The sequence below is a fragment of the Bacillus safensis genome, assembly GCF_039619585.1.
Lineage (GTDB): Bacteria > Bacillota > Bacilli > Bacillales > Bacillaceae > Bacillus > Bacillus safensis.
Map to the genome: position 1 here is coordinate 804,148 of NZ_CP154909.1, position 56,131 is coordinate 860,278.

The window sequence follows — 56,131 nt, forward strand, 5'->3', positions numbered from 1 at the left end:
AGATTTCCATCGATTTAATGCGTCATATGCATGATGCACCGAACGGGATGATGGATGCGCTGTTTATCCACCTGTTTCAATGGGCGAAAGAAAGAGGCTACAAATCGTTTAACATGGGAATGGCACCTTTATCGAATGTGGGGACGTTCCATCAGTCCTTTCTTACGGAGCGTTTGGCGAGTGTTATTTTCAACAATGTCAGATACATGTACAGCTTCAGCGGTTTACGGTCATTTAAACAGAAATATAAGCCTGAATGGCGCGGGAAATATTTAGCGTATAAAAAGAATACGTCACTGCCTGTCACAATGGTACTTGTCACCAAGCTGATCGGGATGGACCCAAATCGAAAGCAGCGTCCATAAACCAAAAGACCTTTACCTTTCACTAGGTGAAGGTTTTTTTAGACAAAAGAATAGCAAAAGTGGTAAAGTTGAAGGGTAAGGGGGATGTTCATATGACATTAAATGAATGGTTTACAAAGGGATTAGCTGAACGTACATATGTACACAACATGGAGAAAAACCGGGAAAATCTGCTCACGGTGTACAACCAGTATGCAATTCATCAAAAAGAAAAAGAGCTGCTTCAAAAGCTGCAAAAGAAAAAGCTCAGAGCACTTGTCATCACAGCGGATTGGTGCGGAGATGCGATGGTCAATGTTCCAATTTTCATGCGTATTGCAAATGAAGCACTCATTGATGCGCGCTATTTCATTCGGGATGAGCATCTAGACCTGATGGATCAGTATTTAACGAACGGGACCGCAAGATCGATTCCGATTATCGTCATCATTGATCAGGACGGGAATGAAGTGGGCAAATGGGGACCTCGCTCAGCAGAGGCGCAGCGCTTTGTCGACGAGAAAAAACCGGACAAAGATGCACCTGATTATGAAGAAGCTTTTCAAGTATTTGCGAAAGAAGCCGCACATCACTATACGACAGACCGCTACTTATGGAAAGATATTGAGAAAGAAATAGTAGAAGTTTTGGCAAAAATATAAACCAAAAGACTACTTCGCCGCAATGGGAAGTAGTCTTTTTTTATCTTGTTTTTGCGTTTTACCTACAAAACCACCGCATAAAGATGTAGAAAACCGCAGAATTCTATCAAATACCGCAGAAAACCGCAAAGCACCACGATTTTCCCAACCACTTTTAGTTGAAAAACCTCATATATGCTATGAAATCAATGATTTTGCCCTTATCCAAAGGCTCATATAACGCACAACGGTTGGCTTTTTCCCAATACAAGAGGCCCAGCAACTATAGTAATCTAGTTGTAATCTCCTTTGAACGAACTAAAAAAATGATGGAAAAGGACAGGCGATCAATTTATGAAAAAAATCATTTATCTCGATCAAGAAAAAAAGAAGCTCGCTGAATCGAAAAAAAGAGAACAGCGTTCCATTAAATCACTGAGGCTGCTTGTGTTTTATGACGGACAAAGCCCTGCATGTGCAAAAACGATTGATGTGTTAAGATCACTCGATTGGAAAAATCGGATTCACTTTGAATCCTTTAGACACTCGCAGCTGCTCAGGCTGAATAAAATCAGTGAAGAGAAGGCGGAAAAACGAATTGTGTCTATTTCCCTAGCCAAAAATCAAAAGAATTCAGGGATTTATACTTGGCTGCGTATGGCCTGCCATATCCCTGCTTTATGGGGAACGGTCCCATTCATCGTGCTCAGTATTTGGCTTGGATTTGGACAGCATGCGTACGATTTCTTTGCAAAAAGACGGTATATTCATTCTGTCAAACGGGTGAACCATCATGATACAGATCAACAAGAGACCATTTAATAAATAGAAAAAGCATGACCTTCGAACGGCAGAAGGTCATGCTTTTTTGTAATAGGGAAGATATACTGTTAAATGATCGAGCAATTTCTTTGTATAGGACTTATAGGCCTGCTCATCAAGCTCAGCACCTGCATAGGTAAGTAAGGTCCTAAGAGCAAACAAATATTCACTGTGCAGCTCATTGTGTTCAAAGTAAGGAAGGGCTGCTTCGACCAAATAGGTTTTCAAATCAAGTGGGTTTTCCTCAATCATCAATTTATAGATTTTGATCATATATAAACAGTTTGGCTGAATACGAGGCTGTTTTAACAGCTCGTGTATGTAGGGAAGTGCTTTTTTGCGGTCATATTCAGCGTATAGTGTCGCAATTTCATATAGCGTTTCACAGTAACGGTCTTCTATCTGTTCTTGATTAAAGTAATTGAGTGAATCTAGTAAATAAGGCACAGCTGAAGAGAAATCACCTTCACGTTTTAAGAGCACCCCGTAATAAAAATAAGCGGACATTTTAATATAGGCATCAGGATGAAGGGACGTGTGCAAAATCACTTCCTTTATATATTTCTTCGCAGTTTGATAGGCTTTTAGTTCAAGTGAGATCACGCCGTGAATGAGTGTACAGTGAATAATCCGCTTGAAATTGTTCTTTTGTCTATATAAATCCATTGCTTGATGTGTCGCTTCAAGCGCATCACCCAGCTGTCCCATGTTTCCAAGTGCTTTTGCATAGTGATAATACAAATCACTTTGTTCGACTGAAGCGTAGGAAAAGCAGCTTTCAAGCTTTTTGAGCCCATCTTCAAGCTGACCAATTTTAATTTGATGAATGCCGTCAAGATATTCAAAAATTTCTTTTTCCGTTTCAATAAAGGTTTTTTCGAATTTTTTGAGCACGCGGTGTGTTTTTAAGGCAAGCGGCTGTTTATCCGTTAGTAAATAAAATTGAAATAAGGACAAATGATACTGAATGCCTAAATCGAGCGAAAAGAACTGCTCCTCGTGCTGAATGATCATTTCTGCATTTTGTTCAGCCTGATCGAGAGCATAGAAATACATATTCATTTGAAACTCATCCAAAAGTGACAGCAGATGACGCGCCTTTTGTGACAGCTTTTCTTGGCTGATGCCAAGCCGTTCAAGCAGCAAATTGATCGTATCTTGATTGGCCTCCTTTGAGCCATTTTCAATTTTACTTAAATGAGAGACAGAACAAATTCCTTCTGCCAATTCAGATTGGGTCATATTTTGTTTATAACGGTAGAGTTTAATGATTTGTCCAATATTGATTTTCATTCCATCCAGAAGCCTCCCTTCCAATCATGGTTGAAAGCCTTTTGACAAAAAAACCAGATCAGACAAAATGGGAATACTTGAAAATCATTTCATCATCTTGGCTTTTTTCTCAAAATTTGTTTAAAACGTAATATGATTGTAACATTACTTGAAAAAGTCAAACAACTATTTAGACGGGGAGGAGGGATACTTGATTTGCAACTGCACGAGATGACGTTTATAATGTGAATGAGAATCAATTTCAATTAAGTTGATTGAAAGGATGACATATATGCCAGAAACGAAACAACAAACAGAAGCGTTAACAGTTCGAGACGCTGTCAGATATAGACGATCGATTCGAAAATTCAAAGACATACCGGTGACGATTGAGCAGCTTCAGCCGCTATTAGAGGATGCAGTCTATGCACCGAACCATAAAATCACGGAGCCGTGGCGCTTTTTATATGCGGTGACGGATGAAGCGAAAGCGACTTTTGTAGAGCGCTTCATTGCTTTCTTTCAGCGCAACAACCCAGATGCAAAAGAAGAAAAAATCAATCAATACAGAGATTACTTTTCTAAGGTTCCGGCGCTTTTACTTGTCGTGCTAAAAGAAGACGAGAACCCTGTTGTGAGAAATGATGATTTTGCCGCTGTCAGCGCGCTCATTCAAAATCTTCAGCTGCTTGCGTGGGATCAAGGGATCGGTATGGTATGGAAGAGCGGACGTATTTTATACGACAAAGGCTTTCAACAAGACATGGGATTAAAGGAAAACGAACGGTTTGCTGCGATCCTTCATATAGGTTATCCAGAAGAGGTGCCTGAGGAAAAATCACGCCAGAAAGCATCAAGTCTTCTTACTGAAATCAAATAAAAGAAAAGCAGACCGCTGAATAAGGTCTGCTTTTTTACTTATTGTTTTTTGGCGCGCTGATCGGCTGCTTTCATACGTGCCATTGCTTTTACGTCATTCGGATCTGCAAGTTCTTTGGAAAATTCAACATATTCGCCATCCGTCTCTTGTGCCGCGAGCTCGTGGTTGGATTTTTTGTGTTGTTCTTTTTTCAAAGCCTTTCCCTCCTTTACAAGATCACTTTAGTTATGTGCTTGTTGGAGGGGAATATCCGCCTTATTTGTTTCTTTTTTCTGCTGCTCTTTCCGCTTTTTTGAATTCCTGCTGATACAGGACTTCCTGGGTTTTCTTCAGCTTCGAAGTTGGCTGGTGTTCTTTTTTCTTCATCAAAATCGCCCCCTCATCTCATTTCTAATAGGATGGGTGTTTTTGACAACATTTATTCCCCAGAATGCAAAATCGCTTCTTTTAGTTCAGGGTGCAAAAAGTCATAAGAAGAGAGCAGCGCTTTTTTTGGCAGAGCACGCTGGCCTTCTAAAACAAGTAATGACATTTCACCAAGTGCCGTTTTGATCACAAAAGATGGCACCTTCAGCCAATGGGGGCGGCGAAGGGCAGTAGCAATGGTTTGTCCAAGCTGTTTCATTTGAACAGGATTCGGTGATGTCGCATTGAGCGGACCTGACAGGTCTTCATTATGAATCGCATAAGCAATGAGATGTGCCACATCCTCAACATGAACCCATGAAACCCATTGCGTACCAGAGCCAATTGTCCCGCCGGCAAACAGCTTGTAAGGAAGTGTCATCAGCGGCAGTGTGCCTTTTTCTCCTAACACGACACCAAAGCGGGTGTAGACCGTACGAATGCCGAGGGCTTCAATCTTTTGCCCCTCAGCCTCCCAAAGCCTTGATGTATGACTTAAGAAATCAGAATCCGCAGGAGGTGATTCCTCCGTAAAATCTCCTGTTTGAGATGTGCCATAAATTCCGACAGCACTTGCCTGAATCAGCACAGAAGGTTTCGATTCCTGCGCTTCTATAATGCGTCTTACCTCTTGTGTTGATTTGAGACGGCTGGAGAGGATGCCTTCTTTTGCCTTGTCTGTCCAACGTGTAAAAATGGATTTTCCAGCAAGGTTAATCCAAACATCGATGGCAGGCAATTCATGCTCAGGCGCAGCACCTTCGGTCAGCCACTGCACATAATGTAAATGATTTTGTTCGGATTCCTTTGGATTTCTTGTTAAAATATATAGATGATGTCCCTCAGCAGCGAGCACTTTTGTGACATGCTGGCCGATAAAACCGGTTCCTCCGGTAATGGCGATATTCAATTGACATCTCTCCTCTCATATACATACCATATCTTTCACGATTTTGAATCAGAAGAAACATCCTGACTGTTTTGGAAAAGGAGTGATCACAGGATGCCCTATATTACAAAAATTTCTGCTCAGAAAAACAATACAGAGCGGGTAAACATCTTTCTTGATGAAAAGTACGCCTTTAGCGTTGATTTAGATGTGCTCGTCCAGCACGATTTGAAAAAAGGAAAAGAGCTGGACGAAGCAGATATCATTGAGATTCAATTCGGTGATTCGGTGAAAAAAGGATTTCAGCAGGCCGTTGATTATTTATCCTACCGAATGAGATCAGTAAAAGAAGTCACCGATTATTTAACGAAAAAAGAAATCCCTGCACCTGCTATTAGTGAAATTATACACAAATTAAAGCATTATAAGTATGTAAATGATCTTGAATTTGCAGAAGCCTATGTCAGCACCCACCGGAAAACGAACAGCAAAGGACCGTCCGTCCTAAAAAAAGAATTGAAGCTCAAGGGGATAGACGATGACACGATTGAACAGGCGCTGTCGCAATACCCTGATGACTTACAGCTGGAGGAAGCCGTAAAGCAGGTTCTCAAGCTTGTCAAAAAAGAAAAAAATCGTTCTGCAAAAGAGATAGAGCAGCGCATCAAGCTGCAGCTGCAGCGAAAGGGATTTTCGTTTGAGATCATTGATAAAGCCCTTCAAGAAGCCTATGATGGACAAGAAGAGGAAAAGGAAGAAGAAGCCCTCCTTTATATGCTGGAGAAGGCAAAACGCAAGGTAGGATATGACGGATCATTTGAAAAGAAGATGAAAGTGAAGCAATTTTTATTCAGAAAAGGCTTTGATCTCGATACAATTGATCACGTTTTAGACAAAGGGGAATGACAGATGGAAAAACGCTATAGTGAGATGACAGAATACGAATTGAAGCAGGAGATTGCCGCCCTTTCTGAAAAAGCTCGAAAGGCTGAGCAGCTTGGCATTGTGAATGAATATGCAGTTTTAGAACGGAAAATCGATATGGCGAAAGCCTATTTATTAGATCCAGCCTCGATTCAAACGAAAACAACTTATCAAATCAAAGACACAGACGAAGAGTTTTATGTAGAATATCTAAATGGCGTTTTTGCGTGGGGATACAGAGTATCGGCTCCAAATAAAGAAGATGCTCTGCCGATTTCAATGCTGACGAAAAAGGACTGAAATGAGTCTCGAGCGTTGGATAACCTTGCAAGAAGAAAAAAGCTATCATTTTAAAAAGGACTGATCCTAAGTGATCAGTCCTTTTCTTTACTTCGAACGCTGTTTACGGACGTTGTTCTGAAGTACGATGTCGTGCTGCGTTTGCTGCGTTTCTCCGTTGACCTGAGAGGCAGAATGCTTTGCATTTGCCCATGGTTGAGGGTAAGCGGTTGTCCTTAATTGAACAAAGTCTGCCATATACGATTTCCCATTTGAACTCATATCTCAAGCACTCCCTTTGGAAAAATTAGCGTTTCCCTGATGCCCTCATACGTTCCTGTGGACGTGTATTTGTTTCACCATTCGGCCGTTTAGACGCATAAGCATCTGTAGCGCCTGGTTCGCCTTCAAACTTGTGATTTACCTGATTTGGAAAGCCTTTTGCTTTATTACGCATATCGATTCCCTCCAAACAATACAAATCATTTGCGTCTTTTGAAGACGTAAGGGTAGTATATGAAAAAAGAAGTTTTTTTAAAAAGGCACTTTCTGCTAGATGAAGGAGGAACAGGCATGGAACAATACTTTGAGCGACTAACAGAACAACTTATGGAAAAAAACAATATGCTGACATATGACGAAGCACGTACATGGGTAGAGCTGCTTTGGAGTGATTTTGAAACGACCTATGCAAAGGCTGGCCGTAAGTATAAAGGACAGGAAACAACAGAACGAATTGTCCAAGAGTGGATCGAGAGCTACGGAGCGCAGCTGCATTTATTTCAAAATAAACAATCAAAGGCAAACGAGCATCTGCAACAAAACAATCGAGGGCTGCTTCACTAAAAAGGCTGCCCTTTCACTTCCATTCATCTTTTTCAATAAATAGGTAAATATATAAATGAACAAACAATTTTATGAAACAATACCCAGTCTGTGATCAAAATTACAGGCTTTTTACAATGATTAAACTTAAAATTACATTAAATTCATCCTGCTGAAAATCAATGGAAATAAAACTCTGATATAATGAAACGATTAAAGAGACATGTAATTTATGGATAATAAAAAAGGGTTTCGTTTTCTGACAAAAAAGGAATAATGAACATATCAGACTATGTGAAAAAAGTGAAGAGAAGGTGCGATATGGAACGGGAACTGCTCTCTGTTATAATTCCTTCTTACAATGAAGGTGAAAACATCAGACGAATCTTTGAGGCACTCGAGGAAGAGTTTCGCGATTTTCATTATGACTTTGAAATCATCTTTGTGAATGATGGAAGCAAAGACAACACGCTTCAATACATGAGAGAGCTCTCTCGAAAAAGTGCAAAAGTTAAATATATTTCCTTTTCGCGTAACTTTGGAAAGGAAGCCGCTATTTTGGCAGGTCTTGAACATGCAAAAGGAGCAGCTGCGATTATTATGGACGCCGATCTGCAGCACCCGACGTATTTAATTCAGGACTTTGTCAGGGGATATGAAGAAGGCTATCATCAAGTCATTGCCAAACGAAATCGTAAAGGTGACAGCAAGCTGCGCTCTTACCTGTCATCCATGTACTATAAGGTGATGAACAAGGTAGTAGAAGTGGACTTGCGTGATGGCGTCGGGGATTTCCGTTTAATTTCACGCCAAGCCATCGATGCATTGCTTCAGCTGAAAGAGGGGAATCGTTTTTCAAAAGGGCTTTTTTGCTGGATTGGGTTTGAAGAAAAGGTTATCTATTATGAAAATGTAGAAAGACAGCATGGTGATACAAAATGGTCACTGAAGAAATTATTTAACTATGGCATAGATGGCGTCATTTCCTTTAACAACCGCCCGCTGCGAATTTGTTTTTATACTGGCATACTGATCTTATTTCTCTCATTGATTTACATCGTGGCCACCTTTATTCAAATCGTCAGAACGGGCATTATGGTGCCGGGTTATTTTACTTTAATATCGGCTGTGCTGTTCCTCGGAGGTGTCCAGCTTTTGAGTCTAGGTGTGATTGGAGAATATATTGGCCGTATCTATTATGAAACGAAAAAGAGGCCGCATTATTTAATTCAGGAATCAAATGTGATGGAACAAGAGACAAGCTCAAAGGAACAAGACCGAGTGTTAACACAGTTATTTAAATAACGTGGAGTCAAATAACCGGCAAGCACGAATCGCTTGCTGGGTTGTTTTGTTTCAAAGAAAAGTGGATCTTTTGTGGAAAGGATTTAGATGATGAAACGTAGATGGATAATGATAGGAATGTGCCTCATTCTCGCTTTATTAGGACACTCCTTTTTCTTATATGAATATACGCAAGGCCGGTATATGACAGGAGATGGAGACGGAATCTCACAAATGCTCCCATTTAAAAAGCTGCTTTACGATGAATACGTCAAAGGGAACTTCTTTTATTCCTATCAATTCGGTCTAGGCGGCGGTACATATACGCAATTAGGTTATTATTTCACAACGTCGACTGTCTTTATGGTCACAGTCGCTGTCGTCTGGCTGATGAATGCGCTTCATTTCATCCAGTCAACGGACATTCATTTCTGGGCAAATGCCGTCATTTGGCTGAGTGTGATCAAGCTGACGCTTATTCTTTTCATCGCTTACCGTGTGCTTCTTTCAATGGTTCAGCATAGGCTGAGCGCATTAACAGGAGCCGCAATTTACGGATTGTCTATTGTGTATTTTCGGCATCAAACATTTTGGGAGTTTTTCACCGACAGTATGATGTGGCTCCCGCTGCTTGTACTTGGGGTTGAACGGATTTTCAAAACAGGTAAGCCGGCTTGGTTTATTGCGGCGTGCAGCCTGATGCTTATCAACAATTTTTACTTTGCTTATATTCATTTTATCTTTTTAGCGATCTATCTTGTCTTCAGATATATCATCAAGCTTCGAAGTGAGGAGAACGGGTGGAAGGTGTTCTGGACGCTGGCGGTCTCTACGCTGTTATCCTTTGGAATCAGTGCCGCCTTTTTTGTCCCGTCTGTCTATGGCTTTCTGAATAATATAAGGCCGCCATATGATCAATCCATACCTTGGTTTGATCTGCATGATCATCTGCTGTTTACAAGCAGGGTGTATTTATTACCTGTGATCTTTCTCATTTGTATGTTCCTCGTTCCGCTTTACCGGAACAGGTGGTTTTTTATGTTTACATCGATCAGCGTTCTGCTCATTATTTTTCACTACAGTCCAAAGATGGCGAGCGTGTTTAATGGTTTTTCAGCACCGCAATACAGATTTGAGTACATTCTTGCCTTCACAGTTGGAGCGGTCGCAGCCATCACCATCAAGCATTTCTCGCAAATCGAGTGGAAGTGGAAAAAGCGTGCGGTCTTAGGCGCTTGGATCGTGTTTCTTCTCGCAGTCATCTTGTCAGAACGAGCAAAGGGAAATATGGATGTTGTTGTATTTACAGGCATAGGACTGCTTGTGATCAGCTTGTTTTTCCTTGTGATTCATACGGAAAAACGCCAGCACCTTCGTCTCTTTTCAGCTGTGCTCATCGTTGTCAGCTTACTGACAGCAGGCGTGTATCAGCAGGGCTACTTATCTGAAAGAAGCAATATTAAGAGCGTATCAGATACGTATCTGAATAGTGAGGCTTATGCTGGACATGAGCAAATGAAGCTCATTCAGCAGATTCAAAGCCGCTCTTCAAAAGATCCGCTTGCCCGGATTGATTGGATGAACGGCGTGCGCAACAACACCCCGTTATTTGAAGGCTTTCAAGGCATGAGTGCGTATTCAAGTATATTGAATCAGCATTTACTCAATTTCTACTGGAATGACCTGCAAATCGATATGGGACGGGAAAGTGTCAGCCGTTATGCAACAATGGGGGACAGAGCGAATTTATACAGCCTGACCTATGGAAAGTATTATATGAGAACGAGCGCGATGCCTTACTCACCGCCAGCTTATTTTAAGCCAATATTGGAAAGCGAACATTATAAAGTGTATGAAAATACACGGCCGCTGCCATTTGCAAGAACAACAAGCACCGTTTATTCAGAAGAATCCTTAAAAGATGCCTCAGCACTTGATAGGGAGCATGCGATGCTGCAAGGTGTGGTTTTAGACAAAAAAGGAAACGCTGAAATTGAGCACGCGCCAGATCGAGTCAAGGATACAAATATTCATACGATACAAGCCATATACGAACATGGCGTGCTTGATGTATACGGAGAAACAGGCGGCCTGAATATCATGCTGCCAGATGATATGGCCCGCGCTGGGGATGTGTATGTGAGCTTTTATGTGAAGCGGACAGACCGTAACGAAGGATTTCAGTTATCTGTTGATCACTACGTCACCTCACGAAAAAGCAATACATCCATCTACAAAACAGGCGTCAATGAAGTGACGATTCGAGTCCCTGCGGAAAAAATCCTTTCCATTCGAGTACCAAAAGGGACGTATGAGCTGAGTCAATTAAAGCTATATCAAGAGCCTTACCGCGTCCTAGAGAAGGCATATGAAAAAGAAAAACAGGATCATGGCAGCCAGCAAGTACAGCTCGAAAACAACCGCTTTACGATTTCATATGATAACAAGCGCGGCGATGATTATATGATTCTGCCTGTTCCATATGAAAAAGGTTGGGAGCTCACGGTAAACGGACAGCAGACCGATATTGAACAAGCCAATTACGCCTTTATCGGTTTTCCAATAGAAAAAGGCAAAAACGAGATTGTGCTAACCTACTATCCGCCTTATATCAGAATTCTCGCGTTGATTTCACTCGTCAGTTTGATCGGTGCGATCCTATATGCACGAAGAAAACACAAAAAACACCACTTTTCATCATAAGTGGTGTTTTTTCTCATCATTGATACAATCTACTTAAAAGCATGTGAATGGGGGAAACCATTTGACGTTAAACAAAGAGTCCACTATTGCTCATTTTGAACACTCCATTGAATGGGTACAGTCACTAACGGAATTAACAGACAAAGAATGGCGCAGAGCGATCGCTGATGGAAAATGGAGTACGGCTGAAATTATCGCCCATTTCGTTCCATGGGATGAATTTATTTTAAAGGCTCGACTAAAGGAATTTTGGAACGATCAGCCGTTACCTCAAGCTCCTGATGTGCGCAAAATGAATCAGCAGTCAGCTGAAAGAGCGAGAAAGGAAAAGAAAAGCGAGACGATCGTTCGATTTATTGCTGTCAGAACAGAATTACTTCAAGAAATGAAGAAAATCGAACCATCTCGCTGGAATGAACTCTTTTTTATTGGTCAAACCAAGCTGACGTTATTAAGATACTTCCAAGGGCTGATCGAGCATGATATCCATCATATGAAGCAAGTCACTAAGCTTCTTTCTCAAACGAAAACGTCGCATAATCAAACAAAAAATGAAACAACCAAAGACTGAGGGCAAAGAGGATTTCCTCAGAAGTAGATAGTAAAATGCCGCCAACCAATTCATCTGATAAATAGACAGCACCCCAAATAAACAAAAGATGAATTGAAATGGCATAGAAAACGATAGAGCATTTTTTGGAACGGCACTTTCTAACAACTCTCATGAGCACATGCTCCACATGCTCAAAGGATATCCCAAGTATCACATAGATGCCCATAAATAAAAGCATTGATAAAATCGATTGATAAAAAGCACCCGTTAAATGAAAGAACAGCACACAAAACAACAAAAATATGTAACAGACAGCCGACGCCGCCATGAGCCATTTCAGCCCTTGCCATAAAGCGTGAACAGATTGCTGCATAGGTGAACAAACACTCCTTTACATGAAGATACCTGCAAAAAGGACAGCCTTTTTGCAGGAAGTTATATGTTAATCCTCTTTTTTTGGTGCAGCGATCACAGGATGTTTTTCAGTATCAAGCAGTTTTAAGAAATCTTCACCTTGATCTAAATGATCAAGAACAAGCTGTTTCGGTGTAACCGCAAGCCACTGATTGAGTGAGATATCCGCATAATGATCGCTCTTAAAGATTTCTAAGAAATAAAGCGGTTCGTCGCCTGTATTTTCTACATAATGCCCCATCGCAAATGGCACATAGCCAACGTCTCCCGCCTGATAGTTGAAGGTTCTCGCATGTCCATCAGAAGCAAATACCGTCATTCGTGCTTTTCCAGAAATAAAATATTGCCATTCATCCGTATTTGGATGCCAGTGCAGCTCTCGGATAGCACCTGGATCAACTTTCACAAGAGCGGATGCAATCGTTTTAGACGCTTTGAAATTGGTAGAGTCCGCAATCCACACTTGTCCGCCGCTTGACGTAATCGGCTCCTGTTTTAACAGCTCATATTTAAAGGAATTTGGGACTTCCCCTTGCTCTGTTTTCACCTTGTCACATTCAAGGGAACCAGGAATGCCTTTTTGGAAAATATACTTTTCTTTCTCTGGCAGCTTGTCAAACTGCTCCTTTGTCATACCGAAGTTCTTAAGCACGACTTCCTCTGGCGTGTGGGCAAGCCAATCGGTTACTTGGAACGTACTATTTTCTGAGAATGACCCATCATCAAAAACAAGTAAGAATTCAGCTCCCGGTTCAAGTGCTTGGATAGAGTGCGGCAGGCCAGAAGGGAAGTACCACAAATCACCCTCTGTCACATCCTCTGTAAAATTGCGCCCCTCTGCATCAACCGATGTAATCCGGGCTTCCCCATAAATCATGTACGCCCATTCCGCTTCCTTATGCCAGTGAAGCTCACGAATCGCACCAGGCTTTAGCCGCATATTGACAGATGCAAGACTTTTAGAGATCGGCAGTTCGCGGACTGTTACCTCACGGGCGTAGCCGCCTTTTTCTAAACGATTGTGTGTATCAGAAAAAGAATATTTCAGGTTGGAGACCGTTCCATGATCGGTTTCTGGCGGCGTGAGCATATCTGGATTTTGTCTGTCCCGCTCGAGATTACGTGGAATTTTGACCGTTGCTCCTTTTTCTCCTCGAATCGGCTGTGGTATTCCATTTGGCTTTTCACTCATGATAAAATCCCCTTTCAACATCGTATTGTGTGAGGTGACTAAAAGGCCTTTCATTTCGCCCTCGTTTTCATAAGGTGAAACGAATCAAGCAGATGTCAATCTGATTCATCATTTTTTTGAGCAGCGACTAATCGTTGGATGAGCTTGCTTAATTCATCAAACTTTCGTTCAAAGCGTGTCAGCAAGTAAACCGTCAAAATGGCAGGGAAGCCAGCCTGACCGAGCTGCTTCAGCCATTCCTCCGAAAAAAAGGTCTCCATTTGTCTCACCTCCCAGTGGATGCTCGTCTTCTATATAAGTGGTATGAAAGAAGAAAAAGGAAAGCAGAGGGGGATAAAATGAACCATTAGACCCGTTTCACGAAGTTTACTTTTTTTAACTTTTGTCCACTTAATGCTAGTAGAGGGAACAAAGGGGAGGATGCACATGGATTATCGGCTGTTATTGAAAGCAAAATGGAAGGAAATCATTGATCACCCGCTCATTCAGCAGTTTTTAAGCAACCCGAAAAACGAGCAGCTGCTCCGGCAAGTCATGGAAGAGCCAAACGAGGAAAATGCCAAAAAACTAGATTCCGAGTTCAAACAGTTCTATCAGAAAATCCGCATCATCAAGTATATCTCCACAATGATACGCATCTTTTCAGTCGACTTTGATAAACGAGTGAAAAAGAAGCAGCAGCGTTTTCCGCTCATACTCGATCATCCTGATACACAAGAAGTGAAAGACCCTGTTCAAACAGATACGTATGAAGCCGTGCTCTTCAACCAGCAAGACCTAGGGGAGCATCTGCAAGACCAAACATTGTACAAGGCCTACCAGCAGCTCACAGACAAACAAAAAATGGTCTTAACACAAATTTATGTCGAAGGACAAACAATGAAGGAAATAGCCGATCAGTTAGGCGAAACAAGACAAAACATCTCAAACATTCACAAAAAAGCGCTCAACAAACTAAAAGAAGAAACAGGGGGAGATGTCCGTGCACGAAGACAAAATGACCAATGGAGAAATGGAAGAACTCATTGAAACCTTCACACCCATGATCAAAAAGAAACTACAAAACACGGCATATCAAGAAAGAGAAGACCTCGAACAAGAACTCTATATCAAACTCATCGAAAAAGTAGACTGGCTAATTTACCAAGAGGGACCTGGCTTTTGGGAGTTTATTGTGGAATATATGACGAAGTTGTAAGAGTGAAGCACAAAAAAAGACTCGCTCACACAGAGCCGAGTCTTAATTTTTTTTGTAGTTTTTCTTCACTGAAAATCCAGCCGGTATAGGAATTTTTGATTTGGTGGTCCATGTCGATATGGCAGATCGCGACAAAAGGATAATGACCTTTGCTGCGGTAGCGCAAATCAATGAACCGCACCTCGTAATGATCCTTGTATTTATCCACTTCCCACCGGTAGACAGGGGAGAAGGAGAGAAAGGCTGAAATGTTTTCATCTTGTTTGGCAATTTTCATAATTTCAGTATCAGGGACCGGCACCCGGTTAAAGGTGTCTAAAATGACAACCTCTCCATTCATACTGCGCCCAACATGGAAAGAGGATTTACATTTCACGGCAATGCGCCATTGTCTGAACTTCATTGTAGGCGAAATAATAATCTCTTCAATTTCATCAAATCGTGCACGCAGCTGACGTTTAATCTGAAGCTGCATGATGACCCTGACGATATAGTAACAGAAAATCACGGCATACAGCGTAATAAACGTATAGCCGGGATGTCCGCCAATCGCCCAAACGACAATGGCGACAAGGTGTGTAAAAAAGATAAACGGATCAAACGTATTAATGATCCCTAGCGCTACCCATTTCTTCGAAAATGGACGAATGGCCTGCGTGCCGTATGCATTGAAAATATCGACAAACACATGAAGGACAACGGCTAATAGTGTCCATAACCAAAGGTGAAGTAAATTCGCCCCGGGCACAAATGGGAAAATCACAGCCGGAATCAGCAATGACCAAAACAGTACAGCCGGAATAGAATGTGTAAATCCTCGGTGATTTCTTATATAAACCGCATTATTTTTTAGTTTTAGCACAGTATCAATGTCTGGTGCTTGGGAGCCGGCGATGGTCGCGATCATCACGGCGTGTGCCATGTGTGGATCTGCGCTGACGGCTGGATCTAAAAGTGCAAGTCCCCCAAGAGAAATGCCCATTACTACATGAGTACCAGTGTCCAATTGATTACCTCCTAGTTGTCATGCTTAGGAACAATCATACAAAGTATACGTCTCCAATCAAGACTATGTGCAAAATCACTTTTGCTTTATCCCGATTTAATGTAACATGTTAACGTATCTACAAACAGTATACAACAAATAAGGTTCTATTCAGAACGTTAGCCCTCGGTCCAATGAGAAGGAGTATAGATATGAAAGACATTCAAGAAAAGCTGGACCGCAAAGATATTGCGGGATTTCAGCATGATTTAATTGATTGGTATGAAAAAGAACAACGAACACTTCCGTGGCGTGAAAATCAAGATCCATACCGCGTCTGGGTATCAGAAGTGATGCTTCAGCAAACGAGAGTAGATACGGTCATTCCGTACTTCAACCGGTTTATGGAGCAATTCCCGACGGTGAAGGATCTCGCTTTAGCTGATGAAGAAAAGGTCATGAAAGCATGGGAAGGTCTTGGCTACTACTCAAGAGTGCGTAATTTACAGGCAGCTGTGAAAGAAGTATATGAATCCTACGGCGGTGTTGTCCCTAATACGAAAGAGCAATTTTCAAAGCTCAAAGGTGTAGGCCCGTATACGAGCGGCGCAGTGCTGAGTATCGCCTATAACAAGCCGTATCCTGCGGTAGACGGCAACGTGATGAGGGTCATTTCTCGTATTTTGTCCATATGGGATGATATTGCAAAACCAAAAACGAGAAATGTTTTCGAATTTGCGGTCGATCAGCTCATTTCCCGGGAAAAGCCGTCAGAATTTAATCAAGGGCTGATGGAGCTTGGTGCGCTCATTTGCACTCCAACATCCCCTGCATGTCTCATTTGCCCTGTGAACATGCATTGTTCGGCACTCGAGGAAGGCGTTCAGCATGAGCTCCCAGTGAAAAGCAAAAAGAAAAAGCCGACTGCAAAATCAATGGCAGCAGCGGTGTTATTTGATGACGCAGGCAACCTATATATTCATAAGCGGCCAAGTACAGGCCTCCTTGCGAATTTATGGGAATTCCCTAACATGGAAACCATGAAGGGAAGAAAAACGGAAAAAGAGCAGCTCATTGATTTCTTAAAAGAGGAGGCGGGTGTACAAGCGGAGCTTGGTGATTTAGAAGGCACCATTCAGCATGTATTTACCCACCTCATCTGGAATATTTCTGTTTTCTTTGGACGAGTTACCTCTGTATCTGATGACACGAAGCTGAAAAAAGTCACAACAGAAGAATTTGAGGCATATGCTTTGCCAGTCTCACACCAAAAAATTTGGAAGCTGGCACTTGAGCAGCCTAGTCATATTTAACCGTTGTACCGTGGGTATAATCAGCTTCATTTCGGTGCAGACCCCCGCGGTCTTCGATTTCAGAAATGATTTCTCGATACTTAGATTGCCCTTCTTCATTCAAATAAGGTAAAATTTGTTGGAAAGCATGATGAAAGTAAGCAAGCTCAGTATCTTTCCATTGATCCTTGGACATCATGCCAAGCTGGCTTAAATCGCGTCCGACATACATGAATGTAACCTCCTAATAGAAACTTTCCTATTAGTGTGAAGCGAATGAACGAAAACTATTCAAATCAGGAGATGAACCATAATGAGTCAACGTAAATGTGCATTAATTACAGGAAGCAGCAGAGGGGTAGGGAAAGAAGTTGCCCTTCGCCTCGCTGAAAAAGGATATGACATTGTCATTAACTATGCGAGAAGCAAAAAAGCCGCACTTGAAACAGCGGAAGAAATTGAAGCGATGGGCGTTAAAACATTGGTTGTCAAAGCCAATGTAGGCCAGCCTGAGAAAATCAAAGACATGTTTCAGCAAATTGATGAAACTTTTGGCCGTTTAGATGTATTTGTAAACAATGCGGCATCAGGTGTTCAGCGTCCAATTATGGACCTTGAAGAAAATCATTGGGACTGGACGATGAATATCAATGCGAAAGCCTTGTTATTCTGCGGACAAGAAGCGGCGAAACTAATGGAGAAAAACGGTGGCGGACATATCGTCAGCATTAGCTCTCTTGGCTCTATTCGCTACCTTGAAAATTACACAGTAGTCGGCGTATCAAAAGCAGCACTAGAAGCTTTGACACGTTACCTTTCTGTTGAGCTGTCACAAAAAAATATCGTCGTCAACGCTGTATCAGGCGGCGCGATCGATACTGATGCACTTAAGCACTTCCCGAACCGTGAAGAGCTTTTAGAAGATGCGAAGAAAAACACACCTGCCGGCCGAATGGTGGAAATTAAAGACATGGTCGACAGCGTGGAATTCCTTGTATCAGGAAAAGCAGACATGATTAGAGGCCAGACGATTATTGTGGATGGCGGACGTTCTTTGCTTGTTTAAAAAAATCATGAATAGGATGTACACCTTCTGCACAAATTAATGTGCGTGGAGGTGATAATGATGGATCAACAACAAAACAAAACAAACGCGCAACAAGTGAAGAAACAAAACCAAGCTTCTGCACAAGGCGGTCAATTTGGTACTGAATTTGCTAGTGAGACTGACGCACAGCAAGTAAAAAAATACAACCAAAAAGCTGAGCAAAACAAACAACAAAACAGCTAATCACTGAAACAAAGGAAAGCACTTCATATACGAATGAAGTGCTTTTCTTTTTGCCTCTCACCACCATCCGACAAAACCTGTAAAACCTCTACATAAACAGTCAAAGGATTTCTTCCTTCTTTCAAGAAATGGTTTACAGACAAAAAGTGGATTCGATGAAAAGGGAGGAGTTAGATGTCTGATTTCGATCAGCTTGTAAAAGAACAAATGCAGCTCATGGATCAGCTGCTCGATGTGCAGGGAGAACTCGATCTATGCTTAGAAACAGAAAAACAATTGCTGCAGGATGAAAAAAAAGAAGAGTGGCATAAGCTTTGTGATCAGATCAAACAGAAACGTGAGGAACTGCAAAAAGTGCAAACCTTGTTTACAAAACAGACAGAAGAGGTCATCAGCTCATATAAACAGATGGAAAAGAGTTCTAGCGTGATGTAAGTCAGTGTGCCGTTCAATTGGGTTGAATGGCTTTTTCATTTCATTTTTTAATGATGTAACGGTATAATATAATAGAGACATGTTTAGTTGGGAAATTAGGTCTTTGGACTGTTAGGTTTGTTTGTTATAGAAAGTAGGGGAGAAAATATGGGCTATCCCAAGGAAGGAGAAACCATCCAAATTCAAAGCTATAAACATAATGGCTTGATCCACAGGATTTGGAATGAAACCACCATTCTGAAAGCAACGGAATTGTGTATCATTGGTGCAAACGACCGTACAATGGTGACTGAATCCGACGGCCGTACTTGGATGACGAGAGAACCGGCTATTTGCTATTTCCATGCAAAACAATGGTTTAATGTAATTGGGATGCTTAGAGATGATGGGGTATATTATTACTGCAACATCAGCTCTCCTTTTGCGACAGATGATGAGGCAATTAAGTATATTGATTACGATTTAGACGTCAAAGTCTTTCCAGACATGACGTACAATATTTTGGATGAGGACGAATATGCAGATCATAAGAGGCAGATGAATTATCCAAAAGAAATCGATAGTATCTTAAGAGAGCATCTGAATACATTACTGCATTGGATTCACCAGCGAAAAGGTCCGTTTGCTCCTGAATTTGTGGATATGTGGTATGAACGTTTTTTACATTATACAAAATAAGCAAGAGCATCGAAAAACCTGTTTGGCTTTTTAGGCTAACAGGTTTTTGACTGCGTACGGATAAGAGGCACTGATAGATTGGGAAGGAGATTTACATGGGGGTCATTAAACGCTACATGGCTTTTGTAACACCGTATAAAAAACAGATTGCATTGACAATGGTCATCGGAATGATTAAGTTCTCGATTCCCTTAACATTGCCTCTGCTTTTAAAGTATGTCATTGATGATGTCATTCAAGGCTCGGGGTCAGCTGAAGAAAAGACATCAACTCTACTGATCATAATGGGAATCATGCTCGTATTATTTTTAGTGTTGAGGCCGCCTGTTGAATACTATAGACAATACTACGCACAGTGGACAGGCAGTAAGGTATTGTTTGATATTCGGGAGAAGCTGTTCTCGCATATTCAAAAGCTAAGTCTTCGTTATTATGCCAACACGAGAACAGGAGAAATTATTTCAAGAGTGATCAACGATGTGGAGCAGACAAAGGAATTTGTCATCACAGGGCTCATGAACATTTGGCTGGATATGATGACTGTACTGATCGTGATCGCTATTATGTGTACACTGGATCTGAAGCTCACCATCGTGTCTGTCATTATTTTTCCGCTATACGCGTTTGCAGTAAAGTATTTTTACGGACGGCTTCGTAAGCTGACAAAAGAGCGGTCACAGGCGCTGGCTGAAGTGCAAGGGCATTTGCACGAGCGTGTTCAAGGAATGCCGGTCATTCGCAGCTTTGCGATTGAAGAATATGAACAAGAGAATTTTCATGATGAAAACAAAAATTTCTTAAACAAAGCAATCAATCATACGAATTGGAATGCCAAAACATTTGCTGTCGTCAATACCATCACTGACATTGCGCCGCTGTTAATCATTGCATTTGCGGGTTATACAGTAATTAACGGATCGCTGTCGATCGGAACCATGATCGCCTTTGTCGGCTATATTGACCGGATGTACAATCCGATTCGCCGTCTCATTAACTCATCCACGACGTTAACCCAGTCCGTTGCATCAATGGATCGGATCTTTGAGTTTATTGATGAGCCATATGAGGTCACAGACCGGCCGAATGCAAAAGAAGCCAATCATTTAAAAGGAGAGGTAGAGTTTAAAAATGTGTCGTTTCGGTATGAACACACGCAGGAAGAGATTCTGCACAATATCTCCTTGAAAGTAGAAAAAGGACAAACGGTTGCCCTTGTAGGAATGAGCGGTGGAGGAAAGTCGACACTCGTCAGCTTAATTCCAAGGTTTTATGATGTCACAAACGGGTCACTTGAAATTGACGGCATTGATATAAAAGAGTACAAAGCAAGAAGTCTTCGAAATCAAGTCGGAATGGTGCTGCAGGATACATTCCTATTCAGTGACACGATTAAAGAAAATATTGCGGTTGGTGACCCTGAAGCATCTTTTGAAAAAATCGTGTCGGCTGCAAAAGCGGCAAACGCCCATGATTTTATTATGTCTCTTCCTGAAGGATATGACACGAAAGTAGGAGAACGGGGCGTGAAGCTGTCAGGCGGACAAAAACAGCGGATTTCCATTGCAAGGGTATTTCTAAAAAATCCACCGCTTTTGATTTTAGACGAAGCGACGTCCGCACTTGATTTAGAAAGTGAGCATTACATTCAAGAAGCGATGCAAAAGCTGGCGAAGGATCGCACAACTTTTATTGTCGCACACCGATTATCAACCATTACACATGCTGACCAAATTGTGGTCATGGAACAAGGCGAAATAGTGGAAAAGGGAACACACGAAGAATTAATGAATCAAGACAGCCACTATCGTCATTTATTTACCATTCAAACATTAAATTAGTAGAAGCCTATCCGATTCTAGCGGATAGGCTTTTTTATGCTTGTCAAAAACATGACATATTTCCCAGCTTGTCTCAATACAATTTTAAAAAGTATGACGGGGTGGTGAATATGTGAAAGAACAAGACGTGCTGCTAGATGTCAAACAGCTGTCCATTGCGTTTCAGCAGAAAAAGCAAAAAGTGCCCATCGTCCATCACATATCGTTCTCGATTCAAAAAGGGGAAACGTTAGGAATTGTGGGCGAATCTGGCTGCGGGAAAAGTATTACAAGCATGTCATTAATGGGATTGAATCAGCAAACCGAAACAACGGGTGAGGTTCATTTCGAAGGGCAAAATCTGCTGTCACTTTCAGAGAAAGAGTGGCGAGAGATAAGAGGAAATGACATTTCGATGATTTTCCAAGAGCCTATGACCTCTCTGAACCCATTAATGACCATCGGCAAACAAATGACGGAAGCCCTTTTCACACATCAATCAATCGGTCAAAAAGAAGCAAGAGCGAAGGCGATTGATCTTCTTCAAACAGTTGGGTTGAAGCAAGCGGAATCGTTACTTAAAAAATATCCACACGAATTATCAGGCGGCATGCGCCAGCGAGTCATGATTGCAATGGCAATGCTTTGTCACCCAAAGCTTATGATCGCTGATGAACCGACAACTGCACTTGATGTGACCATTCAAGCGCAAATCCTTCGTCTGCTCAAAAAGCTGAACGAAGAGATGGACACTGCTATTTTATTTATTACCCATGATCTAGGCGTCGTGCGGCAAATATGCCAGCGAGTCATGATTATGTATGCTGGTCGAATTGTAGAAGAAGGAACCGTTGACCGTATTTTTCAAAAACCTCTGCATCCCTACACGAAAGGTCTTTTCGCCTCAGTCCCGTCGTTTAAAGAGAAAAAAGAAAAACTCATCTCTATTGCAGGTCATGTGCCTAAGCCAGGGGCCATCCGGTCCGGCTGTCAATTTGCACCACGCTGCCCATACCAAATGCCGCAATGTCTTGAAAAAGATCCAGCCTTACAATCCATTGAACAGAATCACCGCGTGGCATGTTTTCTAATGGAAGGAGGAGAAGACACTGACTCACCCACTCTTGCAAGTGAATCAGCTGACAAAACGGTATGACACAGCCGCTTTTTTTTCTAAACATAAACAATCGACTTTGGCTTTAAATCAAGTGTCCTTTCACGTGAAGGAAGGAGAAACGCTTGGCATTGTTGGTGAATCAGGCTGCGGGAAATCAACACTTGGCAAAAGCCTAATGAGATTGACTGAACCGACGTCAGGCTCTATTCAATTAAAAGGGCAGGAGATCACCCTTCTAAAAGAACGAGACATGCGTTCCTTAAGAAAAGACATTCAAATGATCTTTCAAGATCCATATGCTTCTTTAAATCCAAGAATGAAAATCAAAGATATTTTAGAGGAACCGCTGATTGTCCATCAGCATGGGACGAAAGCAGAAAGACGGAAACGGGTAAAAGAGATGCTGCACATTGTTGGATTTGATCCTTCCTACGGAGAACGTTATGCGCATCAATTCAGCGGCGGGCAAAGGCAGCGTATCGGTATTGCTAGAGCACTTATTACGCACCCAAGTCTTGTCATTGCCGATGAACCAGTTTCGGCTTTGGATGTATCCGTTCAAGCGCAAATTTTGAATTTGATGCTTGAATTGCAAAAGACGTTTTCTCTGACGTATCTGTTTATTTCTCACGACCTTGGGGTTGTCAGATATATGAGCGACCGGATCGCCGTCATGTATGCTGGGCGCATTGTCGAGATGGGGCCTGCCGAAGATGTGTTTCACAGCCCGCTTCATCCTTATACGTCGCTGCTTCTGAAATCCATTCCACATATGGATCACGTACTAGAGGCGCAAGATGTGGCAGCAGAAGAGACCCCAATGACGGAACGCGGCAGCTGTCCTTTCTACAAAAGGTGTCCAAAAAGATGGGAGAAATGCCTGAAAGCAGTTCCTGCTTTGTATGAGGAGGCACCGGGGCACGCAGCCGCGTGTTATTTATATCAAAAGGAGGAACACAATGAAGAAGACATGGTTATTCAGTAGTTTCATTTTTGTGCTGGCACTGGCGCTCTTTTTAGGGGGATGCTCATCTTCACCGACATCAGAAGAAAAGGCAACAAAAGATACCCTCGTATTTGGCAGAGGAGGAGATTCCACTTCACTAGATCCAATCACCACAACAGAAGGCGAAACCTTCAAGGTCACAGAGAATATATTTGAAAAGCTCTTGAATTACGGTGAGAAAGACACGACCATCCATCCTGGCCTCGCAACAGAATGGGATGTTGCAAAGGACGGAAAGTCATACACGTTCTACTTAAGAAAAGGTGTGAAATTCCACGATGGCACAGACTTTAACGCAGAAGCAGTGAAATTCAATTTTGAGCGCTGGATGAATGGAGACGCAGAAAAGTTTCCTTACTATGGTATGTTTGGCGGCTATAAAAAAGATAAAGGGCATGTCATTAAAGACATCATCGTCAAAGGCGAGCATGAAATTGAATTTCAGCTAAAGCGCCCGCAGGCGACATTCCTCAAAAACATTGCTATGTCACCATTTGGCATCGCAAGTCCAGCGGCTGTTGAAAAAAGCGGCGATTCATTTAGAGAAAATCCAGTGGGGACAGGACCATTCAAGTTTAAAGAGTGGAAGCAAAACGACCGTATCGTGTTAGAAAAAAACGAGGATTATTGGCAGAAGGATAAGCCAAAGCTGAATCAAATCATCTTCCGCTCCATTCCAGAAAACTCTGCTCGTTTAAATGCCCTTAAAACAGGCGAGATCGACTTAATGGATGGCGTGAATCCGTCAGATTTAGATGGCATTAAAACCGACAAAGCACTCCAGCTCATTGAAAGACCATCGATGAACGTAGGCTATATCGGACTGACTGTCACAAGAAAGCCGCTTGATAACAAGCTCGTTCGTCAGGCACTCAATTATGCGGTCGATAAAGAATCGATTATTGAGTCATTTTATGGCGGACTTGCTGAGCCAGCAAAAAATCCATTGCCGCCAGCTTTAGAAGGCTACAATGACGACATTGAGCCATATCCGTATGATCCAGAAAAAGCGAAAGAACTATTAAAACAAGCGGGCTTCCCTGACGGCTTTCGCATCAAGCTTTGGGCAATGCCTGTACCGCGTCCATACATGCCAGATGGAATGAAGGTAGCAGAAGTCATTCAGTCAAATTTTGAAAAGGTCGGCGTCAAAGCAGAAATTGTGACATATGACTGGGCAACCTACTTAGATAAAGCAAGTAAAGGGGAAGCAGATGTGTTCTTATTAGGCTGGACAGGGGACAATGGCGATCCTGATAATTTCATCTACACTCTGCTGGACAAAGACAGCATTGGCGGTAACAACTATACATTCTTCGAAAATGATAAAATGCATGACATTTTAATTGAAGCGCAAACAGACACAGATCAAAAGAAACGAAATGAGCTGTATAAAAAAGCGCAGGAAATCATTCATGACGAAGCGCCTTGGATTCCATTGGTGCATTCGATTCCAATGCTTGCCGCTTCTAATGATTTAAAAGGCTATCAGCCGCATCCAACTGGTTCAGAAGCTTTAACTGACGTGTATTTCGAATAAGCAAATCAGGGAGATCTTGTATCTCCCTGATTCAAACAAAGAAAAAGGCGGTGAAAGCTGTTTGTTTGCTTATTGTATGAAGCGGGCAGGAATGCTCATCCCAGTACTCATCGGAATGACATTGGTCGTGTTTTCAATTATTCGTTTTATACCTGGAAATCCAGCGCAGGTCATCTTAGGACAGCGGGCAACGAAAGAGGCAGTAGAACAATTAACGATCCAGCTCGGTTTAGATCAGCCATGGTACGTTCAATACGGTCATTATATGCTTGGCCTTTTAAAAGGGGATTTAGGAACTTCCATTCGAACAGGAGCGGCTATTGCCCAGGAAATGAAGCCTTACTTATTTGCGACGTTAGAATTGACCTTTTTTGCCATGGTGCTGGCGATTGTGGTGGGAGTGAATGCCGGAATCATTAGTGCTTGGTTTAAGCATTCTTTCTTTGATTATGCCGCGATGTTTATTGCACTCATCGGAGTGTCCATGCCGATTTTCTGGTTAGGTTTAATGGGGCAGTGGCTGTTCTCGATCGAATTAGGTATTTTGCCGACAACAGGCCGAGAAAATGTAAGGAATCCAGTCGAGTCGATCACGTATATTCATACACTGGACACGCTTTTGCAAGGCCGGTTTGATCAATTCGCTGACAGCATCAAGCATTTGATCTTACCAAGTACAGCACTCGCCACAATCCCTGCTGCGATTATTGCGAGAATTACAAGGGCAAGTATGCTGGAAGTGCTTCATTCCGACTTTATTCGAACAGCAAAAGCAAAAGGAGTACGTTCATTTTTTATCATTTATCAGCATGGCCTGAAAAATGCGCTCATTCCGGTCTTGACGATTATTGGTCTTCAGACGGGCCTCTTGCTTGGTGGAGCGATTTTAACAGAAACCATTTTTGCTTGGCCGGGAATCGGACGGTATATATATGACGCCATCAGTTATCGCGATTACCCAGTCATTCAAACAGGTATTCTTGTCGTTGCGCTTATATTTGTCCTGATCAATTTCGTTGTGGACATCTTGTATGCGGTCATTGATCCAAGGATTAAATATTAGGGAGGGAGAGTGACAATATGGAAGCACAAAAAGAGCTTGAACCACCTCAGCCAAAAGATGAACGCTCTCAATCATTGATTCTTGAATCAATGAAGCAGTTCTTTCAGCATAAGCTGGCGGTCATTGGCAGTGTGATTGTCTTTTTATTTCTGATCCTAGCAATCTTTGCACCGCTCATTGCTCCTTATGGAATCAATGAACAATCACTCGGTGAGCGATTTAGTGCCCCTTCAGCTGCACACTGGTTTGGTACGGATGATTTCGGCAGAGATATATTTTCAAGAGTTGTGCATGGAGCACGGATTTCCTTATGGGTCGGCTTCTTCTCGGTCCTCGGGTCTGTCATTTTAGGCACACTGCTTGGATTGATAGCAGGCTATGGCGGAAGAGTGCTAGATGCTGTGATCTCTAGACTGTTTGATATTTTACTTGCTTTTCCTAGCATTCTATTAGCGATTGCTATTGTCTCCATTCTAGGCCCCTCCTTACAAAATGCCCTTATTGCCATTGCGATTATTAATGTCCCAACCTTTGGACGGCTCGTTCGTTCAAAAGTGCTGAGTATTAAACAAGAAGAATACGTTCTGGCAGCAAAGGCGGTTGGGATGTCACACCGCCGCATCGTACTGCGTCACATTCTGCCAAATAGTATGGTGCCAGTCATCGTCCAGGCGACGCTAGCGATCGGAACGGCAATTATTGAGGCAGCGGCTTTAGGCTTTTTAGGATTGGGTGCACAGGCGCCAAGTCCAGAATGGGGGAAAATGCTCGCCGATGCGAGACCTTATCTCGTTCAAGCCCCCTGGACATTATTCTTCCCAGGAATAGCGATCATGCTGACGGTTCTAGGCTTTAATCTGATGGGGGATGGATTAAGAGACACGCTGGATCCGAAAATGAAGAAAATAAAATAAGACCGATTCTCAGAATCGGTCTCAGCGCGCAGGCAAACCCTCGCATTCGGTGTCAGTCCTGCGTGCCGGTGCTCACGAATAATCAATTCGCTCCGCTCCGGTACTCGTTCTTCCTAGACTGCCAAGGTTTTCAGGTTACGCTGAAAAGAAGACAAAGAGCTAAAATCAAGATCATTTTAGCTCTTTGTCAACAATTTAAGACCGATTCTAGGAATCGGTCTTTTCTATTTATGCTTCTTTTTCTTCTGTCTCAATTTCACTATCTTTTGGGTGATACGTCTGGAAGCTTGTAATCAATGTATCTAAATGCTCTAATTCATCACGGTATTCGATGATGCTGGACATGACATTCAGCATGTTGTAATCGAGCAAGTCGTTTTCTTGGTTTTGCTGATGCTGAATAAATGATTTCGTTAACGTCTCAAGGCGAAGAGAGCATTCATTTTGAAATTCATCGTCCTGCGGCTTCATTTTACCGACGAATTTCATCAAGGTGCGCTCATGCCAATACAGTAAATAATCAATTTCATCCGTTAAGCTTTCCCTGAAATGCTCTGGCATTAAATGAATTTCATTTTCTAATTTATGAAGCTTTTTCAGCAAATACAGAGCGCGATTCGATGTCATAATGGCCTGCCTGAACAAAACAAGCTTTCTTGATTTGACATACGTGGTTTTCTTTAAATAGCTTCGTTCTTCTTTGTATAGCAAGTAAATATGATCTAATTTGATCATGCGTTCTTTTATTTGATCGATGTCATCCTTTAATGTGGAATGATCAGTAGACTGTCTGGAGCTCAGACGGATCCATTTTAAAATCTCCTCCGTATTTTCCATAATGTGATGAACAAGCTTTGTTTCATATTTTGGCGGCAGGAAGATTAAATTCACTAAAAATGAAGAAAGAACTCCTAACACCACAGTAGCTGTTCGGATTAGGGCAAAGGAAAGGAAATGATCCCCTGCACTTTCTAAAATCGCGATGACGGTTACAAGTGCAATCGGAATCGTGTGTTCAATCTTCAGCTTTAAATTAATGGCGATGACCATGACGGCGGTTAAACCGATAATGACTGGTCCTGTGCCAAAAAGCAGACCGAACGTAATGGCAAGCGCTGCTCCAATAATATTGGCTTGCACTTGATCAACAATGGTTAAAAAAGATCGATAAATAGATGGCTGGATAGCAAATACAGCTGCAATTCCCGCGAAGACGGGCGTTGGCAACCCAAGCCATGTTGCCAGGTAAAGCGCGAGTACAATGGCAATACCAGTTTTTAAAATACGGGCTCCAAGTTTCATTGGTTTTGTCCCTGCATTCCTTTCTTTTCGATAATAGATGATCACTCGTCATTTATCATTCATATTTTGATGAAACAACTAAGTAATATACAGCGGTCTTCCGAAATATTCAAGTGATTTTTGAAAGTTCATGAAAACATCAAAAGAAGGTATTGAGAAGAAATGTAACAGATTCGCACGCTTTTGACAAACAAGAGCTGGTAAATAAAAAAACAGGCGCATGTTTTTACGCCTGTTTGGGACTTCATTATGATTGTTTCAGCTGTGCAAATGCATGATCTACTGCTTGCAGCGTCTCAGAAATATCTTTTTCAGTATGTGCGATCGTTAAGAACCAAGCTTCATATTTAGAAGGAGCGAGGTTAATGCCTTGCGCGAGCATTAATTTGAAGAAACGGGCAAACATTTCGCCATCCGTATTTTCAGCCTGCTCGTAGTTCACAATCGTTTCTGTTGTGAAATAAATTGTGAGCGCTCCTTTTAAGCGATTCACTGTAATATCTACTTGATGCTTTTTGGCATGGGCTAAAATGCCTTCCTCTAACATAGCGCCTAGCTGATCAAGACGCTCGTAAACGCCGTCTTCTTTTAACAATTCCAAGCAGGCAATACCTGAAAGAATGGATGCAGGGTTTCCTGCCATTGTGCCAGCTTGATAGGCTGGTCCAAGCGGGGCAACTTGTTCCATAATTTCTTTTTTACCGCCGTAAGCGCCGATAGGAAGTCCGCCGCCAATAATTTTTCCTAATGCAGTGAGGTCAGGTTTTACTTGAAGCAAATCCTGTGCACCGCCATACATAAAGCGGAAAGCGGTAATGACTTCATCATAAATCACCAGTGCGCCTTTTTCATGTGTGAGGTCATTGACCTGCTGCAGGAAACCGTCCTTAGGTTCTACGATGCCAAAGTTCCCGACAATTGGTTCGACAAGGACAGCTGCTATTTCATCTCCCCAGCGATCTAATGCTTCTTTATAGCTGTCAATATCATTAAATGGAACGGTAATGACTTCATTGGCGATACTCTTTGGTACGCCCGCGGAATCGGGTGTTCCTAAAGTGGAAGGACCAGAGCCTGCAGCCACTAGCACAAGATCAGAGTGGCCGTGATAGCATCCGGCAAACTTAATGATTTTTGTTCTGCCTGTATATGCGCGAGCCACTCGAATTGTTGTCATCACCGCTTCTGTACCTGAATTGACAAAACGAACTTTGTCTAAAGCAGGCATGGCTTCCTTCAGCATTTTAGCAAAAGTGACTTCATGCTTCGTTGGTGTTCCGTAAAGGACACCTGTTTCAGCCGCTTTCGTGATGGCTTTTGTAATATGCGGGTGGGCGTGTCCTGTAATAATTGGACCGTATGCTGCCAGATAATCGATATAGCGGTTTCCGTCAACATCCCAAAAATAAGCGCCTTCTCCTCTTTCCATCGCAACGGGTGAACCGCCGCCTACTGCCTTATATGAACGAGACGGGCTGTTGACACCCCCAACAATGTGCTCCAGCGCCTCTTGATGTAATTTTTCTGATTCTGTGAATTTCATAAATAGCCTCCTATCTCAACGTATCACGTCGTCTATCATTATTTTAACATGCCGATGCAAGCGTCCTTAGTTGAATATCCTCTCAAAATTGGATAGGCTAATTAAAAAATAGGTTGGAGGGATTGTGTCATGACAATCGAAGTAGGGCAGCAAGTACCTGACATTGAATTAACCGGTGACAATGGGGAGAAAGTAAAGCTTTCTGATTTTAAAGGAAAACATATTGTTCTTTATTTCTATCCAAAAGATATGACACCAGGCTGTACAACAGAAGCATGTGATTTCCGCGACCGCCATCAAAGCTTTGCAGAATTAGATGCTGTCATTATCGGCGTAAGCCCAGACAGTCAGGACAAGCACCAAAAGTTTAAAGAAAAACATGATTTGCCTTTTCTTCTTCTTGTAGACGATGAACAGAAATTGTCTGAAGCCTTTGGGGTATGGAAGCTGAAAAAGAACTTTGGAAAAGAATATATGGGAATCGAGCGTTCAACGTTTCTGATTAATAAAGAAGGCACGCTTGTGAAAGAATGGCGAAAAGTAAAGGTAAAAGACCACGTAGAGGAAGCACTTGAGGAATTGAAAGCTCACGCTTAATATCCTCACAGGATGAGATCGGCAGTCATGCCGGTCTTTTTTGTAAAGAAGAATAGGTAAAAAAGAGGATTGTAATTGACAAAGTTTCGGCTCTGGGGGTACACTATTTATAAAGATTATAATATAAGAATATTTTTGAAGAGAGGTGCATGATGAAATGGCTGCTCACGAACTAAAAGACGCTTTAGATGCTCTAAAAGAAACCGGTGTTCGAATTACTCCGCAGCGCCATGCCATCTTGGAGTTTCTCGTAAATTCTATGACTCACCCAACCGCGGACGATATATATAAAGCACTTGAAGGAAAATTTCCAAACATGAGTGTCGCAACGGTTTACAACAATTTACGAGTCTTCCGGGAATCTGGATTAGTAAAGGAATTAACGTATGGTGATTCCTCAAGCCGATTTGATTTTGCGACATCTGACCACTACCATGCGATTTGTGAAAACTGCGGAAAAATCGTGGACTTTCACTATCCTGGCCTTGATGAAGTTGAACAGCTTGCATCCCATGTGACGGGCTTTAAAGTCAGTCATCATCGCTTGGAGATCTATGGAACTTGTCAAGAATGTGCGAAAAAAGAAAATCATTAATGAAAAAGCTGACCGTTTAAATGGTCAGCTTTTTTTATGACTTTTTTCGATTGTAGGATTCATCAAACTCTTTACCTTCTAATGCTGGATCAAGTGTAAGCGGCTCTCTGCAATGCATGCACATGTCCACCCGCCCAAGCACTTTTGTTTCCTTTTCACAGCCTGGACAAACGACACGTACAGCCTTCGTAGAAAGCATACCAATCCAAAAGTAAACGGCTGTACTTAATCCAATCGATAAGACGCCAAGCAGCATAAAGAAAGTCGACAGCCAGATCGATTCCTTGAAGAACACACCGATATACATGATCAGAAAGCCAACAAAAACCAAACTAAGTGCAAATGTTCTGATTTTATTAATCTTACTGGAGTATTTCGCCATCCCTAGTCCCCCTTATCTCCAATATAGCACATTTTACCTTTCCGTTTGAATTAGTTATAGAGTTTTGTGAATAAATTGCTTATAATGATTCAATGATCTTTTTTCATGTATTGAAGGAATTTTGATTCTATGAGGAGAAATACATAGCATTAGAGAAGAACTTTACACCCGAGTATTGGAGGAATCACTATGGAAAATCTTCTCCGTCCTATTTATCAAGAGAGAGCAAGCCATCCAGACACATTGGCTGTGATTATAGTAGAAAGAAGACATAAAGTATCTTCTGAGACGGATAACTTTGATGCAGCACTTTTAGTCATCGTAAAAGAAGCGGAAGAGCCGTTATTTATCAAGCACTATGAATCCGATCACCAAACAGCTTCTTTAAACGTTGTCACAGATGATCAACTGAAGGAATGGATTACCCTCGGCACTAACCGCCGAATCATCGATTGGATTTTGAATGGCAAAGTCCTGTTTGATCGAAATGAATATATCTTCAACTTAATTGATGAACTAAGTACATTCCCGTTTTCAAACCGCAAACTCAAAATCGGTTTAGAATATGGCAAGCTCATTCGCAGATATATAGAAGGAAAAGCATTTTTTGAGTCAAATCAATTCCTTGATGCATATAATTCCATTGTGCATGCCCTGCATCACCTAGCACGTATTGAAGTAATTGATAAAGGCTTCCACCCAGAAGTGACCGTTTGGAACCAAGTGCGTCATATGGAGCCGGAAGTATACAAACTTTATTCAGAACTGATTGAAAGCCATGAAAGCCTGCATAAACGTTTGGAACTTTTATTTTTAGCAAATGATTTTTTGATCCATTCAAAAGCAGAAATTGGTGCCGCTCATTTGCGTCATGTCATGGAACAGAAGGATATATGGCTTTTTGGTGAGCTTCTTGCACACCCTGATCTAAAGTATTTCACGCCTGACCTTAGCGTTATGATTGATTTCTTTGTGGAAAAAGGAATTGTTCAAGTGGAGCCGATTGAGACAAAGGGACAAAAAATCTATCATCGAGGATATTTTGTGAAAAAAGATATTGACGCGTGAATATTATGATGGTATATTATTAAACGTCGCTAACGAGCAACTGAGTTGCTTTGAAAGAAAAGCTGACAAAAAGAAATTCTAAAAAACGCTTGACGCACACGGTGCTCAAATGTTATATTAAGAAAGTCGCCTCTGAGCGATAACGAAGATGATCTTTGAAAACTAAACAAGACAAAACGTACCTGTTAATTCGATTTTTTATAAAAAAATCCTATGATACTTCATAGGTAGTCAGTCAAACTGGCGAGGCAGGAAATGATCACATGCTAAGTTCGCTACATCATGTAGCAACGCATGTGTGATATGCATCCTGCATACCTCGGAGAGTTTGATCCTGGCTCAGGACGAACGCTGGCGGCGTGCCTAATACATGCAAGTCGAGCGGACAGAAGGGAGCTTGCTCCCGGATGTTAGCGGCGGACGGGTGAGTAACACGTGGGTAACCTGCCTGTAAGACTGGGATAACTCCGGGAAACCGGAGCTAATACCGGATAGTTCCTTGAACCGCATGGTTCAAGGATGAAAGACGGTTTCGGCTGTCACTTACAGATGGACCCGCGGCGCATTAGCTAGTTGGTGGGGTAATGGCTCACCAAGGCGACGATGCGTAGCCGACCTGAGAGGGTGATCGGCCACACTGGGACTGAGACACGGCCCAGACTCCTACGGGAGGCAGCAGTAGGGAATCTTCCGCAATGGACGAAAGTCTGACGGAGCAACGCCGCGTGAGTGATGAAGGTTTTCGGATCGTAAAGCTCTGTTGTTAGGGAAGAACAAGTGCGAGAGTAACTGCTCGCACCTTGACGGTACCTAACCAGAAAGCCACGGCTAACTACGTGCCAGCAGCCGCGGTAATACGTAGGTGGCAAGCGTTGTCCGGAATTATTGGGCGTAAAGGGCTCGCAGGCGGTTTCTTAAGTCTGATGTGAAAGCCCCCGGCTCAACCGGGGAGGGTCATTGGAAACTGGGAAACTTGAGTGCAGAAGAGGAGAGTGGAATTCCACGTGTAGCGGTGAAATGCGTAGAGATGTGGAGGAACACCAGTGGCGAAGGCGACTCTCTGGTCTGTAACTGACGCTGAGGAGCGAAAGCGTGGGGAGCGAACAGGATTAGATACCCTGGTAGTCCACGCCGTAAACGATGAGTGCTAAGTGTTAGGGGGTTTCCGCCCCTTAGTGCTGCAGCTAACGCATTAAGCACTCCGCCTGGGGAGTACGGTCGCAAGACTGAAACTCAAAGGAATTGACGGGGGCCCGCACAAGCGGTGGAGCATGTGGTTTAATTCGAAGCAACGCGAAGAACCTTACCAGGTCTTGACATCCTCTGACAACCCTAGAGATAGGGCTTTCCCTTCGGGGACAGAGTGACAGGTGGTGCATGGTTGTCGTCAGCTCGTGTCGTGAGATGTTGGGTTAAGTCCCGCAACGAGCGCAACCCTTGATCTTAGTTGCCAGCATTCAGTTGGGCACTCTAAGGTGACTGCCGGTGACAAACCGGAGGAAGGTGGGGATGACGTCAAATCATCATGCCCCTTATGACCTGGGCTACACACGTGCTACAATGGACAGAACAAAGGGCTGCAAGACCGCAAGGTTTAGCCAATCCCATAAATCTGTTCTCAGTTCGGATCGCAGTCTGCAACTCGACTGCGTGAAGCTGGAATCGCTAGTAATCGCGGATCAGCATGCCGCGGTGAATACGTTCCCGGGCCTTGTACACACCGCCCGTCACACCACGAGAGTTTGCAACACCCGAAGTCGGTGAGGTAACCTTTATGGAGCCAGCCGCCGAAGGTGGGGCAGATGATTGGGGTGAAGTCGTAACAAGGTAGCCGTATCGGAAGGTGCGGCTGGATCACCTCCTTTCTAAGGATATATGGAGCAGCGTGCGTTTTCGTCTTGTTTAGTTTTGAAGGATCATTCCTTCAAAACATGTCTCTAGCGAGACAGGATTGTTCTTTGAAAACTAGATAACAATAAGTAATACATTCACATTGAATGCAATGCAAAGTTCATCACACATAGTGATTCTTTCTAAAGTAAGAAATGGTTAAGTTAGAAAGGGCGCACGGTGGATGCCTTGGCACTAGGAGCCGATGAAGGACGGGACGAACACCGATATGCTTCGGGGAGCTGTAAGCAAGCTTTGATCCGGAGATTTCCGAATGGGGAAACCCACTGCTCGTAATGGAGTAGTATCCATACTTGAATACATAGAGTATGAGAAGGCATACCCGGGGAACTGAAACATCTAAGTACCCGGAGGAAGAGAAAGCAAATGCGATTCCCTGAGTAGCGGCGAGCGAAACGGGAACAGCCCAAACCAAGAGGCTTGCCTCTTGGGGTTGTAGGACACTCTATACGGAGTTACAAAGGAACGATATAAGCGAAGAGGTCTGGAAAGGCCCGCCAAAGAAGGTAACAGCCCTGTAACTGAAATGTTGTTCTCTCCAGAGTGGATCCTGAGTACGGCGGAACACGTGAAATTCCGTCGGAATCCGGGAGGACCATCTCCCAAGGCTAAATACTCCCTAGTGACCGATAGTGAACCAGTACCGTGAGGGAAAGGTGAAAAGCACCCCGGAAGGGGAGTGAAATAGATCCTGAAACCGTGTGCCTACAAGTAGTCAGAGCCCGTTAACGGGTGATGGCGTGCCTTTTGTAGAATGAACCGGCGAGTTACGATCCCGTGCAAGGTTAAGCAGAAGATGCGGAGCCGCAGCGAAAGCGAGTCTGAATAGGGCGCATGAGTACGTGGTCGTAGACCCGAAACCAGGTGATCTACCCATGTCCAGGGTGAAGTTCAGGTAACACTGAATGGAGGCCCGAACCCACGCACGTTGAAAAGTGCGGGGATGAGGTGTGGGTAGGGGTGAAATGCCAATCGAACCTGGAGATAGCTGGTTCTCTCCGAAATAGCTTTAGGGCTAGCCTCAAGGTAAGAGTCTCGGAGGTAGAGCACTGATTGGACTAGGGGCCCCTACCGGGTTACCGAATTCAGTCAAACTCCGAATGCCGATGACTTATCCTTGGGAGTCAGACTGCGAGTGATAAGATCCGTAGTCGAAAGGGAAACAGCCCAGACCGCCAGCTAAGGTCCCAAAGTATACGTTAAGTGGAAAAGGATGTGGAGTTGCTTAGACAACCAGGATGTTGGCTTAGAAGCAGCCACCATTTAAAGAGTGCGTAATAGCTCACTGGTCGAGTGACTCTGCGCCGAAAATGTACCGGGGCTAAACGTATCACCGAAGCTGCGGACTGTTCTTACGAACAGTGGTAGGAGAGCGTTCTAAGGGCTGTGAAGCCAGACCGGAAGGACTGGTGGAGCGCTTAGAAGTGAGAATGCCGGTATGAGTAGCGAAAGACGGGTGAGAATCCCGTCCACCGAATGCCTAAGGTTTCCTGAGGAAGGCTCGTCCGCTCAGGGTTAGTCGGGACCTAAGCCGAGGCCGAAAGGCGTAGGCGATGGACAACAGGTTGATATTCCTGTACCACCTCCTCACCATTTGAGCAATGGGGGGACGCAGGAGGATAGGGTAAGCGCGGTATTGGATATCCGCGTCCAAGCAGTTAGGCTGGGAAATAGGCAAATCCGTTTCCCGTGAAGGCTGAGCTGTGATGGCGAGCGAAATTTAGTAGCGAAGTTCCTGATTCCACACTGCCAAGAAAAGCCTCTAGCGAGGTGAGAGGTGCCCGTACCGCAAACCGACACAGGTAGGCGAGGAGAGAATCCTAAGGTGATCGAGAGAACTCTCGTTAAGGAACTCGGCAAAATGACCCCGTAACTTCGGGAGAAGGGGTGCTTCTTAGGGTGTTAAAGCCCCGAGAAGCCGCAGTGAATAGGCCCAGGCGACTGTTTAGCAAAAACACAGGTCTCTGCGAAGCCGTAAGGCGAAGTATAGGGGCTGACGCCTGCCCGGTGCTGGAAGGTTAAGAGGAGCGCTTAGCGTAAGCGAAGGTGCGAATTGAAGCCCCAGTAAACGGCGGCCGTAACTATAACGGTCCTAAGGTAGCGAAATTCCTTGTCGGGTAAGTTCCGACCCGCACGAAAGGCGCAACGATCTGGGCACTGTCTCAACGAGAGACTCGGTGAAATTATAGTACCTGTGAAGATGCAGGTTACCCGCGACAGGACGGAAAGACCCCGTGGAGCTTTACTGCAGCCTGATATTGAATGTTGGTACAGCTTGTACAGGATAGGTAGGAGCCTTGGAAACCGGAGCGCTAGCTTCGGTGGAGGCATTGGTGGGATACTACCCTGGCTGTATTGACCTTCTAACCCGCTGCCCTTATCGGGCAGGGAGACAGTGTCAGGTGGGCAGTTTGACTGGGGCGGTCGCCTCCTAAAATGTAACGGAGGCGCCCAAAGGTTCCCTCAGAATGGTTGGAAATCATTCGCAGAGTGTAAAGGCACAAGGGAGCTTGACTGCGAGACCTACAAGTCGAGCAGGGACGAAAGTCGGGCTTAGTGATCCGGTGGTTCCGCATGGAAGGGCCATCGCTCAACGGATAAAAGCTACCCCGGGGATAACAGGCTTATCTCCCCCAAGAGTCCACATCGACGGGGAGGTTTGGCACCTCGATGTCGGCTCATCGCATCCTGGGGCTGTAGTCGGTCCCAAGGGTTGGGCTGTTCGCCCATTAAAGCGGTACGCGAGCTGGGTTCAGAACGTCGTGAGACAGTTCGGTCCCTATCCGTCGCGGGCGCAGGAAATTTGAGAGGAGCTGTCCTTAGTACGAGAGGACCGGGATGGACGCACCGCTGGTGTACCAGTTGTTCTGCCAAGGGCATCGCTGGGTAGCTATGTGCGGACGGGATAAGTGCTGAAAGCATCTAAGCATGAAGCCCCCCTCAAGATGAGATTTCCCATTCCGCAAGGAAGTAAGATCCCTGAAAGATGATCAGGTTGATAGGTCTGAGGTGGAAGCGTGGTGACACGTGGAGCTGACAGATACTAATAGATCGAGGACTTAACCTATATTCTAATGTGAAGCATGAACATTGTTATCTAGTTTTGAGAGAATATTTTTAAAATATCTCTTGATTTATTTTCAATACATAGTATAATATCTTTTGTCACTAAATTGTCTGGTGATGATGGCGAAGAGGTCACACCCGTTCCCATACCGAACACGGAAGTTAAGCTCTTCAGCGCCGATGGTAGTTGGGGGTTTCCCCCTGTGAGAGTAGGACATCGCCAGGCTTTCTTCATTCCGCAGTAGCTCAGTGGTAGAGCTATCGGCTGTTAACCGATCGGTCGTAGGTTCGAATCCTACCTGCGGAGCCAATTTGGAGAGCTGTCCGAGTGGCCGAAGGAGCACGATTGGAAATCGTGTAGGCGGTAACCCCGTCTCAAGGGTTCGAATCCCTTGCTCTCCGCCACAATTTACATAATAAAGGGCCCGTTGGTCAAGCGGTTAAGACACCGCCCTTTCACGGCGGTAACACGGGTTCGAATCCCGTACGGGTCACCATTTTTATAGAATATACACCAGCATTTTTTATTCGGAGGATTAGCTCAGCTGGGAGAGCATCTGCCTTACAAGCAGAGGGTCGGCGGTTCGAGCCCGTCATCCTCCACCATATCTTTTATATCGTCGCGGGGTGGAGCAGTTCGGTAGCTCGTCGGGCTCATAACCCGAAGGTCGCAGGTTCAAATCCTGCCCCCGCAACCAAAATGGTCCGGTAGTTCAGTTGGTTAGAATGCCTGCCTGTCACGCAGGAGGTCGCGGGTTCGAGTCCCGTCCGGACCGCCATTTTTCAAAAGAATACTTGGCTCGGTAGCTCAGTTGGTAGAGCAACGGACTGAAAATCCGTGTGTCGGCGGTTCGATTCCGTCCCGAGCCACCACTATTTGCCGGTGTAGCTCAATTGGTAGAGCAACTGACTTGTAATCAGTAGGTTGGGGGTTCAAGTCCTCTTGCCGGCACTGTTTTTCAAAAGTGGAGGGGTAGCGAAGTGGCTAAACGCGGCGGACTGTAAATCCGCTCCCTCCGGGTTCGGCGGTTCGAATCCGCCCCCCTCCACCATTTTTTGTTTTCATAGGGGCATAGTTTAACGGTAGAACAGAGGTCTCCAAAACCTCCGGTGTGGGTTCGATTCCTACTGCCCCTGCCAATTATACTTTATAATTCATTACATCTATGGCGGTTGTGGCGAAGTGGTTAACGCACCAGATTGTGGCTCTGGCACTCGTGGGTTCGATTCCCATCAATCGCCCCATTTTATTATTGGGCTATAGCCAAGCGGTAAGGCAACGGACTTTGACTCCGTCATGCGTTGGTTCGAATCCAGCTAGCCCAGTTGATGTGCGGAAGTAGTTCAGTGGTAGAACACCACCTTGCCAAGGTGGGGGTCGCGGGTTCGAATCCCGTCTTCCGCTCCAATAATGGCGGCATAGCCAAGTGGTAAGGCAGAGGTCTGCAAAACCTTTATCCCCGGTTCAAATCCGGGTGTCGCCTTTTTTGAAAAGACTGCCGGGGTGGTGGAATTGGCAGACACACAGGACTTAAAATCCTGCGGTAGGTGACTACCGTGCCGGTTCAAGTCCGGCCCTCGGCACCATTGTTTTTTAATATAAGATGCGCTCTTTTATAATCATGCCGGTGTGGCGGAATTGGCAGACGCGCACGACTCAAAATCGTGTTCCTCACGGAGTGCCGGTTCGACCCCGGCCACCGGTATCTAGTTTTAGATATTCTTTATTATCGTCAATCACAGAAGAATTAAAGAATATCAACGTTTAAAACGTCTTTCTACAAATTGTAGGAGGGCGTTTTTTATTTGTTTTTTAGCTGATTTTTCACACGATAAAATTACTTCAAATCGTTTCACTGCTGAAAGGGGACCTAGCTAAATGGCAAGACGTAAAAATATTTTAGACCAAGGTGAATTGGCAATTTTAGAAAAGGAAACTAAGTCTTATGTTGAATCATTTCGGGAAGCTATTGAATTATTTGTTTAGGACTGTGAGTAATAAATTTTTAAGGCGTTTCTTAATTCTCTAACAGCAATATGACAGAGGAACATATTAAGGAGATTACTTTTACTTTATTGATGGTTACCTTATGATTAAACTAAAGAGGCAGGATAATTGAAGAAGGATTGGATATAAATTGTACATAAGAGGTGTTGTAATGATTACGGTTAAAAATGCTGAAAGTTATCTTAAAGATAGCATTGGTGAAGATACCGATGATATAAAAAAGGTTTGGGAAACATTTAAGGCTTTTTCAAAGGAGACAGTTGAGGGCGAAGAAGATAAAGAAATTTTATTTCAGTGTGGTGTCTATGATTTTACAGGAGAGGAAGTATTTCATTTTGACTTTGTACGTCAGTTTACAGTTTATGAAGAAGATGATTATTCTCACATGGAACAACTACACTGTGAATTTTTATTTAAACCAACAAGCGAGTTAAAAAAGTTAAAGGTGGTAGAAGAATGGTCAATGGATTATGACGATATCGATCATTTTTTTTATCATATTGAAAGTATTCATGAGTTTAAAATACCTTTGAGTTTAAAGCCGATAAAATCAGAAATATATCAGGAAGAGCTTTAATTCTTCATTCATTAACGGGTGCTTTACTATAAGAGGGTATACCTTGCCTTTTTGGAATAATTTATCATCTGGTTCGACCCCGGCCACCGGTATCTGTTAAAAGTTTCATGATTGGTTTTTCCATGAACCTAACGTTTCACCCTCGTGGTAAAACGTTTTTTTGTGGTTTAAATGAGTTATTTAGATAAAAAATAGGAACCTATTAGAACATAATGAGTATGTACTTCTTTTAGCAGAATAATCTTTAGATGATTTGCAACATTTGATAAGATACATTTAACCATGTAAGGAAACAAAATGGAGCAGCACATTCACATAAAACTGTTGTACTACCTTTGAGTAACTAAATGAATATTTGTGGGTACATACACATCTTTAACTGACATCAACATGGTGACCCAGTTTGAGGGGAGAATTTATGAAAAAACAAAATGCTCATGAAGAGTTATTGACAGGTGGAAATGTCTCAAACGTATATCGTTCGGGAGATACGGTTCGTCGAGAAGTAAAGTCAGACAATATCAATATACGACGAAAGCTGCTAAAGCATTTAGAAAAAAAGAATTTCTCCTATGCTCCAAAGTTTTTAGGGGTTGATGAACAAGGTAGAGAGATATTGTCCTTCATTGAAGGCGTAGCCGGTCATGAGCCTTTAAAAGAATATATGTGCTCTCACCATGCCTTAAAAGAAATAGCGAGAATGCTTAGACTGTATCATGATGCTGTTCATGATTTTCCCATTTCAGACGATTGGGAACGAATGGACAATACGCCTGTCGAAATAGAGGTTGTGTGTCATAATGATTTTGCAATGTACAACATCATTTTCAATAATGAAAAACCAGTAGGTATCATTGATTTTGATGTAGCTGCTCCTGGTCCAAGACTTTGGGATATCGCATATACTCTGTATACATGTGTACCTATCAGTAGGTTTTTTCGCACCAAAACAGGAGACATCGTGAACTATCATTCATCAGACCATGCAGACCAGATAAAGCATAGAGTGAAACTGTTTTTTGAATCTTATGGTGAGGAAATAGCAGAAGATTATTTGGATATGGTGCTGCTGCGTTTAGAAGGATTATGTCAGTATATGAAACGAAAAGCGAGTGAGGGGGATATCGCTTTTCAAAACATGATTCAAGAAGGACATCTTGAACATTATCAAAAAGACATTCAATTTATTCATGAACATAGAAAAGAATGGATGTAAAGAGGCGGGGCGTTGTGATTATGCAAACGAAGACGATATTACAGGCTATCATTCAAGACGAGGGAGTAAATGATTATCCTCTTTTTAGACAGTACTGTGTGAGAAAAGAACAGGGTCTGCGTAAAGATGCGCTAAACGTTCTTCAGGCCTTTATTGAAGAGATGAAAGAGAACGATTTTGAAGTACAGCGGGAATTTGCTGCTTGGCTGTTTGAGTGGATTGAACGGTTTGAGGATGGTCATCATCTGCTTGTGTATCCGCTGGTAAATGGGGTAATCCAGCCTGTTTTTCAAACGTGGGAGAATGTTGATCCATTGGATGTGAGACCGTATCGCTGGCAAGGTTTGTTTGTGCATCAGGGAGAAGGGCTGCCTCATTTATTGAAGGCACTAGAGCTTGGGGGCAGCAAGGAACAGCGTGTGATTGTTCAAATTTGCGAAACCTATTTATCGGCCTTGTGGTATTCGTTTCATCATATACATGAAGATCTTTATTTAAGCACCTATGAGAAGGATCAAGAGAGAATTCAAGGGATTGAACGTGTTATGATGCTGATTCAAGATCAAAGAACTCGTACGAATGTTCAAAAACAAGCCGTCTATTATGGCCAGCTTTTAACGGACTGGATGGCGTTTCAGCAGACGGAGACAAGAGGCTTTATGAAATGGTGTGCGGAGCGTAAGAAACCGTATGAGTGGGTAGAGTCCTTTTATTATCAGCAATAGATGAGAAAACGGCAGAGTTCATTCTGCCGTTTATTTATGCCATATTCGCTTTGCTTCTATATGATCTGGACTAAAATATTTCAGGGTATATACATCTGGATTGCTTAGTTTCTCCCACTCTTCGAATCCAATTGTTGAATCGGCGTGTTTAAGAAGCAGGCTCATGATATTGCCATGTGTGACGAATAGGGTATGATCTGTTTCTAATTTTATTTGTTCGTGGAGTGCTTCTACAATACGATTCATAGCTTCTTGGCTCGATTCTCCGCCTTCACAGGTCATATGTAAGTCTGTAAAACTGAGCTTTAGTTTCTCATACCAATCGTCTATTGGTTTGCTGCTTAATACACGTTCAGAGAGGCGCTGATCGATTTTTATCTCGAGCTGTTTTGCATGAGCAAGAGGCTCAGTAGTTTGGATCGCTCGTTTATAAGGACTTGAGATAATTTGATTGAGATGAATGCTGGAAAAAAACTGTGCCAGTTCATGAGATTGAGTGATGCCTTGTGGTGTTAAAGCTGCATCTTTAGATTGTCCATCTGCTTGGCAGTGTCTGACGATATAAAATGTTTTCATTGGATACACCTTTCATTGAGTATAAAAAAATCATCCAGTATTGGATGAGGATTTACGAAGGTCTAGGTAAGCTTGTTCGTATCTGTTTCTTTATAGGGATCTGTGAGCTTGGAGGTCAGGTCTAGATTGAACAAAAAATCATCGACGGTGTCTGTGCCAAAGGGAAGTGTGGAGAAGTCGATTGGGATGCTGTCTTCTTGCTTTTCTGAAGTGATTTGCTGTACAGGCTGCTTTTTTCTCCAGTTCTTAAACAAGCGCATGTGAGGCCCCCTTTTCTTTGAAAAAGATGGATTTATACATAATATACGGGGAGAGTTGTCCAGGCGTCAAATGTTTTCTTCAAAAGGAACGATTCAATTGATAAAACAAGAGCCACAGAAAAGCGCGGCTCTTGTTGTCAGTTTACATTGCATGTTGTAATGCTTGTAGTAATTTACGTTCGCATCTTAAGTTGTATTGCTTCTTATGGAGTTTCTTCGTTTTAAACTTGCCTATGACACGTCGAACATCGGGATGATAAATGATGAGGTCCCTGCAAGTTTGATCATGTAATAGTGCTTGAAACCAGCTATATTTTTTGAGATGTGCTGCGTTCCTCGAGATATCCTCTTCATCCACTTGTAGAAAAGGGATATACATAGTAAGTGAAAAGATGTCTAAAATGAATCCCATTTTGCTTCCTCCTTTCATATGATTCATTACGCTTAGGAGAAGGCAAGGTTTCATTCAATAAACGTTAAAAACAATCCCAGTGCATAAACCATTCTTTTGATTCTTTGTCATAATAGAAATACATCGTGCCGTTATCACCAATCATGAAACGAGGTTTTTCTTCTGAGGCGATTTGCAGCATGAATTCGCCTTGTTGTTGATGGGGCGGGGATTGAATATACGCCCCATATCCACCGATTTTTGTGAACGAATAATTTGTGTATTGATTAAAGAAGTGGTTTGTCGCTTCTTCACTTTCGTTTACTTCTGATAAATCGACGTATGACCATGCTTCTTCCCAGCAAGGAAAGTCCCTTTGCTCACTTTCGTTCCATTGGATTTGAAAGGCTTTGAGCCCTCTCACTTCTTCAGGAGTTTCAGCTACTTCTAAACCTTCGATTGATGCATATTCAATGAGCTTCCAGCCTTCACCGTTTTTGGTGATATCAATCGGAAGTGTTTTCTGATTAAGAAAAATTTGAATCAGCTTACATTCATTGAAGCCGTTCATTCCTCCTGGCACTTCTGGTAAATAAATTTGTAAAATCGGAATCATGGCCCCATCTTGATCTGTCGGCCAGCCTTGGTTAGGATCGATGAAAAAATGGCCGGCAAACCAGCTGTGTATAGCTGGATCAGGACGGAAGCCGCCAATTTTGGCGATGGCTGGCGTTTTCCCGATTAGATTTAATTCTTGAAAAGCTTTGATTTCCATGGGTTATTCCTCCAGCCTTTAGCCTGCAATGTGTGCATCATGAAATGTGCCATTTATATTTCCTGTGACAATAATGACATGACCCCAAAATAAATCACCGTCATGATAGTAGACTTCAAACTCTCCCTCAGGGTAAACATGCAGGCTTTCAAGTGAAATGCGGCTTATAAATTGATTCAGTGTGAGTTCTTCTTGCTTTTCAGCTGATTCGTCTTGTTCCTGCCAATCCTTTGCTAGATCTATCAGCTGATTCGCGGCAAATGATTTAATAGAAGAATCCCATTTGGCTTGCTCTTGCATAAGTTGGTTTGCTGTTCGAAGAGAGTCATTTATTTTTTCATCTTCTTCGAGGTTGAAGTAGAGAAGGCACTCTTCATTGCTCCATTGGATCGTCTTTTCAAATAAGTCTAGTCCTTTTACTAACTCAAAGGTGCCAAGTGTATCATCATGATAATACACAGGCTTTTGGGCTTCTTCTAAAATTTCTTGAAGCGCTTGATCCTGTGTATCTGTATTGATTAAAGATACAAGCATGAATTCACCTTCGCCTTTTCGAACCTGAAGTGTAACGATTGATTCTTTATGTAATTGTGCCTGTTTTTCCCTTAATCCCTCGTCATCTGTTAGCCAGCAAAGTCTTACATTTTCGGTTATGATATGACCGTTTTCTTTCCAAGCAATCAGTGGAATAGAAGCGGTCCAAAGAGGTGCCTGGCCTGCTTTTCCTGCCCCTACGCCAGAAGGTCCTGTAACAGCAATGATAGTGACTACATCTTCTGAAAATCTCTCTTCAAAAGTGTTGATTTGTTTGTTAATCTTCATGTGATGTCCTCCAGCCTGATTTTTTTGTCATGAACATATAAGTGTTGTGATCAAGTTCTACCTCTTTATCACACCGCACATCAGTAGGGGAAATCAAGCTTTTTTTGTTTAAAACTGTTTTTTTAGGGAGGTACATGGATTAATGAAGGTTGAGTCACAATAAAAGAAGCAAGGATCGAATTTTGTATAAATTTGGGTAAATGAGTCGAAAAGCCTAGGTTATTCTTCCTTTTCTTTATAATTACTTTGACACGAATAGATGAAAAAAGTAAAGTAATACTGAGTGATTTACAAAACCTTCTTCATCCACTAAAACATGAAGTGTGCGTAAATTTAATGTAAATGGATATTTTTCCTTTTATTTACTCGTATTTTTTTTGAAACTTATGATGCTTCTCATTCGTTATATTAAAGGAGCGCATGTATCCGGCGGAGACAGAGCATCGGCATGCTTGGCGAAGAAGATTTACATTTGCAAAATGAATGTAAATTTTTTATGATTTCATTTATATCAGAACGATGATAAGAAAGAAGAGGTTTTATGAAAAAAATATTTGCAAACAAATATAGCTTTTTTGTTTTGGCTGTCCTTTTATTCTGGGCTAAATCGTACACAGCCTACAAAATGGACTTTAATTTAGGAGTAAAAGGTTCTTTTCAAGAGGGGCTTCTCTTATTGAATCCATTTAGTTCAGCCATCGTGTTTTTTGGACTTGCTCTCTTTTTGAAGGGGCGTAAATCTGCCATTGTTTTAATTGTTATTGATTTTATTATGACCGCACTTTTATATGCAAATGTAGCGTATTACCGTTTCTTTGATGACTTTTTGACTTTCTCAACAATGAAGCAGGCAGGAAATCTTGGGGGAGGCATGACTGGCGGTGTGCTAGCAAGCATTAAGCCGCATGACCTTTTATACTTCCTTGATATTATCATTTTGATTGCGATTGTCATTTGGAGACCAGAAGTGAAGAAGTTCCAAATGAAAAAGACGTTTGCACTGCTGATTGTAGCTGCAGGTATTGGACTGTTCTTTGTAAACCTTCATTTGGCTGAAAAGGATCGGCCAGAATTATTAACGAGAACCTTTGATCATAAGTATGTTGTCAAATACTTAGGTGTTTATAACTATACGATTTATGATGGGGTACAAGCAGCACAAAACGCAACACAGGTAGCCAATGCAAGCAGTGAAGATTTAACGGATGTTGTGAACTATACGTCTTCTCACTATGCGAAGCCAAATGCAGAGTATTTTGGTAAAGCAAAAGGCAAAAACATTATTAAAATTCATTTAGAAAGCTTCCAGTCTTTCTTAATTGACTACAAATTAAATGGAGAAGAAGTGACTCCATTCTTAAACAAACTGGCTCATGGGAAAGACGACTTTACGTATTTCGATAACTTCTTCCATCAGACAGGTCAAGGGAAGACATCAGATGCTGAGCTGATGATGGATAATAGTATGTTTGGCTTGCCAGAGGGAGCAGCATTTGTGACAAAGGGTGAAAATACCTTCCAATCACTACCTGCCATCCTAGATCAAAAAGCAGGCTATACGAGTGCAGTACTTCACGGGGACTATAAATCTTTCTGGAACCGTGACACGATTTATAAACATATGGGAATTGATCAATTCTTTGATGCTTCCTATTACAACATGGATGAAGAAAACCTTGTGAATATGGGTCTGAAGGATAAACCGTTTTTCAAAGAATCAATTCCAATGCTAGAATCAATGAAAAAGCCATTTTATGCACATTTAATGACACTGACAAATCACTATCCATTTAATTTAGATGAAAAAGATGCGACAATCGCTAAGGCAACAACTGGCGATAAAACAGTCGATAACTATTTCCAAACAGCAAGATATTTAGATGAGTCATTAGAGCAATTCTTCAAAGACTTGAAAAAATCAGGTATGTATAAAGACTCAGTCATTTTATTATATGGTGACCATAACGGTATTTCTGAGAACCATAACCGTGCAATGAGTGAAATTCAAGGGAAAGAAATCACTCCTTATCAAAATGCACAAAACCAGCGTGTTCCGCTCATGATTCGTATTCCTGGTAAGAAGGGCGGCGTGAACCATACGTATGGTGGTGAAGTCGACGTTATGCCAACACTTCTTCACTTACAAGGTATCGATTCAAATGAATTCGTGAATTTTGGAACAGACTTATTCTCTAAAAAGCATGATGAGACTGTTGCCTTCCGTAATGGAAACTATGTGACACCGAAATATACACTTGTCGATAATACCGTTTATGATACGAAAACGGGTAAAGTGGTGAAACAAAATAAAAAGACAGAGGCGATTAAAGCCCGTGTTGATAATCAGTTAAGTCTTTCAGATAAAGTGCTCTATAGGGATCTTCTTCGATTCCATAAGTTATCTGATTTCAAACCAGTGAATCCATCGGATTATTTCTATGGTAAAGCAAACAAAGAAAAAGAAGCGGATTCTTCTGCTAACTAACTGAGTTTTGGGCAAGCACAGAAAGGTGCTTGCCTTTTTCTCTCTCTTCGCTTGATTTGTTGGCAAAATATGTTTATATTTAGGGAGAAACAAGCGTGACGCCGGCTGGCAACTGGTGACACACATTTCGTCCTTGGGGAATTCAGGAGGAGCTTATGACAACAAATACAAAAACACAAAAAAAGAAATCAGAATTATGGGGCTGGATCAAAGCCATCTTAATCGCATTTATTGCTGTTTTTATCATTCGGAACTTTTTATTCGCGCCATACATTGTCAAAGGATCTTCCATGTATCCGACATTGCATGATACAGAGCGGGTGTTTGTGAATAAAACGGTTGATTATTTCGGTGATTATAAACGAGGACAGATCATTGTTCTTGATGGGGAAGACCGCAGCACTCATTATGTCAAACGATTGATTGGTTTACCTGGTGATAAAATTGAAATGAAAAATGATCAGCTATATGTTAATGGAAAAAAAGTGGCGGAGCCTTACTTAGCGTCAAACAAAAAGAAAGCAGCTGCAGATGGCACTTTGCTGACACCTGATTTTGGCCCTCTGACTGTTCCAAAAGGAAAGTACTTTGTCATGGGGGACAATCGCCAAAATTCAATGGACAGCCGCAACGGCTTAGGTCTTTTTACAAAGCGTGATATTCAAGGAACTACCTCATTTGTATTTTATCCTTTCCAAGACATTCGATTACTCAATCATTAATAAACAATAAAAAAGCACACAGCCGTGTGCTTTTTTCTATGTCATTCAGACTGACTTTTTGTAATCGCCTGTTCAAGATCTGCAAGAATATCTTCAATCGCTTCTGTTCCAACAGATAAACGAATGAGCTCTGGTGTGACACCTGTCGCTTTTTGTTCTGCTTCGCTTAATTGCTGATGCGTTGTGCTGGCAGGGTGAATAATGAGGGATTTAGAATCGCCCACGTTTGCGAGATGGGAGAAAAGCTGCACAGAATCAATGAGCCTTTTACCTGCTTCGCGTCCACCTTTAATACCGAATGTGAGGATTGCACCTTGTCCTTTTGGTAAATAGGTTTGAGCAAGCTCATATGATTCGTGACTTTCAAGACCTGGATAGCTTACCCAATCGACAAGAGGGTGATCCTGTAAGAATTGTGCTGTTTTCAAGGCATTTTCACTATGCCGCTCAAGACGAAGATGTAATGTTTCTAAGCCCTGCAGAAGTAAAAATGAGTTGAATGGCGACAGAGCTGCCCCTAAATCACGTAATAGCTGTACTCGTGCTTTTGTGATATAAGCCGCTTCTCCAATCGCTTCTGTATATGTCAGACCGTGATAGCTTGGATCTGGTTCAGTCAGTCCTTTGAACTTATCGCTGTCAGCCCAAGGGAATCGGCCGCTATCAACGATGACACCGCCAATTGATGTACCGTGACCGCCAATAAATTTCGTCGCTGAGTGGACGACAATGTCTGCACCAAACTCGATAGGTCTTAATAAATAAGGGCTGGCGAGCGTATTGTCCACAATAAGCGGGATATGATGCTTGTGTGCAATGGCTGAGATGGCTTCAATATGTAAAATGTCGCCTTTTGGATTTCCAATGCTCTCTGCATACACTGCCTTTGTTTTGTCTGTGATCGCCGCTTCGAGTTCTTCAAGGTTGGATGAATCTACGAATTTTACTGTAATTCCAAGTTTTTTGAGTGTATGGGCAAATAAATTGTAGGTGCCGCCATAAAGACTGCTTGAGGAAACGATTTCATCTCCGGCTCCTGCAATGTTTAAAATAGAATAAGTCGTCGCTGCTTGTCCAGAAGAAACAGCAAGTGCACCAATTCCACCTTCAAGCTCAGCGATACGCTTTTCAAATACGTCATTTGTAGGGTTCATAATACGTGAATAAATATTTCCCGGTTCCTGAAGACCAAATAAATTCGCTGCATGCTCACTGTCTCTAAAACCAAATGAGCTCGTTTGGTAAATAGGCACGGCTCTTGAATAGGTCGCTGAATCAAGCTCCTGACCTGCGTGAATGGCTTTTGTTTCTAAACGAAATGGACGTTCTTCTGACATGTGTGTATCCTCCTTTTGTTAGATAAAACCAACTGTTTTGATAAGAAATATTTAATAAGACTATAAATCTTGTTCCCTGCTCGGTCAATCATTTTTTAGATAAATCTGAAAAAACAATAAATATAGTTGACAGGTAGGAATAGTGTGTATTAACATGAGCATACTGAAAACACGAACAAGAATGGCTGATCGGTCAACCGAAGGCTCTATCACTCAAGCATGAGTGAAGAGCCTTTTTTTATTTGAATGAGAAAGGATGAAGAAGATGGAAAAAAAGAAAAAACGAAAAAAATACAGAAAACATATGGATCTGACACTCGATATCTTGATTGAGCGGAACAAATATGAGATTTACAGTAACAAGGAACGAATAGAAGCGATTTACGATCGGATTGATGAAAAGCATACAAGGACAAAATAACCATTTTATAAATTTGAGTTGATTTATGGGATTAATATGATTTAGGATGGTGCTAACAAATCAATATGATTAGCTGATCGGACAACGCGAAGGCTCTTATCTCTTTTTTGGGATAAGGGCCTTTCTGTGTATTTATCTGATCGTAAGAGGAGTGGAGGTTTCAATGACGATTTCAATTGATATTGTGGATAAATCCTTTTGGAAAGACAAACAGACCATTCGGGTACTTGAAGACTTAAGATTGAGCATTATTCCCGGTGAATTTGTAACAGTGATAGGTCCGAGCGGATGTGGGAAAAGTACATTGCTAAAAATCATAAGCGGCCTCGACACAGCGTATGATGGGCAAATTTTGATAGGAGGCAGACGGATCACAGAACCAGGAATGAAACAGGGCTTTATCTTTCAGGAACACCGCCTGTTTCCATGGCTGACGGTTGAAGAAAACATAGCGGCCAATTTCAATTTAAAACAACAGGATGTACGCCGCAAAGTGGATGAATTGATTGAAATTGTTCGATTAAAAGGATTTGAACATGCTTATCCACTTGAGCTTTCAGGAGGAATGTCACAACGGGTTGCCATTGCGAGAGCACTCCTTCGTGATCCGGAGATCTTGTTACTGGATGAACCATTTGGTGCACTGGATGCATTCACACGAAAACACTTGCAGGATGTGCTGCTGGACATTTGGCAGGAGAAAAAAACAACGATGATGCTCGTAACTCATGATATTGATGAATCGATTTATTTAGGAAATGAAATTGTGCTAATGCAAGCGAGACCTGGCCGAATCCATAAGATTCTTCCTGTGAACCTGCTTTTTCCGCGTGATAGAACGTCAACCGCTTTTCAAAGCTTAAGACAAAAGGTGCTTTCAGAATTTGAGAAAACAGATGAATTGTTACTAACCGATGGATTAGGGATTTAGGGAGGGGAAATCGCATGAAAAAGAAACAAATGATCGTTATTTTTTTGAGTCTGCTGCTTGTTTTAGCAGGGTGTGATCAAGCAGCAGACGGCTCGGAAAACAAGGTGAAAGAAATTAGGATTGGGATTCAGCAAAGTTTGAGCCCGCTGCTTTTAGCAAAGGAAAAGGGGTGGTTTGAACAATCATTTGAAAAAGAAGGAGTGAAGGTAAAGTGGGTGGAGTTTCAAAGTGGACCTCCCCAATTTGAAGGACTTGCTGCAAATCAATTAGATTTCACGCAAGTTGGAAACTCACCTGTTATAGCAGGTCAGGCAGCTGGTATTGATTTTAAGGAAATTGGTTTATCTCAGGATGGGCTGAAAGCGAACGGTATTTTAGTGAATAAGAACAGTGAGATTCAAAAAGTAGAAGACTTAAAAGGGAAAAAAATTGCTGTCGCTAAAGGGAGCAGCGGCTTTGACTTTTTATACAAAGTATTAGATCAGGCAGGTTTATCTGCGAAGGATGTTCAGATCATTCAGCTTCAGCCAGATGAAGCGATATCAGCATTTGAAAAGGGGTCCGTTGATGCTTGGTCGATCTGGGAGCCGTTCTTATCACTTGAAACGATAAAGAAAGGAGCAAAGCTGCTGGTGAATGGGGAAGCGACCGATTTATATTCTCCAGGTTTCACACTTGTTCGAACTCAGTTTGCTGATCAGCATCCTGAACTAGTGGTGAAATTCTTAAAGGTATATGACCATGCAGTGAAGTGGCAAAAAGCACATCCAGAAGAGGCTGTTACTCTATATGCGCGTTTAAAAAATTTAGATAAGAAGGTCGTCACACAAGTATTAAACAATACGGAACCACTCAATAAGCCCATTTCGAAGAAGATCATCAATGCTCAGCAGCATACCGCTGATTTTCAATACAAAACAAAGGCGATCCAGCGGAAAATTGATGTTAATCAGGTTGTAGATAATTCGTTTATTGAAAAAATGCTGAAAGAGGAGATGGATGAATGAAAGCTGTATCGAATCCGGCTTTAGCATCTAAAATCGAGCGGGCAAAGAAAAAAAGGAGAAAAGCTTCTTCTTTATATAAGTTAAAGGGACTGGTATTACCTGTTCTACTTATTGCGGTTTGGCAGATCATAGCTGGTTCTCAAATTGTTTCTTCCACTGTACTTCCAGCGCCTGTCTTGATTGCAGAATCTTTTCGAGATTTATTTCGTTCCGGTGAACTGTTTGGCCATCTATACATCAGCCTTTATCGAGCGATATGTGGATTTTTACTTGGGGGAGGTTTAGGTCTTTTGCTGGGCGTATGCGCAGGGTTTTCTAAAAAAACAGAGCAGTATGTAGATCCGACCTTGCAAATGCTAAGAACCGTTCCACATTTAGCGGTCACTCCTTTATTCATCCTCTGGTTTGGTTTTGATGAAACAGCGAAAATTTTATTGATTGCACTTGGGGCTTTTTTTCCGATTTATATTAATACGTTTCTAGGTATTCGCAGTGTAGATAATAAGCTGTTTGATGTGGCTCGCGCCTTAGAGTTTAATGTGTATCAAAGCATCACAAAGCTGATTTTACCGGCTGCTCTTCCTCATATTCTTCTGGGCGTGAGACTGTCATTAGGAATTGCTTGGCTTGGTTTAGTGGTAGCTGAGTTGATGGGTTCAAGCAGCGGCGTCGGCTATATGATTATGGATGCAAGGCAATTCTCTCAAACGGATAAAGTGTTTGTAGGAATTATCATCTTTGCAGTAGTAGGTAAGCTGACAGATTCATTTGTACGTCTGTTAGAAAAGCGTCTGCTCAAGTGGCGCACTAGTTATCAAGGTGAATAATAACAGGGGGCGATGTCATGAATATTTTATGGTTTATTCCAACGCATGGAGACGGCCGTTATTTAGGATCAGCGAAAGGGGCAAGACAGGCAGACTATCCATATTTTAAACAAATTGCTCAAGCAGCTGATCAGCTTGGTTATACAGGGGTCTTGCTGCCTACTGGGAGATCCTGTGAAGATCCATGGCTGACGGCAGCTGCTTTAGCTGCGGAAACCACTCATTTAAAGTTTCTCGTGGCTCTTAGACCAGGGCTGATGCAGCCGTCTGTTGCTGCTAGAATGACGTCTACATTAGATCGTCTTTCAGGCGGGAGACTGCTGATTAATGTGGTAGCAGGGGGAAGTAAAGAGGAGCTTGAAGGAGATGGGCTGTTCATTTCTCATGATGAACGCTATGAGGCAACAGAAGAGTTTTTGACGATTTGGAAGCGGTTATTGAAAGGAGAAAATGTACAATTTCATGGCAAACATCTACAAGCAGAAAATGGCCGGCTGTTATTCCCACCAGCTCAAACCCCCCATCCACCAGTCTTTTTTGGCGGATCATCAGCAGCAGGAATTCAAGCAGCCGCCAAGCATACAGATGTTTATTTAACTTGGGGCGAACCGCCTGCACAAGTGAAAGAGAAAATTACACAAGTGAAGAAGCAGGCTGAAAAGGAAGGAAGAACGGTGAAGTTTGGCATTCGTCTTCATGTGATTGTGAGAGATACCGAAGAGGAGGCATGGCAGGCAGCGGAACATCTGATTCGTCATTTAGATCAAAAAACCATTGATGAAGCGCAAAAAGTGTTACAGGGGATGGACTCAGTAGGTCAAAGACGAATGGTGGAATTGCACCAAGGGAGGAAAGACAAACTTGAAATCAGCCCAAATCTTTGGGCAGGCATTGGTTTAGTACGCGGCGGTGCAGGAACAGCACTCGTCGGAGATCCGCAAACAGTAGCAGATCGTATCATAGAATACCAGTCTCTAGGCATTGATACATTTATATTTTCTGGATACCCGCACCTAGAAGAAGCTTATTATTTAGCAGAGCTTGTTTTCCCGCTCCTTTCATTTAAGAGATCTGGGGATACAGGACTCTCTGTGCCAGCCGGTGAAATCATTGGGAACAATCATTTTCCAGATGCAGCCTCTGCTGCTAGTTCCTCATAAATTTGAAAAAGCAAAGCAGTCTGCCATGGCTGCTTTGCTTTTTTTCATAGAATAGGCGAGTCATTTGTTGTGTAGTGCTGAACAAGGTAAGGGCTTTTTTCCCAATCGATTTTCTTGTATATACATATTTTTAGAGTCAAGAGAAGAAGGAAAATGTGCTCACTCTTTTATCGGAATGATCAGTAAATATTTCATAATTGGCATTATTGCGACATATAATCAGGACTTTTATATCTGATATATCGGGGGAATTCTTTCTATCTCACAAAAAGGAAAGAATAAATATGATAGATGATAAATATGGACTATTTGAAAAAAAGAAGAAAAAAGATGGTGAAAATGACATTAAATGGGTCTTGTGGTTCTTATGGGGTGTCAAAATCTAGTAAATAAGAGAGGGTTTAAACAGATGGAAGTGAATAATTGAATAAAAAGTCACATTTTAATCAAATATATGTTCGGTCAAAAATGGGATGTTCTGTAGATGTTTGGCGTGTGACGCCTATGATACGATCATCATAAGCTGGGAGGTGAAAAGTATGACTTATGCAGCGCCGCAAGTTGACTATTCCACTATGGAACCTGCTATTATGGACCAAGCTTGGTTCTTAGTATTTGTTGCTGTCCTTCTTGGATTGGGAGCAACAGTTGTTCTAGGAGCAGCAGTTTGGTGTATCGCAAACGGCAAGGGCAGCTTTACAGGAGCCGTTCAGTGGGAAAGTGGCTTAAAAGTCCAAATTGAATGTAAGTAGCTATACTTAGGATTCATCTTTTTGCTTCTTAGATAAGACACCAGGGCTAAACCGTCTGTGGCGGGCGGTTTAGCCTGATCTGTTTTTAAAGAATATGCAGACACTTGGAGGTTATATGTTTACGATCGAGAATTTAACCAAGACGTATAAAAATAACGTGACTGCTGTCAATGATTTTCATTTAAAGATCGACCCTCATCAAATCGTTGCTGTTGCTGGACCGAATGGTTCGGGTAAAACAACGATGATTAACTGTATACTCGGCATTATTAAGCATACAGAAGGAAGGGTTCACTTGCAGGACGTCACAAATGATGAACCATCCTTTAAAAAACAAGTAGCCTATGTTCCAGATGACCTGCTGCTCCCTGAAGCATTGACTGGTGCTGAATATTTAGATTTTGTTTCTTCTATGTATGAATGTAAAACAATTCACAGAAGAAATCAACTAATTGAACTGTTTGATATGGACTCGGCTTTATCAAGACCGATCGAAACCTATTCACATGGGATGAAAAAAAAGACACAGCTGATTGCTGCATTTATGCTTGATAGTCAATTGGTGATCATGGATGAGCCCTTTAGAGGACTTGATATTGAAGCGGTTATAAACACAAAGAAACTGATGAAGCGGTATGCCGAGCACCATGGTGCGATCTTGCTTTCAACGCATGACATGCTTTCAGCGGAAGAGCTGTGCCACAAAATCGCCATTATTTCTAAAGGAAATAAAATGGATGAAGGAACGGTCTCAGCCTTAAAGGAGAAGTATCAATCAAGCACATTGGAACAGGTGTTTCTGAAAGCTTCAATGTTAAGTGATAGGGGTGCACATTTTGATGAAATCATTAATCATTTCTAAAATGATGCTTAAAATGTGGCAGCAGGAGATGTATAAGCTCTTTGATACTCAAACGAAGCGGATCATTGTGGTCTTATTCTTTTTGTTTGCCGTCACAATGGGAGCCATTATCGGATACAGCTTTACAGGTGTCTTTATGAAGGCTTTCTTAAATGGAGATGAACGTTCACTTGGATTACTCGTCGTGTCAATGGCGATCAATGCTTCTATATTTACAAGCTTGTTATTCGTTTTGATCAAGGTCAGAACACCTGAACAAGACCGGTTTTCTATGCAGCTCAGCTGGTTCCCGCTCTCTACCTTTCAGAAAAGTTTTGGATACTTCATTCCGATGGTGACAGTGGTGGCAGGGCTTGTTTTATTTTTTATCGGCATTCTGCTTTTACCTAATTTTATTGCCCAGGGAATTGGTATTTTTTTTATCTTCACTTTCTTTTTGATGGTGCTTTTGCAGTCGCTTTTTGTCTTAATGCTGCTCCAGTTTATTTACAATATCACTTATTTACTCGTTTTGAAATTAAAATTACCGTTGCAAAAATTTGCAGCGATATTTGTTTTATTGGCACTGGTCGTGGCGTATGGATTGACGCATTTTGATATTAGTCAAATTCAGCAATCATATATTCAGTTTGATTATCATTTGATGTATTTGACAGCTCCGTTTTTCCTAGCGGCACAAGGAATGCCTCCTGAAGGGGTAAATTATGCCATTTTGATTCTGTTCATCCTCTTATCGGCAGGCGGGGCATTTCTTTCTCTTGCGATGATGCCGATTATGGCAGAGAAAAAAGCGCTAACCTTTTTACACAAGCTGCCGTTCTCTTCTTCAAAGAAGTGGTCGCTTATTGTGAAGGAAATGAAGTCACAGGTGCGAAATGAAGAAAACATTTTAAACTTTCTTATTCTCCTCATTGTGATCTTATTCGTCCGTTATCAGTTTGGATTCCGCTTTGAAGAAGAAGCATTTTTTGTTCTATGCGCTCTTGCTGGTTTAACAGCCTTCAATTCGTTTGGCAATGATAAACGAATGCTGGGCATGTATAAAACATT

The 56,131-nt window shown here is 42.3% G+C and carries 58 protein-coding genes, 16 tRNA genes, 3 rRNA genes and 1 pseudogene (2 of these 78 running past the window's edge); 58 read left to right on the top strand and 20 right to left on the bottom strand.

Annotated elements, in window-relative coordinates; genetic code table 11:
- From mprF to AAYR28_RS03975, 3 genes are all read left to right on the top strand, one after another.
- Positions 1-365: the 3' portion of a bifunctional lysylphosphatidylglycerol flippase/synthetase MprF gene (mprF, locus tag AAYR28_RS03965; protein WP_120208570.1), read on the top strand. It extends 2,206 nt beyond the left edge of the window; the window shows 365 of its 2,571 coding nt (coding positions 2,207-2,571); its start codon lies beyond the left edge, outside the window; it ends in the stop codon at positions 363-365.
- 92 nt (positions 366-457) lie between these two features.
- Positions 458-1,006 carry a thioredoxin family protein gene (locus AAYR28_RS03970; RefSeq protein ID WP_024425227.1) on the top strand — a complete coding sequence of 183 codons (549 nt, stop codon included), beginning with the start codon at positions 458-460 and terminating at the stop codon, positions 1,004-1,006.
- Positions 1,007-1,339: 333 nt separating this feature from the next.
- On the top strand, positions 1,340-1,807 hold the full coding sequence (locus AAYR28_RS03975) for a thiol-disulfide oxidoreductase DCC family protein (protein WP_024425226.1): 468 nt from the start codon (positions 1,340-1,342) through the stop codon (positions 1,805-1,807).
- Between the two features lie 36 nt (positions 1,808-1,843).
- On the opposite strand, the gene AAYR28_RS03980 is transcribed toward AAYR28_RS03975, so the two are convergent.
- Positions 1,844-3,100 (bottom strand): transcriptional regulator, encoded by a 1,257-nt coding sequence (locus tag AAYR28_RS03980; protein WP_024425225.1) that lies wholly within the window; start codon positions 3,098-3,100, stop codon positions 1,844-1,846.
- Between the two features lie 271 nt (positions 3,101-3,371).
- On the opposite strand from AAYR28_RS03980, the gene AAYR28_RS03985 reads away from it, so the two are divergent.
- On the top strand, positions 3,372-3,959 hold the full coding sequence (locus AAYR28_RS03985) for a nitroreductase family protein (protein WP_111927645.1): 588 nt from the start codon (positions 3,372-3,374) through the stop codon (positions 3,957-3,959).
- 38 nt (positions 3,960-3,997) lie between these two features.
- On the opposite strand, the gene AAYR28_RS03990 is transcribed toward AAYR28_RS03985, so the two are convergent.
- From AAYR28_RS03990 to AAYR28_RS04000, 3 genes are all read right to left on the bottom strand, one after another.
- Positions 3,998-4,153: a YfhD family protein gene (locus AAYR28_RS03990; RefSeq protein WP_024425810.1), complete on the bottom strand. Its 156-nt coding sequence runs from the start codon at positions 4,151-4,153 to the stop codon at positions 3,998-4,000.
- A 61-nt stretch (positions 4,154-4,214) separates the two neighbouring features.
- Entirely contained in the window at positions 4,215-4,325 is a 111-nt protein-coding gene (locus tag AAYR28_RS03995; RefSeq protein WP_017358836.1) for a YfhE family protein, read from the bottom strand.
- A gap of 52 nt (positions 4,326-4,377) precedes the next feature.
- Complete coding sequence (locus AAYR28_RS04000; protein ID WP_024425809.1) at positions 4,378-5,274, bottom strand: TIGR01777 family oxidoreductase; 897 nt, start codon at positions 5,272-5,274, stop codon at positions 4,378-4,380.
- Between the two features lie 93 nt (positions 5,275-5,367).
- Between AAYR28_RS04000 and recX the strand changes: the two genes are divergently transcribed.
- Positions 5,368-6,159, top strand: a complete 792-nt coding sequence (recX, locus tag AAYR28_RS04005; RefSeq protein ID WP_024425808.1) for a recombination regulator RecX — start codon at positions 5,368-5,370, stop codon at positions 6,157-6,159.
- Between the two features lie 3 nt (positions 6,160-6,162).
- Positions 6,163-6,477: a YfhH family protein gene (locus tag AAYR28_RS04010; RefSeq protein ID WP_101676721.1), complete on the top strand. Its 315-nt coding sequence runs from the start codon at positions 6,163-6,165 to the stop codon at positions 6,475-6,477.
- A gap of 87 nt (positions 6,478-6,564) precedes the next feature.
- Here AAYR28_RS04010 and AAYR28_RS04015 read toward each other — a convergent pair whose 3' ends face one another.
- The gene (locus tag AAYR28_RS04015; RefSeq protein WP_008360604.1) at positions 6,565-6,738 is read right to left on the bottom strand and encodes a YpzG family protein; all 174 of its coding nucleotides are present in this window, start codon (positions 6,736-6,738) and stop codon (positions 6,565-6,567) included.
- A gap of 25 nt (positions 6,739-6,763) precedes the next feature.
- Complete coding sequence (locus AAYR28_RS04020; protein WP_003217849.1) at positions 6,764-6,913, bottom strand: small, acid-soluble spore protein K; 150 nt, start codon at positions 6,911-6,913, stop codon at positions 6,764-6,766.
- A gap of 116 nt (positions 6,914-7,029) precedes the next feature.
- Between AAYR28_RS04020 and AAYR28_RS04025 the strand changes: the two genes are divergently transcribed.
- The 4 genes from AAYR28_RS04025 to AAYR28_RS04040 all read left to right on the top strand — a co-directional run bounded on the left by AAYR28_RS04025 (position 7,030) and on the right by AAYR28_RS04040 (position 11,839).
- Entirely contained in the window at positions 7,030-7,302 is a 273-nt protein-coding gene (locus tag AAYR28_RS04025) for a YfhJ family protein (RefSeq protein WP_024425219.1), read from the top strand.
- Between the two features lie 300 nt (positions 7,303-7,602).
- Entirely contained in the window at positions 7,603-8,586 is a 984-nt protein-coding gene (locus AAYR28_RS04030) for a glycosyltransferase family 2 protein (protein WP_024425218.1), read from the top strand.
- Positions 8,587-8,673: 87 nt separating this feature from the next.
- Positions 8,674-11,268 (top strand): YfhO family protein, encoded by a 2,595-nt coding sequence (locus AAYR28_RS04035; protein ID WP_101676722.1) that lies wholly within the window; start codon positions 8,674-8,676, stop codon positions 11,266-11,268.
- 61 nt (positions 11,269-11,329) lie between these two features.
- Positions 11,330-11,839, top strand: coding sequence for a DinB family protein (locus tag AAYR28_RS04040; RefSeq protein WP_120208568.1), 510 nt, complete (start codon positions 11,330-11,332; stop codon positions 11,837-11,839).
- Here the strand turns inward: AAYR28_RS04040 and AAYR28_RS04045 are convergent.
- From AAYR28_RS04045 to AAYR28_RS04055, 3 genes are all read right to left on the bottom strand, one after another.
- Positions 11,775-12,194, bottom strand: a complete 420-nt coding sequence (locus tag AAYR28_RS04045) for a regulatory YrvL family protein (protein ID WP_120208565.1) — start codon at positions 12,192-12,194, stop codon at positions 11,775-11,777. The genes AAYR28_RS04040 and AAYR28_RS04045 overlap by 65 nt on opposite strands.
- A gap of 69 nt (positions 12,195-12,263) precedes the next feature.
- Entirely contained in the window at positions 12,264-13,427 is a 1,164-nt protein-coding gene (locus AAYR28_RS04050) for an oxalate decarboxylase family bicupin (protein WP_061110592.1), read from the bottom strand.
- A gap of 95 nt (positions 13,428-13,522) precedes the next feature.
- A complete protein-coding gene (locus AAYR28_RS04055; RefSeq protein WP_073204399.1) occupies positions 13,523-13,687 on the bottom strand; it encodes a YvrJ family protein in 165 nt (54 codons plus the stop codon).
- Between the two features lie 166 nt (positions 13,688-13,853).
- On the opposite strand from AAYR28_RS04055, the gene AAYR28_RS04060 reads away from it, so the two are divergent.
- Both AAYR28_RS04060 and rsoA read left to right on the top strand, forming a co-directional pair.
- On the top strand, positions 13,854-14,456 hold the full coding sequence (locus AAYR28_RS04060; protein ID WP_024425214.1) for a sigma-70 family RNA polymerase sigma factor: 603 nt from the start codon (positions 13,854-13,856) through the stop codon (positions 14,454-14,456).
- On the top strand, positions 14,404-14,625 hold the full coding sequence (gene rsoA, locus AAYR28_RS04065) for a sigma-O factor regulator RsoA (protein ID WP_041116267.1): 222 nt from the start codon (positions 14,404-14,406) through the stop codon (positions 14,623-14,625). The genes AAYR28_RS04060 and rsoA overlap by 53 nt, the downstream gene beginning before the upstream one ends.
- Before the next feature lie 25 nt (positions 14,626-14,650).
- Here rsoA and AAYR28_RS04070 read toward each other — a convergent pair whose 3' ends face one another.
- Positions 14,651-15,631, bottom strand: coding sequence for a metal-dependent hydrolase (locus AAYR28_RS04070; protein WP_034623275.1), 981 nt, complete (start codon positions 15,629-15,631; stop codon positions 14,651-14,653).
- Positions 15,632-15,822: 191 nt separating this feature from the next.
- On the opposite strand from AAYR28_RS04070, the gene mutY reads away from it, so the two are divergent.
- The gene (mutY, locus tag AAYR28_RS04075; protein WP_326135429.1) at positions 15,823-16,923 is read left to right on the top strand and encodes an A/G-specific adenine glycosylase; all 1,101 of its coding nucleotides are present in this window, start codon (positions 15,823-15,825) and stop codon (positions 16,921-16,923) included.
- Here the strand turns inward: mutY and AAYR28_RS04080 are convergent.
- Complete coding sequence (locus AAYR28_RS04080; RefSeq protein ID WP_003217808.1) at positions 16,910-17,134, bottom strand: hypothetical protein; 225 nt, start codon at positions 17,132-17,134, stop codon at positions 16,910-16,912. The genes mutY and AAYR28_RS04080 overlap by 14 nt on opposite strands.
- An 81-nt stretch (positions 17,135-17,215) precedes the next feature.
- Here AAYR28_RS04080 and fabL point away from each other — a divergent pair, with 81 nt between their 5' ends.
- The 10 genes and pseudogenes from fabL (at position 17,216) to AAYR28_RS04130 (ending at position 26,763) form a co-directional block, all read left to right on the top strand.
- Complete coding sequence (gene fabL / locus AAYR28_RS04085) at positions 17,216-17,968, top strand: enoyl-[acyl-carrier-protein] reductase FabL (protein ID WP_024425211.1); 753 nt, start codon at positions 17,216-17,218, stop codon at positions 17,966-17,968.
- Between the two features lie 75 nt (positions 17,969-18,043).
- A pseudogene (locus tag AAYR28_RS04090) lies at positions 18,044-18,193 on the top strand (gamma-type small acid-soluble spore protein); the annotation flags it as partial.
- Between the two features lie 174 nt (positions 18,194-18,367).
- Positions 18,368-18,628 (top strand): YgaB family protein, encoded by a 261-nt coding sequence (locus tag AAYR28_RS04095; protein ID WP_024425798.1) that lies wholly within the window; start codon positions 18,368-18,370, stop codon positions 18,626-18,628.
- A gap of 147 nt (positions 18,629-18,775) precedes the next feature.
- Positions 18,776-19,306 carry a nucleoside tri-diphosphate phosphatase gene (ntdP, locus tag AAYR28_RS04100; protein ID WP_024425209.1) on the top strand — a complete coding sequence of 177 codons (531 nt, stop codon included), beginning with the start codon at positions 18,776-18,778 and terminating at the stop codon, positions 19,304-19,306.
- A 95-nt stretch (positions 19,307-19,401) separates the two neighbouring features.
- Complete coding sequence (locus AAYR28_RS04105) at positions 19,402-21,144, top strand: ABC transporter ATP-binding protein (RefSeq protein WP_025093468.1); 1,743 nt, start codon at positions 19,402-19,404, stop codon at positions 21,142-21,144.
- Positions 21,145-21,256: 112 nt separating this feature from the next.
- Complete coding sequence (locus AAYR28_RS04110; RefSeq protein ID WP_345808935.1) at positions 21,257-22,279, top strand: ABC transporter ATP-binding protein; 1,023 nt, start codon at positions 21,257-21,259, stop codon at positions 22,277-22,279.
- Positions 22,248-23,225 (top strand): ABC transporter ATP-binding protein, encoded by a 978-nt coding sequence (locus tag AAYR28_RS04115; RefSeq protein ID WP_120208556.1) that lies wholly within the window; start codon positions 22,248-22,250, stop codon positions 23,223-23,225. The genes AAYR28_RS04110 and AAYR28_RS04115 overlap by 32 nt, the downstream gene beginning before the upstream one ends.
- Positions 23,200-24,786: an ABC transporter substrate-binding protein gene (locus AAYR28_RS04120; RefSeq protein WP_061110602.1), complete on the top strand. Its 1,587-nt coding sequence runs from the start codon at positions 23,200-23,202 to the stop codon at positions 24,784-24,786. Before AAYR28_RS04115 ends, AAYR28_RS04120 begins: the two co-directional genes overlap by 26 nt.
- A 61-nt stretch (positions 24,787-24,847) precedes the next feature.
- Positions 24,848-25,849: an ABC transporter permease gene (locus AAYR28_RS04125; protein WP_340892064.1), complete on the top strand. Its 1,002-nt coding sequence runs from the start codon at positions 24,848-24,850 to the stop codon at positions 25,847-25,849.
- 17 nt (positions 25,850-25,866) lie between these two features.
- The gene (locus AAYR28_RS04130) at positions 25,867-26,763 is read left to right on the top strand and encodes an ABC transporter permease (protein ID WP_025093464.1); all 897 of its coding nucleotides are present in this window, start codon (positions 25,867-25,869) and stop codon (positions 26,761-26,763) included.
- 228 nt (positions 26,764-26,991) lie between these two features.
- Here the strand turns inward: AAYR28_RS04130 and AAYR28_RS04135 are convergent, their stop codons facing one another.
- On the bottom strand, positions 26,992-28,065 hold the full coding sequence (locus AAYR28_RS04135; protein ID WP_034284217.1) for an FUSC family protein: 1,074 nt from the start codon (positions 28,063-28,065) through the stop codon (positions 26,992-26,994).
- Between the two features lie 247 nt (positions 28,066-28,312).
- A complete protein-coding gene (locus tag AAYR28_RS04140) occupies positions 28,313-29,608 on the bottom strand; it encodes a glutamate-1-semialdehyde 2,1-aminomutase (protein WP_034284215.1) in 1,296 nt (431 codons plus the stop codon).
- Positions 29,609-29,737: 129 nt separating this feature from the next.
- Here AAYR28_RS04140 and bcp point away from each other — a divergent pair, with 129 nt between their 5' ends.
- Together bcp and perR are read left to right on the top strand one after the other, a co-directional pair.
- Complete coding sequence (bcp, locus tag AAYR28_RS04145; RefSeq protein ID WP_024425791.1) at positions 29,738-30,205, top strand: thioredoxin-dependent thiol peroxidase; 468 nt, start codon at positions 29,738-29,740, stop codon at positions 30,203-30,205.
- Between the two features lie 157 nt (positions 30,206-30,362).
- Entirely contained in the window at positions 30,363-30,800 is a 438-nt protein-coding gene (perR, locus tag AAYR28_RS04150) for a peroxide-responsive transcriptional repressor PerR (RefSeq protein WP_012009347.1), read from the top strand.
- Between the two features lie 34 nt (positions 30,801-30,834).
- Here perR and AAYR28_RS04155 read toward each other — a convergent pair whose 3' ends face one another.
- Positions 30,835-31,182 carry a YgzB family protein gene (locus AAYR28_RS04155; RefSeq protein WP_024425201.1) on the bottom strand — a complete coding sequence of 116 codons (348 nt, stop codon included), beginning with the start codon at positions 31,180-31,182 and terminating at the stop codon, positions 30,835-30,837.
- A 189-nt stretch (positions 31,183-31,371) separates the two neighbouring features.
- Between AAYR28_RS04155 and AAYR28_RS04160 the strand changes: the two genes are divergently transcribed.
- From AAYR28_RS04160 to AAYR28_RS04270, 23 genes are all read left to right on the top strand, one after another.
- Positions 31,372-32,250 (top strand): nucleotidyltransferase-like protein, encoded by an 879-nt coding sequence (locus AAYR28_RS04160; protein WP_024425790.1) that lies wholly within the window; start codon positions 31,372-31,374, stop codon positions 32,248-32,250.
- A gap of 316 nt (positions 32,251-32,566) precedes the next feature.
- A 16S ribosomal RNA gene (locus AAYR28_RS04165) occupies positions 32,567-34,115 on the top strand.
- A 182-nt stretch (positions 34,116-34,297) separates the two neighbouring features.
- Positions 34,298-37,228, top strand: a 23S ribosomal RNA gene (locus tag AAYR28_RS04170).
- 109 nt (positions 37,229-37,337) lie between these two features.
- A 5S ribosomal RNA gene (rrf, locus tag AAYR28_RS04175) occupies positions 37,338-37,453 on the top strand.
- Together the 16S, 23S and 5S rRNA genes with 16 tRNA genes alongside form the textbook arrangement of a ribosomal RNA operon.
- A 9-nt stretch (positions 37,454-37,462) precedes the next feature.
- A tRNA-Asn gene (locus AAYR28_RS04180) sits at positions 37,463-37,537 on the top strand.
- A 4-nt stretch (positions 37,538-37,541) separates the two neighbouring features.
- Positions 37,542-37,632: transfer RNA gene (locus AAYR28_RS04185), tRNA-Ser, on the top strand.
- Positions 37,633-37,649: 17 nt separating this feature from the next.
- A tRNA-Glu gene (locus AAYR28_RS04190) sits at positions 37,650-37,724 on the top strand.
- A 33-nt stretch (positions 37,725-37,757) separates the two neighbouring features.
- Positions 37,758-37,833, top strand: a tRNA-Val gene (locus AAYR28_RS04195).
- A gap of 15 nt (positions 37,834-37,848) precedes the next feature.
- Positions 37,849-37,925, top strand: a tRNA-Met gene (locus AAYR28_RS04200).
- A gap of 4 nt (positions 37,926-37,929) precedes the next feature.
- Positions 37,930-38,006, top strand: a tRNA-Asp gene (locus tag AAYR28_RS04205).
- 18 nt (positions 38,007-38,024) lie between these two features.
- Positions 38,025-38,100 (top strand) — tRNA-Phe (locus AAYR28_RS04210).
- A gap of 6 nt (positions 38,101-38,106) precedes the next feature.
- Positions 38,107-38,179, top strand: a tRNA-Thr gene (locus AAYR28_RS04215).
- A gap of 15 nt (positions 38,180-38,194) precedes the next feature.
- Positions 38,195-38,279: transfer RNA gene (locus AAYR28_RS04220), tRNA-Tyr, on the top strand.
- A 14-nt stretch (positions 38,280-38,293) separates the two neighbouring features.
- Positions 38,294-38,367 (top strand) — tRNA-Trp (locus AAYR28_RS04225).
- A gap of 29 nt (positions 38,368-38,396) precedes the next feature.
- Positions 38,397-38,472: transfer RNA gene (locus AAYR28_RS04230), tRNA-His, on the top strand.
- Between the two features lie 9 nt (positions 38,473-38,481).
- Positions 38,482-38,553: transfer RNA gene (locus AAYR28_RS04235), tRNA-Gln, on the top strand.
- Positions 38,554-38,560: 7 nt separating this feature from the next.
- Positions 38,561-38,635 (top strand) — tRNA-Gly (locus AAYR28_RS04240).
- Positions 38,636-38,640: 5 nt separating this feature from the next.
- Positions 38,641-38,711: transfer RNA gene (locus AAYR28_RS04245), tRNA-Cys, on the top strand.
- A 14-nt stretch (positions 38,712-38,725) separates the two neighbouring features.
- A tRNA-Leu gene (locus AAYR28_RS04250) sits at positions 38,726-38,814 on the top strand.
- A 37-nt stretch (positions 38,815-38,851) separates the two neighbouring features.
- A tRNA-Leu gene (locus tag AAYR28_RS04255) sits at positions 38,852-38,933 on the top strand.
- Between the two features lie 453 nt (positions 38,934-39,386).
- A complete protein-coding gene (locus tag AAYR28_RS04260; RefSeq protein WP_029707812.1) occupies positions 39,387-39,812 on the top strand; it encodes a hypothetical protein in 426 nt (141 codons plus the stop codon).
- Between the two features lie 418 nt (positions 39,813-40,230).
- Complete coding sequence (locus tag AAYR28_RS04265; protein ID WP_120207542.1) at positions 40,231-41,028, top strand: phosphotransferase; 798 nt, start codon at positions 40,231-40,233, stop codon at positions 41,026-41,028.
- Between the two features lie 20 nt (positions 41,029-41,048).
- Positions 41,049-41,753: a hypothetical protein gene (locus tag AAYR28_RS04270; protein WP_120207565.1), complete on the top strand. Its 705-nt coding sequence runs from the start codon at positions 41,049-41,051 to the stop codon at positions 41,751-41,753.
- 30 nt (positions 41,754-41,783) lie between these two features.
- On the opposite strand, the gene AAYR28_RS04275 is transcribed toward AAYR28_RS04270, so the two are convergent.
- The 5 genes from AAYR28_RS04275 to AAYR28_RS04295 all read right to left on the bottom strand — a co-directional run bounded on the left by AAYR28_RS04275 (position 41,784) and on the right by AAYR28_RS04295 (position 44,577).
- A complete protein-coding gene (locus tag AAYR28_RS04275; RefSeq protein ID WP_025093285.1) occupies positions 41,784-42,329 on the bottom strand; it encodes a histidine phosphatase family protein in 546 nt (181 codons plus the stop codon).
- Between the two features lie 62 nt (positions 42,330-42,391).
- On the bottom strand, positions 42,392-42,589 hold the full coding sequence (locus tag AAYR28_RS04280; protein WP_034624048.1) for a hypothetical protein: 198 nt from the start codon (positions 42,587-42,589) through the stop codon (positions 42,392-42,394).
- A 142-nt stretch (positions 42,590-42,731) separates the two neighbouring features.
- The gene (locus AAYR28_RS04285; protein ID WP_034624047.1) at positions 42,732-43,001 is read right to left on the bottom strand and encodes a hypothetical protein; all 270 of its coding nucleotides are present in this window, start codon (positions 42,999-43,001) and stop codon (positions 42,732-42,734) included.
- 64 nt (positions 43,002-43,065) lie between these two features.
- A complete protein-coding gene (locus AAYR28_RS04290) occupies positions 43,066-43,755 on the bottom strand; it encodes a DUF1963 domain-containing protein (protein ID WP_034624046.1) in 690 nt (229 codons plus the stop codon).
- A gap of 18 nt (positions 43,756-43,773) precedes the next feature.
- A complete protein-coding gene (locus AAYR28_RS04295) occupies positions 43,774-44,577 on the bottom strand; it encodes a DUF2262 domain-containing protein (protein ID WP_034624045.1) in 804 nt (267 codons plus the stop codon).
- 541 nt (positions 44,578-45,118) lie between these two features.
- On the opposite strand from AAYR28_RS04295, the gene AAYR28_RS04300 reads away from it, so the two are divergent.
- Together AAYR28_RS04300 and lepB are read left to right on the top strand one after the other, a co-directional pair.
- Positions 45,119-47,062: an LTA synthase family protein gene (locus AAYR28_RS04300; RefSeq protein WP_024427404.1), complete on the top strand. Its 1,944-nt coding sequence runs from the start codon at positions 45,119-45,121 to the stop codon at positions 47,060-47,062.
- Positions 47,063-47,217: 155 nt separating this feature from the next.
- The gene (gene lepB, locus AAYR28_RS04305) at positions 47,218-47,784 is read left to right on the top strand and encodes a signal peptidase I (protein WP_024425343.1); all 567 of its coding nucleotides are present in this window, start codon (positions 47,218-47,220) and stop codon (positions 47,782-47,784) included.
- A gap of 41 nt (positions 47,785-47,825) precedes the next feature.
- Here the strand turns inward: lepB and AAYR28_RS04310 are convergent, their stop codons facing one another.
- Positions 47,826-49,121 carry a homocysteine synthase gene (locus AAYR28_RS04310; RefSeq protein WP_034624044.1) on the bottom strand — a complete coding sequence of 432 codons (1,296 nt, stop codon included), beginning with the start codon at positions 49,119-49,121 and terminating at the stop codon, positions 47,826-47,828.
- A gap of 265 nt (positions 49,122-49,386) precedes the next feature.
- On the opposite strand from AAYR28_RS04310, the gene AAYR28_RS04315 reads away from it, so the two are divergent.
- The 8 genes from AAYR28_RS04315 to AAYR28_RS04350 all read left to right on the top strand — a co-directional run.
- Positions 49,387-49,542, top strand: a complete 156-nt coding sequence (locus AAYR28_RS04315) for an FbpB family small basic protein (protein ID WP_029707817.1) — start codon at positions 49,387-49,389, stop codon at positions 49,540-49,542.
- A 163-nt stretch (positions 49,543-49,705) separates the two neighbouring features.
- Positions 49,706-50,473: an ABC transporter ATP-binding protein gene (locus tag AAYR28_RS04320; protein WP_120207538.1), complete on the top strand. Its 768-nt coding sequence runs from the start codon at positions 49,706-49,708 to the stop codon at positions 50,471-50,473.
- 29 nt (positions 50,474-50,502) lie between these two features.
- On the top strand, positions 50,503-51,480 hold the full coding sequence (locus tag AAYR28_RS04325; protein ID WP_375153288.1) for an aliphatic sulfonate ABC transporter substrate-binding protein: 978 nt from the start codon (positions 50,503-50,505) through the stop codon (positions 51,478-51,480).
- The gene (locus tag AAYR28_RS04330) at positions 51,477-52,307 is read left to right on the top strand and encodes an ABC transporter permease (protein WP_061109584.1); all 831 of its coding nucleotides are present in this window, start codon (positions 51,477-51,479) and stop codon (positions 52,305-52,307) included. The genes AAYR28_RS04325 and AAYR28_RS04330 overlap by 4 nt, the downstream gene beginning before the upstream one ends.
- Positions 52,308-52,324: 17 nt before the next feature.
- Positions 52,325-53,467, top strand: coding sequence for an FMNH2-dependent alkanesulfonate monooxygenase (ssuD, locus tag AAYR28_RS04335; RefSeq protein WP_120207534.1), 1,143 nt, complete (start codon positions 52,325-52,327; stop codon positions 53,465-53,467).
- Between the two features lie 539 nt (positions 53,468-54,006).
- A complete protein-coding gene (locus tag AAYR28_RS04340) occupies positions 54,007-54,219 on the top strand; it encodes a hypothetical protein (protein ID WP_012009371.1) in 213 nt (70 codons plus the stop codon).
- A gap of 115 nt (positions 54,220-54,334) precedes the next feature.
- On the top strand, positions 54,335-55,081 hold the full coding sequence (locus AAYR28_RS04345) for an ABC transporter ATP-binding protein (RefSeq protein ID WP_024427412.1): 747 nt from the start codon (positions 54,335-54,337) through the stop codon (positions 55,079-55,081).
- Positions 55,059-56,131: the 5' portion of a hypothetical protein gene (locus tag AAYR28_RS04350; protein WP_065214161.1), read on the top strand. Its footprint extends 394 nt past the window's final position; only the first 1,073 of its 1,467 coding nucleotides appear in the window; it begins with the start codon at positions 55,059-55,061; its stop codon lies beyond the right edge, outside the window. Before AAYR28_RS04345 ends, AAYR28_RS04350 begins: the two co-directional genes overlap by 23 nt.

Bases quoted from the DNA above. Each gene is read 5' to 3' on its own strand.
- AAYR28_RS03970 (WP_024425227.1), top strand. From the start codon at position 458: ATGACATTAAATGAATGGTTTACAAAGGGATTAGCTGAACGTACATAT.
- AAYR28_RS03975 (WP_024425226.1), top strand. From the start codon at position 1,340: ATGAAAAAAATCATTTATCTCGATCAAGAAAAAAAGAAGCTCGCTGAA.
- AAYR28_RS03980 (WP_024425225.1), bottom strand. From the start codon at position 3,100: ATGAAAATCAATATTGGACAAATCATTAAACTCTACCGTTATAAACAA.
- AAYR28_RS03985 (WP_111927645.1), top strand. From the start codon at position 3,372: ATGCCAGAAACGAAACAACAAACAGAAGCGTTAACAGTTCGAGACGCT.
- AAYR28_RS03995 (WP_017358836.1), bottom strand. From the start codon at position 4,325: ATGAAGAAAAAAGAACACCAGCCAACTTCGAAGCTGAAGAAAACCCAG.
- recX (WP_024425808.1), top strand. From the start codon at position 5,368: ATGCCCTATATTACAAAAATTTCTGCTCAGAAAAACAATACAGAGCGG.
- AAYR28_RS04010 (WP_101676721.1), top strand. From the start codon at position 6,163: ATGGAAAAACGCTATAGTGAGATGACAGAATACGAATTGAAGCAGGAG.
- AAYR28_RS04015 (WP_008360604.1), bottom strand. From the start codon at position 6,738: ATGAGTTCAAATGGGAAATCGTATATGGCAGACTTTGTTCAATTAAGG.
- AAYR28_RS04020 (WP_003217849.1), bottom strand. From the start codon at position 6,913: ATGCGTAATAAAGCAAAAGGCTTTCCAAATCAGGTAAATCACAAGTTT.
- AAYR28_RS04025 (WP_024425219.1), top strand. From the start codon at position 7,030: ATGGAACAATACTTTGAGCGACTAACAGAACAACTTATGGAAAAAAAC.
- AAYR28_RS04030 (WP_024425218.1), top strand. From the start codon at position 7,603: ATGGAACGGGAACTGCTCTCTGTTATAATTCCTTCTTACAATGAAGGT.
- AAYR28_RS04035 (WP_101676722.1), top strand. From the start codon at position 8,674: ATGATGAAACGTAGATGGATAATGATAGGAATGTGCCTCATTCTCGCT.
- AAYR28_RS04045 (WP_120208565.1), bottom strand. From the start codon at position 12,194: ATGCAGCAATCTGTTCACGCTTTATGGCAAGGGCTGAAATGGCTCATG.
- AAYR28_RS04050 (WP_061110592.1), bottom strand. From the start codon at position 13,427: ATGAGTGAAAAGCCAAATGGAATACCACAGCCGATTCGAGGAGAAAAA.
- AAYR28_RS04055 (WP_073204399.1), bottom strand. From the start codon at position 13,687: ATGGAGACCTTTTTTTCGGAGGAATGGCTGAAGCAGCTCGGTCAGGCT.
- AAYR28_RS04060 (WP_024425214.1), top strand. From the start codon at position 13,854: ATGGATTATCGGCTGTTATTGAAAGCAAAATGGAAGGAAATCATTGAT.
- rsoA (WP_041116267.1), top strand. From the start codon at position 14,404: ATGTCCGTGCACGAAGACAAAATGACCAATGGAGAAATGGAAGAACTC.
- mutY (WP_326135429.1), top strand. From the start codon at position 15,823: ATGAAAGACATTCAAGAAAAGCTGGACCGCAAAGATATTGCGGGATTT.
- AAYR28_RS04080 (WP_003217808.1), bottom strand. From the start codon at position 17,134: ATGTATGTCGGACGCGATTTAAGCCAGCTTGGCATGATGTCCAAGGAT.
- fabL (WP_024425211.1), top strand. From the start codon at position 17,216: ATGAGTCAACGTAAATGTGCATTAATTACAGGAAGCAGCAGAGGGGTA.
- AAYR28_RS04095 (WP_024425798.1), top strand. From the start codon at position 18,368: ATGTCTGATTTCGATCAGCTTGTAAAAGAACAAATGCAGCTCATGGAT.
- ntdP (WP_024425209.1), top strand. From the start codon at position 18,776: ATGGGCTATCCCAAGGAAGGAGAAACCATCCAAATTCAAAGCTATAAA.
- AAYR28_RS04105 (WP_025093468.1), top strand. From the start codon at position 19,402: ATGGGGGTCATTAAACGCTACATGGCTTTTGTAACACCGTATAAAAAA.
- AAYR28_RS04120 (WP_061110602.1), top strand. From the start codon at position 23,200: ATGAAGAAGACATGGTTATTCAGTAGTTTCATTTTTGTGCTGGCACTG.
- AAYR28_RS04130 (WP_025093464.1), top strand. From the start codon at position 25,867: ATGGAAGCACAAAAAGAGCTTGAACCACCTCAGCCAAAAGATGAACGC.
- AAYR28_RS04135 (WP_034284217.1), bottom strand. From the start codon at position 28,065: ATGAAACTTGGAGCCCGTATTTTAAAAACTGGTATTGCCATTGTACTC.
- AAYR28_RS04140 (WP_034284215.1), bottom strand. From the start codon at position 29,608: ATGAAATTCACAGAATCAGAAAAATTACATCAAGAGGCGCTGGAGCAC.
- bcp (WP_024425791.1), top strand. From the start codon at position 29,738: ATGACAATCGAAGTAGGGCAGCAAGTACCTGACATTGAATTAACCGGT.
- perR (WP_012009347.1), top strand. From the start codon at position 30,363: ATGGCTGCTCACGAACTAAAAGACGCTTTAGATGCTCTAAAAGAAACC.
- AAYR28_RS04155 (WP_024425201.1), bottom strand. From the start codon at position 31,182: ATGGCGAAATACTCCAGTAAGATTAATAAAATCAGAACATTTGCACTT.
- AAYR28_RS04160 (WP_024425790.1), top strand. From the start codon at position 31,372: ATGGAAAATCTTCTCCGTCCTATTTATCAAGAGAGAGCAAGCCATCCA.
- AAYR28_RS04260 (WP_029707812.1), top strand. From the start codon at position 39,387: ATGATTACGGTTAAAAATGCTGAAAGTTATCTTAAAGATAGCATTGGT.
- AAYR28_RS04265 (WP_120207542.1), top strand. From the start codon at position 40,231: ATGAAAAAACAAAATGCTCATGAAGAGTTATTGACAGGTGGAAATGTC.
- AAYR28_RS04270 (WP_120207565.1), top strand. From the start codon at position 41,049: ATGCAAACGAAGACGATATTACAGGCTATCATTCAAGACGAGGGAGTA.
- AAYR28_RS04275 (WP_025093285.1), bottom strand. From the start codon at position 42,329: ATGAAAACATTTTATATCGTCAGACACTGCCAAGCAGATGGACAATCT.
- AAYR28_RS04280 (WP_034624048.1), bottom strand. From the start codon at position 42,589: ATGCGCTTGTTTAAGAACTGGAGAAAAAAGCAGCCTGTACAGCAAATC.
- AAYR28_RS04285 (WP_034624047.1), bottom strand. From the start codon at position 43,001: ATGGGATTCATTTTAGACATCTTTTCACTTACTATGTATATCCCTTTT.
- AAYR28_RS04290 (WP_034624046.1), bottom strand. From the start codon at position 43,755: ATGGAAATCAAAGCTTTTCAAGAATTAAATCTAATCGGGAAAACGCCA.
- AAYR28_RS04295 (WP_034624045.1), bottom strand. From the start codon at position 44,577: ATGAAGATTAACAAACAAATCAACACTTTTGAAGAGAGATTTTCAGAA.
- AAYR28_RS04300 (WP_024427404.1), top strand. From the start codon at position 45,119: ATGAAAAAAATATTTGCAAACAAATATAGCTTTTTTGTTTTGGCTGTC.
- lepB (WP_024425343.1), top strand. From the start codon at position 47,218: ATGACAACAAATACAAAAACACAAAAAAAGAAATCAGAATTATGGGGC.
- AAYR28_RS04310 (WP_034624044.1), bottom strand. From the start codon at position 49,121: ATGTCAGAAGAACGTCCATTTCGTTTAGAAACAAAAGCCATTCACGCA.
- AAYR28_RS04315 (WP_029707817.1), top strand. From the start codon at position 49,387: ATGGAAAAAAAGAAAAAACGAAAAAAATACAGAAAACATATGGATCTG.
- AAYR28_RS04320 (WP_120207538.1), top strand. From the start codon at position 49,706: ATGACGATTTCAATTGATATTGTGGATAAATCCTTTTGGAAAGACAAA.
- AAYR28_RS04325 (WP_375153288.1), top strand. From the start codon at position 50,503: ATGATCGTTATTTTTTTGAGTCTGCTGCTTGTTTTAGCAGGGTGTGAT.
- AAYR28_RS04330 (WP_061109584.1), top strand. From the start codon at position 51,477: ATGAAAGCTGTATCGAATCCGGCTTTAGCATCTAAAATCGAGCGGGCA.
- ssuD (WP_120207534.1), top strand. From the start codon at position 52,325: ATGAATATTTTATGGTTTATTCCAACGCATGGAGACGGCCGTTATTTA.
- AAYR28_RS04340 (WP_012009371.1), top strand. From the start codon at position 54,007: ATGACTTATGCAGCGCCGCAAGTTGACTATTCCACTATGGAACCTGCT.
- AAYR28_RS04345 (WP_024427412.1), top strand. From the start codon at position 54,335: ATGTTTACGATCGAGAATTTAACCAAGACGTATAAAAATAACGTGACT.